The 57,671-nt window shown below is 70.2% G+C and carries 47 protein-coding genes and 1 pseudogene (2 of these 48 only partly in view); 24 read left to right on the top strand and 24 right to left on the bottom strand.

From position 1 onward, the window contains the following. A protein-coding gene (locus ACFYXF_RS17830; protein WP_389350524.1) for a hypothetical protein crosses the window boundary here: on the bottom strand, positions 1–338 show its beginning. Its footprint begins 427 nt before the window's first position; the window shows 338 of its 765 coding nt (coding positions 1–338); its start codon is at positions 336–338; its stop codon lies off the left edge, out of view. Between the two features lie 18 nt (positions 339–356). Further along, positions 357–1,112: a hypothetical protein gene (locus tag ACFYXF_RS17825; protein ID WP_389350523.1), complete on the bottom strand. Its 756-nt coding sequence runs from the start codon at positions 1,110–1,112 to the stop codon at positions 357–359. A 299-nt stretch (positions 1,113–1,411) separates the two neighbouring features. Here ACFYXF_RS17825 and ACFYXF_RS17820 point away from each other — a divergent pair, with 299 nt between their 5' ends. The 3 genes from ACFYXF_RS17820 (at position 1,412) to ACFYXF_RS17810 (ending at position 5,757) form a co-directional block, all read left to right on the top strand. Beyond that, positions 1,412–2,395, top strand: coding sequence for an SCO0930 family lipoprotein (locus ACFYXF_RS17820; protein ID WP_389350522.1), 984 nt, complete (start codon positions 1,412–1,414; stop codon positions 2,393–2,395). 408 nt (positions 2,396–2,803) lie between these two features. After that, positions 2,804–3,616, top strand: coding sequence for an SAM-dependent methyltransferase (locus tag ACFYXF_RS17815; protein ID WP_389350521.1), 813 nt, complete (start codon positions 2,804–2,806; stop codon positions 3,614–3,616). Next, positions 3,613–5,757 (top strand): putative bifunctional diguanylate cyclase/phosphodiesterase, encoded by a 2,145-nt coding sequence (locus ACFYXF_RS17810; protein WP_389350520.1) that lies wholly within the window; start codon positions 3,613–3,615, stop codon positions 5,755–5,757. The genes ACFYXF_RS17815 and ACFYXF_RS17810 overlap by 4 nt, the downstream gene beginning before the upstream one ends. A gap of 84 nt (positions 5,758–5,841) precedes the next feature. Here ACFYXF_RS17810 and ACFYXF_RS17805 read toward each other — a convergent pair whose 3' ends face one another. After that, positions 5,842–6,726 (bottom strand): LysR family transcriptional regulator, encoded by an 885-nt coding sequence (locus ACFYXF_RS17805; protein WP_389350519.1) that lies wholly within the window; start codon positions 6,724–6,726, stop codon positions 5,842–5,844. Between the two features lie 130 nt (positions 6,727–6,856). Between ACFYXF_RS17805 and ACFYXF_RS17800 the strand changes: the two genes are divergently transcribed. From ACFYXF_RS17800 to ACFYXF_RS17780, 5 genes are all read left to right on the top strand, one after another. Beyond that, positions 6,857–7,528 carry a succinate dehydrogenase gene (locus ACFYXF_RS17800; protein ID WP_389350757.1) on the top strand — a complete coding sequence of 224 codons (672 nt, stop codon included), beginning with the start codon at positions 6,857–6,859 and terminating at the stop codon, positions 7,526–7,528. Position 7,529: 1 nt separating this feature from the next. After that, positions 7,530–9,482 (top strand): fumarate reductase/succinate dehydrogenase flavoprotein subunit, encoded by a 1,953-nt coding sequence (locus ACFYXF_RS17795; RefSeq protein WP_389350518.1) that lies wholly within the window; start codon positions 7,530–7,532, stop codon positions 9,480–9,482. Continuing rightward, positions 9,479–10,228, top strand: coding sequence for a succinate dehydrogenase/fumarate reductase iron-sulfur subunit (locus ACFYXF_RS17790; RefSeq protein WP_389350517.1), 750 nt, complete (start codon positions 9,479–9,481; stop codon positions 10,226–10,228). Before ACFYXF_RS17795 ends, ACFYXF_RS17790 begins: the two co-directional genes overlap by 4 nt. A 271-nt stretch (positions 10,229–10,499) precedes the next feature. Then, positions 10,500–11,273 carry a GNAT family N-acetyltransferase gene (locus ACFYXF_RS17785; RefSeq protein WP_389350516.1) on the top strand — a complete coding sequence of 258 codons (774 nt, stop codon included), beginning with the start codon at positions 10,500–10,502 and terminating at the stop codon, positions 11,271–11,273. Next, positions 11,273–12,202 (top strand): lysophospholipid acyltransferase family protein, encoded by a 930-nt coding sequence (locus ACFYXF_RS17780; protein ID WP_389350515.1) that lies wholly within the window; start codon positions 11,273–11,275, stop codon positions 12,200–12,202. The genes ACFYXF_RS17785 and ACFYXF_RS17780 overlap by 1 nt, the downstream gene beginning before the upstream one ends. A gap of 978 nt (positions 12,203–13,180) precedes the next feature. Here the strand turns inward: ACFYXF_RS17780 and ACFYXF_RS17775 are convergent. Next, the gene (locus ACFYXF_RS17775; RefSeq protein ID WP_389350514.1) at positions 13,181–13,672 is read right to left on the bottom strand and encodes a hypothetical protein; all 492 of its coding nucleotides are present in this window, start codon (positions 13,670–13,672) and stop codon (positions 13,181–13,183) included. A 133-nt stretch (positions 13,673–13,805) separates the two neighbouring features. Next, complete coding sequence (locus ACFYXF_RS17770; RefSeq protein WP_389350513.1) at positions 13,806–14,846, bottom strand: LLM class flavin-dependent oxidoreductase; 1,041 nt, start codon at positions 14,844–14,846, stop codon at positions 13,806–13,808. A gap of 97 nt (positions 14,847–14,943) precedes the next feature. Between ACFYXF_RS17770 and ACFYXF_RS17765 the strand changes: the two genes are divergently transcribed. The 5 genes from ACFYXF_RS17765 (at position 14,944) to ACFYXF_RS17745 (ending at position 20,263) form a co-directional block, all read left to right on the top strand. Further along, the gene (locus ACFYXF_RS17765; RefSeq protein WP_389350512.1) at positions 14,944–15,474 is read left to right on the top strand and encodes a DinB family protein; all 531 of its coding nucleotides are present in this window, start codon (positions 14,944–14,946) and stop codon (positions 15,472–15,474) included. Positions 15,475–15,520: 46 nt separating this feature from the next. Next, entirely contained in the window at positions 15,521–16,006 is a 486-nt protein-coding gene (locus ACFYXF_RS17760) for a cation:proton antiporter regulatory subunit (RefSeq protein WP_389350511.1), read from the top strand. Between the two features lie 7 nt (positions 16,007–16,013). After that, entirely contained in the window at positions 16,014–17,246 is a 1,233-nt protein-coding gene (locus ACFYXF_RS17755; RefSeq protein WP_389350510.1) for a cation:proton antiporter, read from the top strand. A 203-nt stretch (positions 17,247–17,449) separates the two neighbouring features. Continuing rightward, positions 17,450–17,989, top strand: a complete 540-nt coding sequence (locus ACFYXF_RS17750; protein WP_389350509.1) for a hypothetical protein — start codon at positions 17,450–17,452, stop codon at positions 17,987–17,989. 81 nt (positions 17,990–18,070) lie between these two features. After that, positions 18,071–20,263, top strand: a complete 2,193-nt coding sequence (locus tag ACFYXF_RS17745; protein WP_389350508.1) for a hypothetical protein — start codon at positions 18,071–18,073, stop codon at positions 20,261–20,263. Between the two features lie 13 nt (positions 20,264–20,276). Here ACFYXF_RS17745 and ACFYXF_RS17740 read toward each other — a convergent pair whose 3' ends face one another. The 7 genes from ACFYXF_RS17740 to ACFYXF_RS17710 all read right to left on the bottom strand — a co-directional run bounded on the left by ACFYXF_RS17740 (position 20,277) and on the right by ACFYXF_RS17710 (position 31,054). Next, positions 20,277–20,960 carry a response regulator gene (locus tag ACFYXF_RS17740; protein WP_389350507.1) on the bottom strand — a complete coding sequence of 228 codons (684 nt, stop codon included), beginning with the start codon at positions 20,958–20,960 and terminating at the stop codon, positions 20,277–20,279. After that, positions 20,960–22,177: a sensor histidine kinase gene (locus ACFYXF_RS17735; RefSeq protein WP_389350506.1), complete on the bottom strand. Its 1,218-nt coding sequence runs from the start codon at positions 22,175–22,177 to the stop codon at positions 20,960–20,962. Before ACFYXF_RS17735 ends, ACFYXF_RS17740 begins: the two co-directional genes overlap by 1 nt. A 114-nt stretch (positions 22,178–22,291) precedes the next feature. Continuing rightward, a complete protein-coding gene (locus ACFYXF_RS17730) occupies positions 22,292–24,505 on the bottom strand; it encodes an MMPL family transporter (protein ID WP_389350505.1) in 2,214 nt (737 codons plus the stop codon). A gap of 201 nt (positions 24,506–24,706) precedes the next feature. Further along, entirely contained in the window at positions 24,707–27,511 is a 2,805-nt protein-coding gene (locus tag ACFYXF_RS17725) for a beta-L-arabinofuranosidase domain-containing protein (RefSeq protein ID WP_389350504.1), read from the bottom strand. A gap of 52 nt (positions 27,512–27,563) precedes the next feature. Further along, on the bottom strand, positions 27,564–28,976 hold the full coding sequence (locus ACFYXF_RS17720; protein WP_389350756.1) for a family 43 glycosylhydrolase: 1,413 nt from the start codon (positions 28,974–28,976) through the stop codon (positions 27,564–27,566). A gap of 240 nt (positions 28,977–29,216) precedes the next feature. Then, positions 29,217–30,437: a DUF1565 domain-containing protein gene (locus tag ACFYXF_RS17715; RefSeq protein ID WP_389350503.1), complete on the bottom strand. Its 1,221-nt coding sequence runs from the start codon at positions 30,435–30,437 to the stop codon at positions 29,217–29,219. A gap of 401 nt (positions 30,438–30,838) precedes the next feature. After that, positions 30,839–31,054: a dodecin gene (locus ACFYXF_RS17710; RefSeq protein WP_369032224.1), complete on the bottom strand. Its 216-nt coding sequence runs from the start codon at positions 31,052–31,054 to the stop codon at positions 30,839–30,841. A gap of 355 nt (positions 31,055–31,409) precedes the next feature. Between ACFYXF_RS17710 and ACFYXF_RS17705 the strand changes: the two genes are divergently transcribed. The 3 genes from ACFYXF_RS17705 to ACFYXF_RS17695 all read left to right on the top strand — a co-directional run bounded on the left by ACFYXF_RS17705 (position 31,410) and on the right by ACFYXF_RS17695 (position 34,783). Beyond that, a complete protein-coding gene (locus tag ACFYXF_RS17705) occupies positions 31,410–32,771 on the top strand; it encodes an exopolysaccharide biosynthesis polyprenyl glycosylphosphotransferase (protein WP_389350502.1) in 1,362 nt (453 codons plus the stop codon). Positions 32,772–33,098: 327 nt separating this feature from the next. Continuing rightward, on the top strand, positions 33,099–33,659 hold the full coding sequence (locus tag ACFYXF_RS17700; protein ID WP_389350755.1) for a DapH/DapD/GlmU-related protein: 561 nt from the start codon (positions 33,099–33,101) through the stop codon (positions 33,657–33,659). Beyond that, on the top strand, positions 33,656–34,783 hold the full coding sequence (locus tag ACFYXF_RS17695; RefSeq protein WP_389350501.1) for a glycosyltransferase: 1,128 nt from the start codon (positions 33,656–33,658) through the stop codon (positions 34,781–34,783). Before ACFYXF_RS17700 ends, ACFYXF_RS17695 begins: the two co-directional genes overlap by 4 nt. 146 nt (positions 34,784–34,929) lie before the next feature. Here the strand turns inward: ACFYXF_RS17695 and ACFYXF_RS17690 are convergent, their stop codons facing one another. Beyond that, complete coding sequence (locus ACFYXF_RS17690) at positions 34,930–36,129, bottom strand: glycosyltransferase family 4 protein (protein WP_389350500.1); 1,200 nt, start codon at positions 36,127–36,129, stop codon at positions 34,930–34,932. Positions 36,130–36,161: 32 nt separating this feature from the next. Continuing rightward, positions 36,162–37,142, bottom strand: coding sequence for an NAD-dependent epimerase/dehydratase family protein (locus ACFYXF_RS17685; protein ID WP_369032229.1), 981 nt, complete (start codon positions 37,140–37,142; stop codon positions 36,162–36,164). 278 nt (positions 37,143–37,420) lie between these two features. On the opposite strand from ACFYXF_RS17685, the gene ACFYXF_RS17680 reads away from it, so the two are divergent. The 5 genes and pseudogenes from ACFYXF_RS17680 to ACFYXF_RS17660 form a co-directional block, all read left to right on the top strand. Next, positions 37,421–38,881, top strand: a complete 1,461-nt coding sequence (locus tag ACFYXF_RS17680; RefSeq protein WP_389350499.1) for a hypothetical protein — start codon at positions 37,421–37,423, stop codon at positions 38,879–38,881. Further along, a complete protein-coding gene (locus ACFYXF_RS17675; RefSeq protein ID WP_389350498.1) occupies positions 38,878–40,458 on the top strand; it encodes a hypothetical protein in 1,581 nt (526 codons plus the stop codon). Before ACFYXF_RS17680 ends, ACFYXF_RS17675 begins: the two co-directional genes overlap by 4 nt. After that, positions 40,455–41,996 (top strand): lipopolysaccharide biosynthesis protein, encoded by a 1,542-nt coding sequence (locus tag ACFYXF_RS17670; RefSeq protein WP_389350497.1) that lies wholly within the window; start codon positions 40,455–40,457, stop codon positions 41,994–41,996. The genes ACFYXF_RS17675 and ACFYXF_RS17670 overlap by 4 nt, the downstream gene beginning before the upstream one ends. An 85-nt stretch (positions 41,997–42,081) precedes the next feature. Further along, positions 42,082–43,617: a fibronectin type III domain-containing protein gene (locus ACFYXF_RS17665; protein ID WP_389350496.1), complete on the top strand. Its 1,536-nt coding sequence runs from the start codon at positions 42,082–42,084 to the stop codon at positions 43,615–43,617. After that, positions 43,614–44,024: pseudogene (locus ACFYXF_RS17660) on the top strand (adenylyltransferase/cytidyltransferase family protein); the annotation flags it as partial. The gene ACFYXF_RS17665 and the pseudogene ACFYXF_RS17660, both read left to right, overlap by 4 nt. A 27-nt stretch (positions 44,025–44,051) precedes the next feature. Here ACFYXF_RS17660 and ACFYXF_RS17655 read toward each other — a convergent pair. Beyond that, positions 44,052–44,759, bottom strand: a complete 708-nt coding sequence (locus ACFYXF_RS17655; RefSeq protein WP_389350495.1) for a CDP-alcohol phosphatidyltransferase family protein — start codon at positions 44,757–44,759, stop codon at positions 44,052–44,054. 71 nt (positions 44,760–44,830) lie between these two features. Here ACFYXF_RS17655 and ACFYXF_RS17650 point away from each other — a divergent pair, with 71 nt between their 5' ends. Then, positions 44,831–46,294: a glycosyl hydrolase family 28-related protein gene (locus ACFYXF_RS17650; protein ID WP_389350494.1), complete on the top strand. Its 1,464-nt coding sequence runs from the start codon at positions 44,831–44,833 to the stop codon at positions 46,292–46,294. 36 nt (positions 46,295–46,330) lie between these two features. Here the strand turns inward: ACFYXF_RS17650 and egtD are convergent, their stop codons facing one another. The 4 genes from egtD to egtA are packed head-to-tail and all read right to left on the bottom strand — an operon-like array spanning position 46,331 to position 50,725. Further along, the gene (gene egtD, locus ACFYXF_RS17645; RefSeq protein WP_389350493.1) at positions 46,331–47,293 is read right to left on the bottom strand and encodes an L-histidine N(alpha)-methyltransferase; all 963 of its coding nucleotides are present in this window, start codon (positions 47,291–47,293) and stop codon (positions 46,331–46,333) included. Then, positions 47,290–48,090, bottom strand: a complete 801-nt coding sequence (gene egtC, locus ACFYXF_RS17640; protein WP_235472885.1) for an ergothioneine biosynthesis protein EgtC — start codon at positions 48,088–48,090, stop codon at positions 47,290–47,292. The genes egtD and egtC overlap by 4 nt, the downstream gene beginning before the upstream one ends. Continuing rightward, positions 48,090–49,412 (bottom strand): ergothioneine biosynthesis protein EgtB, encoded by a 1,323-nt coding sequence (gene egtB / locus ACFYXF_RS17635; protein WP_389350492.1) that lies wholly within the window; start codon positions 49,410–49,412, stop codon positions 48,090–48,092. Before egtB ends, egtC begins: the two co-directional genes overlap by 1 nt. Beyond that, positions 49,409–50,725: an ergothioneine biosynthesis glutamate--cysteine ligase EgtA gene (gene egtA / locus ACFYXF_RS17630; protein WP_389350491.1), complete on the bottom strand. Its 1,317-nt coding sequence runs from the start codon at positions 50,723–50,725 to the stop codon at positions 49,409–49,411. Before egtA ends, egtB begins: the two co-directional genes overlap by 4 nt. A 245-nt stretch (positions 50,726–50,970) precedes the next feature. On the opposite strand from egtA, the gene ACFYXF_RS17625 reads away from it, so the two are divergent. Beyond that, on the top strand, positions 50,971–51,792 hold the full coding sequence (locus tag ACFYXF_RS17625; protein ID WP_389350490.1) for a TIGR02452 family protein: 822 nt from the start codon (positions 50,971–50,973) through the stop codon (positions 51,790–51,792). Positions 51,793–51,864: 72 nt separating this feature from the next. Here ACFYXF_RS17625 and ACFYXF_RS17620 read toward each other — a convergent pair whose 3' ends face one another. The 4 genes from ACFYXF_RS17620 to ACFYXF_RS17605 form a co-directional block, all read right to left on the bottom strand. Then, the gene (locus ACFYXF_RS17620) at positions 51,865–52,311 is read right to left on the bottom strand and encodes a type II toxin-antitoxin system PemK/MazF family toxin (RefSeq protein WP_389350754.1); all 447 of its coding nucleotides are present in this window, start codon (positions 52,309–52,311) and stop codon (positions 51,865–51,867) included. Between the two features lie 45 nt (positions 52,312–52,356). Further along, the gene (locus ACFYXF_RS17615) at positions 52,357–53,838 is read right to left on the bottom strand and encodes an SPFH domain-containing protein (RefSeq protein ID WP_389350489.1); all 1,482 of its coding nucleotides are present in this window, start codon (positions 53,836–53,838) and stop codon (positions 52,357–52,359) included. Between the two features lie 155 nt (positions 53,839–53,993). Then, positions 53,994–54,218 (bottom strand): hypothetical protein, encoded by a 225-nt coding sequence (locus ACFYXF_RS17610; protein WP_369032243.1) that lies wholly within the window; start codon positions 54,216–54,218, stop codon positions 53,994–53,996. A gap of 21 nt (positions 54,219–54,239) precedes the next feature. Further along, complete coding sequence (locus ACFYXF_RS17605; protein WP_389350488.1) at positions 54,240–55,664, bottom strand: amidase; 1,425 nt, start codon at positions 55,662–55,664, stop codon at positions 54,240–54,242. 264 nt (positions 55,665–55,928) lie between these two features. Between ACFYXF_RS17605 and ACFYXF_RS17600 the strand changes: the two genes are divergently transcribed. Continuing rightward, complete coding sequence (locus ACFYXF_RS17600) at positions 55,929–57,317, top strand: AbfB domain-containing protein (RefSeq protein ID WP_389350487.1); 1,389 nt, start codon at positions 55,929–55,931, stop codon at positions 57,315–57,317. Between the two features lie 12 nt (positions 57,318–57,329). Here the strand turns inward: ACFYXF_RS17600 and ACFYXF_RS17595 are convergent, their stop codons facing one another. After that, on the bottom strand, positions 57,330–57,671 hold the end of the coding sequence (locus tag ACFYXF_RS17595; protein WP_389350486.1) for a helix-turn-helix domain-containing protein. 714 nt of this gene lie beyond the right edge of the window; the window shows 342 of its 1,056 coding nt (coding positions 715–1,056); its start codon lies off the right edge, out of view; it ends in the stop codon at positions 57,330–57,332.

The following is a 57,671-nucleotide window of genomic DNA, read 5'->3' as shown; positions in this document are numbered from 1 at the left end:
TTGACGACGTGTCCGACATAGACGTTGACGTCGTCCCGAATGCGGTCACGGACATCGGGCGGATAGACCCGGACCCGTTCGGAGATCTCGTGCAGCGCGTGTGCCTCGGTCGACACATCGTCCTGGGCGACGCCGCGAGCCTCCCAGACACCGGCGATGGCCAGGCCCAGGACGATGGCGTAGACCACGCCGATCCACATCGTCATGTACTCGATCACGTCCGGGGTGTCGGACGGATCCTCGTCCTCCGGGGCCCTGCGGTCCCGTACGACGGTGATGACGACGACGACCGCGCACGCGGCCGCGATCGCGACGGCGAGAACAAGCCATTCCGACAAGGGGATGCCTCCAAGAGGTCAGCGCGGACGCAGCGCGACGACGGCGATCAGGGCGGGCAGGGTGACGAGCATCGTGAACGAGACGAGCGACGGGCCGCTGCGGACGGTCCGTTTGCGGGCGGACACGTGGTACGGCGGATAACTCACCGTCGTCGGTGACGCCGTCGGAGTCGGGCTCGGGCTCGGCTTCGGGGTGCGCGTCGGTGTGTACGAGGGGCTGGGGGCCGGCGCCGGAGGCGGCGGTGGAGCCGGGGCGGGCGGAGCGGCCGGTGGCTTCGGCTCCGGTACCGGTGTCGGCTTCTGTGGGGGAGGGGGCTTCGGGGTCGGTGTCGGGGTGGGGCTCGGCTTCGGTGGTGGCGGCGGTTCCTTCGTGGGCGTGGGTGTGGGCGGGGGAGTCGGCGTGGGCGTGGGGGTCGGTGAAGGCGTGGGTGTGGGCGTCGGGGTGGGGCAGGGCGGTGGTGGTGTCGGGCACCAGGAGCCGGTGCCGACGACCACCGTCGTACCGTTTCCGGTGACCGCCGCTCCGCCGTTGCCCACGCCTACCGACCAGCCGGCTCCGTCTCCGGCGGCGGCCGGGACGCCGGTGTCGACCGTGACCGCGGCGCCGTTCCCAGTGACCGTCACCGATGTGCCGCCGCCCTGGTCGGTGGCGACGGAGACACAGGTCGTCGCGCCGGCCGTGCCGATCGGCACGCCGACGAGCAGCCAGGTCAGTGCCAGCAGCGCCAACACCCGTATGGCGAGGGCGAATCGGGTCCGTGTGGGTCCATACACGACGAAGATCATGTGTGCTGGGCGCTCCCGCGCGCGCGGGAGCGCGAGGAGATTGCCCCGAACGAGTGACATATGTCGTGCCGCGGTTTGGATCAGACGTTCTAGCTGCGGCTTGTGGTCCGTCCTCGTGTGCGAGGTGTGACGGATGACGGTGTGCGAGCGGTGACGGGTGGGGCCACAGGGATCGGAAAGAAATTTGTGCAGTGGTTGAACACAGTGACCATCCCCGCCCGTACCTAGGACCGTGCGGCGGCCCAGCAGGGCGTCGCAACACCCTAACGATTACGGGGAGTTTCATAATGAAGACCTCCTGGCGGAGCGCCTCACTCGTAGCGTCAGCTGCGGCCGTGCTGGCGCTTACGACGGCGTGCGGTCAGGACAAGGCCACCGACACGAGCAGTCAGAACGTCGGCGCGGCGGCCCCCGCCGCCGGTGGCTACGGATCCACGGCCGGTACGAGCACGGCCGGTACGGGTACCGGTACCGGCACTGGTACCGACACCGGTGCGGCGGCCGATGGAGACCAGGCCGCCGCGGGCGACAAGGCCGCTGCGGGCCAGTTGAACGTGGTCGCCAGCGCGGAGATCGGCAAGGTGCTGGCCAGCAGCTCCGGCCGTACGATCTACCGCTTCGACGCGGACACGGCCGAACCGCCGAAGTCCAACTGTGACGGCGACTGCGCCACCGCCTGGCCGCCGGTTCCGGCGGACGATGTCACGGCCGGTGCCGGTATCGATGCCGCGCTGCTCGGCGAGGTGACCCGCGCCGACGGCACCAAGCAGCTGACGGTCGGCGGCTGGCCCGCCTACTACTACGCCAAGGACACCGCGGCCGGTGACATCAAGGGCCAGGGTGTGGGCGGCAAGTGGTACGGCCTCGCTCCCGACGGCAAGAAGGCCACGCTGGCCTCGCTGCCCGGCCTGTCCACCCGCAACGACCCCAAGCTCGGTGAGATCGTCGTCGACAAGAACGGCATGACGGTCTACCGCTTCATCAAGGACGAGGCCTGGCCGAAGCCCGTCTCCGCCTGTGTCGGCGCCTGCCTCGAGAAGTGGCCGGTCGTCGCGCCGGTCGAGGTCAACGACACCAAGGGTGTCCAGAAGAAGGGCCTGATGAGCTTCACCCGGCCCGACAACGGAGCCAAGCAGATGACGGTCAACTGCTCGCCCATCTACACGTTCATCAACGACAAGGAGCCCGGCGACACCAACGGCCAGGGCGTCGGCGGCACTTGGTACGCCGTGGCACCCGACGGCAAGCTCGTCGGCGCGCCGAACGAGTAGTAACCGGCAGCAGGAGAAGCCGACTTCTCCCGGCCTGCTCCCTTCGTGTCGCACAGTCCGTGTGGCGTGAAGGGAGCAGGCCGCTTCGGCATGTCCGGGTGACTCCGTGACTCCGCAACGCGTCGACCAGCAGGGCGATTTGCCGGTGAATCGTCCCCGACTCGCCGTATTTCCACGGGAGTCGGCGGCGACTGTTCGTAACCCTTGCGAACTCTTTGGAATGCTCCGGATACATTTCGTAGAGAGTTCGGCAGCGAGTTCGCAGTACGTCAATTCGGCACGTGACGCAGGCAGTGACCGGGAACGGATGGTCAATTTCCGTTTCCGCTCGCTCCTTTGGCAGGCGATCAGTAACCTCAGCTCGAACACTGGAGCGCCAACGCCTGCCAACTCCTTGGAGAGAGATAGATGGAGCGTCCCGCCTGGGCCCCCCGGGGCATCGACATCTCGGTGCCGAGCGTCTCCCGGATCCACGACTTCTACCTGGGCGGTTCGCACAACTTCGAGGTCGACCGGGCAGCGGCCCGCCGGGCCATGGAGTTCCTGCCGGGACTTCCGAAGATCGCGCAGGCGAACCGTGCGTTCATGCGCCGGGCCGTTCGATTCGCGGCCGCCGAGGGCATCAGCCAGTTCCTCGACATCGGCTCCGGCATTCCCACCTTCGGCAGCGTCCACGAAGTGGCGCGGGAGGTCAGTCCGCAGGCCCGGGTGATGTACGTCGACCACGACCCGGTTGCCGTCGCACACAGCCAGACGGTCCTGGCCGGTGACGAGCACGCGGACGTCCTCGCGGCCGATCTGCGCAAGCCCCGGGAGATCCTGGACAGCCCGCAGGTGCGGGGACTGATCGACCAGAATCGGCCAGTGGCCCTGCTTCTCGTTGCCATACTGCACTTCGTGGAAGACATGGACGACCCGTACGCGGCGGTCGCCGAGCTGCGCGACGCGCTCGCGCCCGGCAGCCTGCTCGTCCTGTCGCATGCCTCGTACGAGGGAATCCCGTTGCCGCCGGAGCGGGCCGAGGGCGCGGTCGACGTATACAAGGACATTCGCAACCCGCTGGTCATGCGCTCGCGCGACTCGATCGCGCGGTTCTTCGAGGGGTACGACATGGTGGAACCGGGACTGGTGCCGATGCCGCGGTGGCGGCCGGAGACGGCACCGGAGGACGAGGACGCGTACGCCTTCTCCGGATTCGCCGGCGTGGGGCGTACGGCGTGACCGCGGAGCCGGACGGGCCCCAGGACAGACTGCGCCGGTTCGCGACCATCTGGAGCCGGTCGGTGTACCAGGTGACTTCCACGTCGCTCACCAGGCCGGAGTTCGAGGAGCAACTCCTGCCGCTCGCCGGGCGGTTGAGCGAGGCGCTGCGGGCCAGGACGTTCGACGCCGAGGAGGGCCGGGCGGTCGGCGCCGCGCTGGTCGCCCTGCACTGCACCGACCCCGAGGCGCTCAGCCGCTCGCTCGACTGCGTGGACGCCTATCTGGTGCTGTACTGCGGTGAGGACGGCCCGCAGGAGGATCTGCGCAACCGCTCGTCGAGGCTCCAGCACGCCATGGCCGCCGGATACGCCGGGGCGCTGCGCGAGCGGACGCTGGCCGAGCAGGAGGCGATCGCGTGGGCCGCGCAGAGCGCGCGCAGCACGGTCGCCGAGGCGCTGCACGACAGTGAGGCCCGCTTCCGCGCGGTCTTCGAGGGCGCGGCCATAGGCATCGCCATCTCCGATCTCGACGGCAACATGCTCCAGTTCAACGGCGCGCTGCAACGCATGTTCGGCGGCTCGGAGCAGACCGTACGGAGCCGCAAGGTCACGGACTGGACCCACCCGGACGACGCACCGCAGGTCTGGAAGCTCTACGAGGAGCTCGTCCGCGGCGAGCGCGAGCACTACCACGTCGAGAAGGCGTTCTACCGCCCCGACGGAACGGTCCTGTGGACCAACCTCACGGTCTCCCTCCTCCGGGACGCCGACGGCCGGCCGCAGTACCAGCTGGCCCTCATGGAGGACACCACCGAGCGCCGGCTCCTCAACCTCCGGCTGCGCTACGAGGCCACGCACGACGCGCTCACCGGGCTGCCCAACCGCACGCTGTTCTTCGAACGCCTGGAGAAGGCGGTGACGGCGGGCGAGGGCCAGCGCTTCGGGCTGTGCTATCTCGACCTCGACGGTTTCAAGACCATCAACGACAGCCTCGGCCACGCGGCCGGCGACCGGCTGCTCGTCGAGGTCGCCGACCGGCTGCAGTCCTGTGCGACCGCGCCGGGCGAGATGGTGGCCCGGCTGGGCGGTGACGAGTTCGTGGCGCTGACCACCGGCCCCGACACCGAGGCCGAGGTCGACGAACTCGCCGCCCGCATCATGCACGCGCTGGTCGCCCCGGTCAGCGTCGACGGCCGTGAGCTGACCGTGCGCGGCAGTATCGGCATCGTCGAGGGCCCGGCGGGGGAGCGCGGCCCGGCGGAGGTGCTCCGGAGCGCCGACATCACCATGTACCGGGCCAAGTCTGCGGGCGGCAACCGCTTCGAACTCGCCGACCCCGAGGCCGACTTGAAGGCGATCACCCGCCACGGCCTGACGACGGCCCTGCCGGCCGCGCTGGACCGGAGCGAGTTCTTCATCGAGTACCAGCCGCTGGTCAACCTCGGCGACGGCAGCGTCCGGGGCGCCGAGGCCCTGGTGCGCTGGCTGCATCCGCAGCACGGCGTCCTCGGCCCCGACCGCTTCATCCCGCTCGCCGAACACACCGGCCTGATCGTTCCGCTGGGCCGCTGGGTCCTGGAACAGTCGGTGCGCCAGGCCCGCGACTGGCAGGAACGGTACGGAGGCCATCCGGCAGGCGGCCCGCTCCGTATCAACGTCAACCTGTCTCCCTGCCAGCTCACCCACCCCGGCCTCGTCCAGGACACGGTGGACATCCTGGAACGCGCGGGCCTGGAGCCGGAGGTGCTGTGCCTGGAGGTGACGGAGTCGGCCCTGATCGGCGCCGACGACGACCTCCTCAAGCCCCTGCGCCGCCTCGCGGAAATGGGCGTCGACATCGCCCTGGACGACTTCGGCACCGGCTACTCGAACCTCGCCAACCTGCGCCGCCTCCCGGTGAGCATCCTCAAGCTGGACCGCTCCTTCACCCAGGGCATGCAGCAGTTCCCGGCGGACCCGGTCGACCTAAAGATCGTGGAGGGAATCGTCTCCCTGGCCCACAGCCTGAACCTCGCGGTGACGGTGGAGGGAGTGGAGACGGGCGCCCAGGCCGAACAGCTCCGCATACTCGGCTGCGACACGGCCCAGGGCTGGTACTACGCCCGCCCGGGCCCACCGGAACGACTGCACGAGCTGGCGCTGGTGGACGCCACAGGGTGACCTACCCAGGGGCGCGGGGAACTGCGCGACCGGCCACGGACGGCCTGAGCGCGCCACACAACCCCGCGCCCCCACCCCGCAGCGCTACCGCTCGAACAGCATCCGCTGCAACTCCCGAGCCGCCCGAGGCGGAGCCACATCGCTCCGATGGGCCAGGGCGATCGCCCTGAACAACCCCGGCCGGGCCAACGGAGTCACCCGGAGCCCACGCCCCGACCGACTGGCCACCATGCGGGGCACGACGGCCACACCCAGCCCCGCCCTCACAAACCCCAGGACCGCGTCCATCTCCCCGCCCTCCACCGCGAACTCCGGCTCGAACCCCGCGGAGCGACACGCGGCCACGGTCAGTTCCCGCAGGTCGTAGCCGTGCCGGAACATCACCAGGCGCTCGCCCTCCAGGTCGGCGATGCTCACGGTCCGTCGGCCCCGCCCGGGTGCGGGTGCCTCCGGGGACGACACCACCACCAGGTCCTCGCGGAGCACCTCCAGGGTCGTCAGCGCCGGGGACGGGGTCGGCAGCGGCAGGACGACCAGCGCCAGGTCCAGGGCGCCGCGAGCCAGCTGTCGTACGAGGTCGTGCGAGCCGCCCTCCTCGATCAGCAGCCGGATGCCGGGATAGCGGTCGTGGAAGGCGCGCAGCACCTCCGGCAGGAGCCCCGTGCACAGGCTCGGGGTCGCGCCGAGCCGGATCCGGCCCGCTCGGAGCTGGACCAGCTCCTGCACCTCGTGCCGGGCCGTGTCCGCGTCGGCCAGGATGCGCCGGGCCAGCGGCAGGAGCGCCTCGCCGGCGTCCGTGAGCGTGATGTTGCCACGTGCCCGCAGGAACAGTTCGGCCCCCAACTCCCGCTCCAGCGCCTTGATCTGCTGGGACAGCGAGGGCTGTGCGACATGGACGAGATCCGCGGCACGGGTGAAGTGCAGGGTCTCGGCGACCGCCACGAAGTACTGGAGCTGCTGGAACTGCATGTGGTCAGCGTACTGCCTGCATAGGCTCTGACTATCGAAACGAGCCGGTCCATGTCTTGGACCGATCGGGGTTCCGCCGCCTAGCGTCTGCCCCATGGCTCTGGCAACGCGGACGGACCGACGGCCGTCGATGGCGCGTACCGTGTGGGACTCGTCCGTCGGCAAGAAGACCGTGATGGCCGTGAGCGGCCTGATCATGCTGCTGTATCTCGTCGTCCACATGATCGGAAACCTGAAGATCTTCTTCGGGCCCGGCGAGTTCAACCACTACGCCCACTGGCTGCGCACCGTCGGCGAGCCCTTCATGCACTACGAGTGGACGCTCTGGCTCATCCGGATCGTCCTCGTGGTCGCCGTCGTCGCCCACGCCACCTCCGCGTACCAGCTCAGCCGCCGTGACATCCGGGCCCGGCCGAGCAAGTACGTGCACAAGAAGGCGCGGGCCAGCTACGCGACACGCACCATGCGCTGGGGCGGGATCATCCTCGGCCTCTTCATCGTCTGGCACATCCTCGACCTGACCACCGGCACCGTGCACTCGGGCGGCTTCCAGGAAGGTCACCCCTACCAGAACGTCGTCGACACCTTCTCCACCTGGTACGGCAACGTCATCTACATCGTCGCGATGCTCGCCCTGGGCCTGCACATCCGGCACGGCTTCTGGAGCGCCGCCCAGACCCTCGGCGTCGGCAGCCGCACCCGCGACCGCGCCCTCAAGACCGTCGCCAATGTCCTCGCGCTGCTGCTCACGGCCGGTTTCCTCGCCGTACCCGTGGGCGTCATGACCGGAGTGGTGAGCTGAAATGGCCTCTGAATACACCGAGTTCACGACCGGCGAGCCCCTCGTCGACCACAAGGCGCCCGCAGGCCCCGTCAACGAGCGCTGGGACACGCGCCGTTTCGAGGCCAAGCTGGTCAACCCCGCCAACCGGCGCAAGCACACGGTCATCGTCGTCGGCACCGGGCTGGCGGGCGGCTCCGCCGGGGCCACGCTCGCCGAACAGGGCTACCACGTCGTCCAGTTCTGCTATCAGGACTCCCCGCGCCGCGCCCACTCGATCGCCGCCCAGGGCGGGATCAACGCGGCGAAGAACTACCGCAACGACGGCGACTCCGTGCACCGGCTGTTCTACGACACGGTCAAGGGCGGCGACTTCCGCGCCCGTGAGTCCAACGTCCACCGGCTGGCGCAGATCTCCGTCGAGATCATCGACCAGTGCGTCGCCCAGGGCGTGCCCTTCGCCCGCGAGTACGGCGGACTCCTCGACACCCGCTCCTTCGGCGGCGTCCAGGTCTCGCGGACCTTCTACGCCCGCGGCCAGACCGGACAGCAACTGCTGCTCGGCGCCTACCAGGCCCTGAGCAGGCAGATCGCCGCCGGGAACATCGAGATGCACGCCCGAACCGAGATGCTCGACCTGATCGTCGTCGACGGACGGGCCCGGGGGATCGTCGCCCGTGACCTGATCACCGGGGAGATCTCCAGCCACTTCGCGGACGCCGTCGTCCTCGCCTCCGGCGGCTACGGCAACGTCTTCTACCTCTCGACGAACGCCATGAACTCCAACGCCACCGCCGTCTGGCGGGCCCACCGGCGCGGCGCCCACTTCGCCAACCCCTGCTTCACCCAGATCCATCCGACCTGCATCCCGCGCACCGGCGACCACCAGTCCAAGCTCACCCTGATGAGCGAGTCGCTGCGCAACGACGGCCGGATCTGGGTGCCGAAGGCCAAGGGTGACCGGCGGCCCGCGAACGAGATCCCCGAGGACGAGCGCGACTACTACCTGGAGCGCATCTACCCGTCCTTCGGCAACCTCGTGCCGCGCGACATCGCCTCCCGGGCCGCCAAGAACGTCTGCGACGAGGGGCGCGGCGTCGGACCCGGCGGACAGGGCGTCTACCTCGACTTCGCCGACGCCATCGCGCGGTTGGGCCGCAAGGCCGTCGAGGAGAAGTACGGCAACCTCTTCGACATGTACGCGCGGATCACCGCCGAGGACCCGTACACGGTCCCCATGCGGATCTATCCCGCCGTGCACTACACGATGGGCGGACTCTGGGTCGACTACGACCTCCAGACCACCGTCCCGGGCCTGTTCGCGATCGGCGAGGCCAACTTCTCCGACCACGGCGCCAACCGCCTCGGCGCCTCCGCGCTGATGCAGGGCCTGGCCGACGGCTACTTCGTCCTCCCGGCCACCATCAACGACTACCTGGCCCGCCACCCCGGCCAGGACCCGGTCGACGCCCAACACCCCGTCGTACAGGAGGTGTTGGCGGAGACCGAGGACCGTCTCAACCTCCTCCTCTCCGTCGACGGCGACCGCACCCCCGACTCCTTCCACCGTGAACTCGGCGAACTGATGTGGGAGTTCTGCGGAATGGCGCGGAGCGACAGCGGGCTGCGCAAGGCCCTCGAACGCATCCCGCAGATCCGCGAGGAGTTCTGGCGGCGGATCAAGGTCCCTGGCACCGGCGAGGAGTTCAACCAGTCGCTGGAGAAGGCCAATCGCATCGTCGACTACCTCGAACTGGCCGAGCTGATGTGTCTCGACGCCCTGAACCGCGCCGAGTCGTGCGGCGGCCACTTCCGCGAGGAGTCCCAGACCCCGGACGGCGAGGCGGAGCGCAGGGACGACGAGTTCTCGTACGCCGCCGCCTGGGAGTTCACGGGGACGGGCTCTGCCCCCGTCCTGCACAAGGAAGACCTCGTCTTCGAGTACGTCCACCCCACCCAGCGGAGCTACGCATGAAGCTCACCCTGCGCGTCTGGCGGCAGCGCAACGCCGACGCCGACGGCGCCATGTCCACGTACGAGGTGGACGGCATCTCGGCCGACATGTCCTTCCTGGAGATGCTCGACACCCTCAACGAGGAACTCATCCTCAAGGGCGAGGACCCCGTCGCCTTCGACCACGACTGCCGCGAGGGCATCTGCGGCGCCTGCTCGCTCGTCATCAACGGCGACGCGCACGGACCCGAACGCACCACCACCTGCCAGCTCCACATGCGGTCCTTCGAGGACGGCGACACCATCGACGTCGAGCCGTGGCGTGCCGCCGCCTTCCCGGTCGTCAAGGATCTCGTCGTGGACCGGTCCGCCTTCGACCGGATCATCCAGGCCGGTGGCTACGTCACCGCCCCGACCGGCGCCGCCCCCGAGGCCCACGCCACCCCCGTACCCAAACCGGACGCCGACTTCGCCTTCGAGCACGCCGAGTGCATCGGCTGCGGGGCCTGCGTGGCCGCCTGCCCGAACGGCGCGGCGATGCTCTTCACCTCGGCGAAGATCAACCACCTGAACGTCCTCCCGCAGGGCGCGCCCGAGCGCGAGACCCGCGTCCTCGACATGGTCGCGCAGATGGACGAGGAGGGGTTCGGCGGGTGCACGCTGGCCGGCGAGTGCGCGACCGCCTGTCCGAAGGGCATCCCGCTCGTCTCCATCACCGGGATGAACAAGGAGTGGCTGCGCGCGACCCGCAAGGCGGGCAGCAGGTAGCCGCCACCTCGGGAGATGACCGCCTCCCCACCGGGAGATGACGGCCTCCTTACCAGGAACGTTCGCCGACAAGATGCGGACGGGCGGGACCGGGAGTGGTGCTCATTGCCGGTCCCGCCAAGCACCCCTGGCATTCAACAAGCTCACACCCGCACTCTCTTCGAGGGTCACGCGCCGGACAGCCGAGGTCGGAAGAACTGATGCGGCCGGACGTAACGGGACCGGCCAGCTCGCCGCCTCGCCGTCCCCGGCCCGTGACCAGGAGAGAGCCATGACCGGCGTTTCCACCATCGAACGTCCCCCGCTCCCCGCCGCACCCACCCGCTACACCGTCACCCTCGCCCGCGACGAGGACGACGTACGCGCCGCGCAGCGGCTGCGCCACGACGTCTTCGCCGGTGAACTCGGCGCCCTGCTGTCCTCCCCGCAGCCCGGCCTCGACGTCGACCCCTTCGACGCGTACTGCGACCACCTGCTGGTCCGCGACACCGTCACCGGCCAGGTCGTCGGCACCTACCGGCTGCTGCCCCCGGAGCGGGCCGCGGTCGCCGGACGCCTGTACTCCGAGGGCGAGTTCGACATCTCCCCGCTCGACGCGATCCGCCCCGGCCTCGTCGAGGTCGGCCGCTCCTGCGTCCACCCCGACCACCGCGACGGCACCGTCATAGGCCTCATCTGGGCCGGGATCGCCCGCTACATGGTCGACCGCGGCCACGACTGGCTGGCCGGCTGCTGCTCCATCCCGCTCTCCGACGGCGGCACCCTCGCCGCCGGCACCTGGGACCGCGTCCGCGACCGGCACCTGGCCCCGGAGGAGTTCCGGGTACGTCCGCTGCTGCCCTGGTCCGCCGAGGGCGTGACCCGTCCCACCGGCCGCACCGAACTGCCCCCGCTGCTGCGCGGCTACGTCCGCCTCGGCGCCTGGGTCTGCGGGGAGCCCGCCCACGACCCGGACTTCGGGGTCGCCGACCTGTACGTGCTGCTGTCGATGCGCCGGATCAACCAGCGCTATCTGCGGCACTTCCTCTCCCTCGTCCCGGCCTGATGAGCGTCTGGCTGCCCAGCGCGCCCTGCACCCCGAGAGCGTGCGTGGAGACGAAGGGTGCCACGACGGCCCCACCCCTGGCCGTCCTGCGGCTGATGACCGTCCTGGTCGTCCTGCTCGCCGGCATCACGCTGTGCCCGCTCGGCAGGAGGATCCCTGCCGGGTGGGTACGGCTCTGGGTCCGAGTCATCGTGCGGTCGGCCGGGGTGCGGCTCAGGGTGACCGGCCCCGCCGCCCCCACCGGGGGCCTCCTGATGGTCGCCAACCACATCTCGTGGCTGGACATACCGCTGCTGGCCGCCGTACGGCCCGCCAGGATGCTGGCCAAGGCCGAGATCCGGGGGTGGCCGGTGGCGGGCGCGCTGACCGCGAGCAGTGGGGCGCTGTTCATCGAGCGGGACCGGTTGCGGGCGTTGCCGCAGACGGTCGGGAAGATCGCCGACGCGCTGCGCGAGGGTACGGCTGTTGTTGCCTTCCCCGAGGGGAGCACCTGGTGCGGCAAGGCCCAGGGGCACTTCCGCCGGGCCGTGTTCCAGGCCGCCCTGGACGCGGGGGTGCCTGTTCAGCCTGTGCACCTTCACTACCGGGTTGCCGGGGGTGCGGCCAGTACGGCGCCCGCGTTTGTCGGGGAGGACTCGTTGCTGACCTCGGTCTGGCGGGTGGTGTCGGCGCGGGGGTTGGTGGCGGAGGTGGAGGTGCGGGATGTGATTGTGCCGGGTCATTACTTGGATCGGCGTGCGCTGGCCCTTGCGGCTCAGCCGCCGGTCCTCGCACCTGGCTGCATTCATGCCCCTACACGCGAAGCAGGCGTCGGATCCGTCGGACGGACTCCAGTTCCGTATGTGGAGACTTCTCATAACTCTCCAGAACTCGCTGTCCGAATTCCTGGCGAAGTTTCCGTGAGTCTTGAGCGGCCAGCAGGTACTTGAGATCCGCGAACGTTGTCCAGGAGTAGTATTCCGCTTTTATGGATCCTGCTTGACCGGAAAAGGAGAATTCATCCGAAGGTGGCGCCCCTCTGAGATCGGCAAGGATGACATCACGTAAGGCCATCATATGTGCCGACGACGATGACGGATTGTATATCTCACTCACTTCGTCGGTGTATGCGAGCGCGGTCTTCTCTTCGCAGGCGGGGCGTGCGATGAGCCCGAGAATGATGCGGGTCCCCTGAGCCGCTGTTCCTTGCAGTTCGATGTCCCTCTTCCCGCTCTCGAACGCCTCGCGATACCTGCCCTCCTTGCTGTACAGGCGGGTCAGTACGGCGAACGGTGGGACGAGTGTCTGCGGTACCCGCCGCCCTGCCGGCGAGCTCTGTGGCGTGCGCGACCACAGTTGCAGCCAGGCTTCGGGCGGCCTCGGCGCTTGCGGTGAACCGAGATCCCGCACTGCCTGCTCGACGCAGTGCACCAGCTCGGATGTCCGCCAGCCAAGGTGGTAGCGCACGTATGCCAGATTGCTGTTGATGACCGACAGCCACCAGGTGTCAAGGTTCGGTGCTACGTTCAGCGCCTTGTTCAAGAAATCGTGAGAACGCTCGAAATGACCGTCCCATACGGCCGCACAGGCAATGTTATTCAACCATCTGGCATATTCCGACAAGTCTTGCCGTCGATCCGACTGGGCAATCCTCAGGCCCAGGTCGAAGGACTTTCCGTACTCCTCGTTGTCGAAATAGAAAAAGAATCGATGCACCATGCTTTCGAGTTCCTGGTCGGCTCGTACGGTGCCGTTTCCCGAGTCGGTCCGAGCCAGTCTTTCGATGATGGCGGTTGTCAGCGCACCTGACAGAATGAGACCGAGCGAGGCCAAGAGCTCACGCCTGGTCCAGGTCATGTGAACCGATGCGTGATCCAAAGTGCCGATCACGACGGTCGCGTGGCTGCTTCCTCCGGCGCCGGGCGCGGTCAGCGCCCGAGTTGTTCCGGGCCCGGCTGGGGAGGGAGTGTCACGTGAACGCCTCCTTGGACGACGCCTGCCGTGAACGACCCCCTTCCTTCGGAACGAACCTTGATGTCACCACTGACCGCGATGCCGGCCTCTCCGGCCGAGACTCCGCCGTCGGTCCGCGATTGGCCTGAGAGCATTTCGTGCAACAGGTCGACCACCAGTACTCGGTCCCCTTCGTCCACGGATTCCAACAGAGTCTGGAACTGGGCACACAGCGACGCGGCCAGCAGGGCGCTCGCCCGTTCGATGTCCGCAGGGTCGGTATCGCTGTTCAGCGTCAGAACCGACCGGTCCAGACGTCGCAGCGCGGCCTCGGTTCGTGTCACGTCTCCGCGCCCGAAGACCTCGGCCACCCGAACCCGCATGGCTGCCCAGGCATCGGTGCCAAACGCATGGGCTGCCGCTGCTCCGGCTGCTGACGCCAGAGCCATCAGGGTCTCCGTAACCATGCCGCCACCCTTGGCGTGGGGATGGATGAGCTGTCTCTCCTCAAGATGGGCCTGGGCGGCAAGGCGGTCAAGACGCGGGTCCGAGGCCGACAGCGCGATCGTCCTGACATGGTTCAGATCGTCTTTACATGGTTCAGAGTGCCGAACTCCGAGCGGTCGTGACGGCGGCCAGTCGGCGGTAGGAGTCCAGCAGGGCATCCCGGTCGTACGTGCTGGTCGTGACCAGGACATCCTGGGCGCCTGTTTCCTTCAGTACCGTCGTCAGTTCGTGGGCCACCTCGTCCGCCGTGCCGGCGATGTGGCCCGTGAGCCCGGACTCGTAGAAGCCGCGCTCCTTGGCCGTCATCGTGCGGGACTCGACCTGTTCGGCGGGCGGCAGGGGTGGGAAGGTGCCGTGCGTCCGGGAGTACGCCATAGACCAGGCTTCGGGGATCAGGAGCCGTCGGGCCTCCGCAGCTGTGGCGGCCACCGCTACCGTCCCCGAGATGACCACGTACGGCTCACTCGCCCAGGCCGAGGGCCGGAAAGCGGTGCGGTAGGTGTCGATTCCGCGCAGCATCCGGTCGCGACTGCGCAGGTCGCCGATCACCATCGGCAGGCCCGCTCGGGCGGCGATCGTGGCGCCCTCGCCCATCGCGAGCACGAAGGGCGGTACGGCCAAGCCCTCGGAGGGGCGGGCCCGTACCCCCGTCGCGGAGGTGCCCGTGAACCAGCCGAGCAGTTCGTCGAGCTGGGCCGCGAAGTCCTCGGCCATGTCCTTGTCGCGGCCCAGGGCCCTGCGCACGCCGTCGGTGAAGCCGACCGAGCGGCCCAGGCCCATGTCGATCCGGCCCGGGAACAGGGACTCCAGGACCCCGAACTGCTCGGCCACGACGAGGGGTTGGTGGTTGGGCAGCATCACTCCGCCCGTGCCCACCCGGATCGTGCGTGTCGCCGCCGCGACGGCTGCGGCCAGTACCGTCGGCGCGGAACCGGCTACACCGGGCACGCCGTGATGCTCCGAGACCCAGAAGCGGTGGAAGCCGAGCCGTTCCGCCTCCCGGGCCAGTGCGACCGTGTCCCGGAGGGCCTCGGCGTCCGGGTGGCCCTCCCGGGTGCGGGAGCGGTCCAGGACGGAGAAGCGGGTCGCCGACAGGATCGACCCCGCGGTGGGGCGTGGTACTGGGTTCGGCATGGCTGCTCCGGACATCCTCGGCTGTGTCCTTGTCAGCGATCTTCCGGCCGCCTCTATTCCTCGCGGCCCGCCGGGCACCTGTGCGAGGGTGCTGTACATGTCGACTACACCGGACGGACGGCCCATACCTCCCGCGCATGCCGACGAACGCGTCATGCTGAGTGCCTGGCTCGACTTCCACCGGGCCACGCTCGCCCTGAAGTGCCAGGGCCTCGACGACCGGCAGTTACGTCTGGCCTCGGCGGCGCCCTCCGAGCTGACCCTGCTCGGGCTCGTCCAGCACCTCGCCGAGGTCGAACGGAACTGGTTCCAGCGGGTGTTCGCGGGTCTGGACGTGCCTCTCGTCTACGCGGAGGGCAAAGGGGACGGGTACACCCTGGTCCCCGGGCGCGGGCTCGACGAGGCGCTGGACGTCTGGCGGGCGGAGATCGCGCGGAGTCGTCAACTGGTCGCCGACGCGGCCTCGTTGGACGAGTCCGGACGCCTCTCCGAGGCGGAGGCCGTCCACCTCGGTGGCCAGGGGATCTCGCTGCGCTGGATCATGGTCCACATGATCGAGGAGTACGCCCGGCACAACGGCCACGCCGACCTGCTGCGCGAACTCGTCGACGGGACCACGGGGGCCTGAGCCCCGACAAAAGGTTCAACATCACCAATCAGCAAGGGGATTCAACGTGTCTGCGCCACGCCTGCGGGCGACTCCGCTGCCGGGTATCGGGGTTCAGTACGACCTTGTCACGCGTGAGCAACGGCATCTGTCGGTCGTGGCCCACCGGGACGGCGGCCGTACCGTCAACCTGTACCGGGCCGACGATCCGGACTCGTGCGCCCAGTCGCTGCGGCTGACCGCGCCCGAGGCCGCCTCGCTGATCGACGCGCTGAGTCCGTCGCACCACAGCTCCAGTCTGCTGTCCACCACCCCCCTTGGCCTGGTGGCGGAGCGGATCGAGGTGGCCGGTGGCTCGCGCTGGAACGGGCGGGTGCTCGGGGAGACCCGGATGCGGACGGAGACCGGCGCGTCCGTGGTCGCCGTGCTGCGGCGGGCCGAGGCGATCCCCTCGCCGACGCCCGACTTCCGGCTGGCCGGCGGGGACGTGATCATCGTGATCGGTACCCGCGAGGGCGTCGACGCGGCCGCGTCGATACTCGGACGGGAGTGACATCGCCATGCACTCCCAGGTCCTGCTGATCGAGTTCGGCTCCATCATCCTCGCGCTCGGACTGCTCGGCCGGATGGCCGCCCGGCTGAGCTTCTCCCCGATACCCCTCTATCTGCTCGCCGGTCTGGCCTTCGGCGAAGGCGGACTGCTGCCCCTCGGCGCGAGCGAGGAGTTCATCGCCACCGGCGCCGAAATCGGCGTCATACTCCTGCTGCTGATGCTCGGTCTCGAGTACACGGCCAGCGATCTCGTCTCCAACCTCAAGTCCCATTACCCGGCAGGGCTGGTCGACTTCACCCTGAACGCGTTGCCCGGCGCCGCCGCCGCGCTGCTGCTCGGCTGGGGTCCGGTCGCCGCCGTCGTGCTCGCCGGGGTCACCTGGATCTCGTCCTCCGGAGTCATCGCGAAGGTGCTGGGCGACCTGGGCCGGGTCGGCAACCGGGAGACCCCGGTCATCCTCAGCATCCTGGTCCTGGAGGACCTGGCGATGGCGGTCTATCTGCCCATCGTCACCGCCCTGGTGGCCGGCGTCTCGCTCGCCGCAGGCAGCGTCACCCTGGCTATCGCGCTCGGCGCCGCCGGACTGGTGCTGTTCGTGGCCGTCCGCTTCGGCCGGGTCATCTCCCGCTTCGTCTCCAGCGACGACCCCGAGAAACTGCTGCTGGTCGTCCTCGGCCTGACCATCCTCGTCGCGGGTATCGCCCAGGAGCTCCAAGTCAGCGCCGCCGTAGGGGCGTTCCTCGTCGGGATCGCGCTGTCGGGGGAGGTCGCGGAGGGCGCGCACACGCTGCTCAGCCCGCTCAGGGACCTGTTCGCGGCCATCTTCTTCGTCTTCTTCGGGCTGCACACCGACCCGGCGAGCATCCCGCCCGTTCTGCTGCCCGCGCTCGGCCTGGCCGCCGTCACGGCGTTGACGAAGATCGCCACCGGCTACTGGGCGGCCCGGCGCGCCGGGATCTCGGTCAAGGGCCGCTGGCGCGCGGGCGGCGCGCTGGTCGCCCGGGGTGAGTTCTCCATCGTCATCGCGGGCCTCGCGGTCACCGCGGGCGTCGAGTCCGACCTAGGTCCGCTGGCGACGGCGTACGTCCTGATCCTGGTTGTCGCGGGCCCGCTCACCGCCCGCTGGACCGAGCCCCTGGCCGCCCGCGTCGGTGCGTGGCGGGCCCGGCGCGCTCGGCCCGAGACCCCGGCCGAGGCGCCCACGGACGAGGCGGTGCAGCCCACGACCGTCGGCGACTGAAGAGAGCCCGTACGAAGCCATCCGCCCCGGGAACGCGCCCGGCGGTGGGTGGCTTCGGCATGTCCGGCTTCGTCGCCGTTTGCCGCAACTGCCGTGTCTCCTGCGGAGATTGACGTTCCCTTTGCTTCCCGTTGACATTCCGCACGGCTTAAAGTTAGGTATGCCTTACCTAACCGCCAGTTGAGAAGGGTGTCCTTCCGATCATGAGATCTCTGCTGTCCGCACGCACCGCCGCCCGCGCCGGTCTCGCCGTCGTCGCCTCCGCCGCGCTGACCCTGGGTCTCGCCACCTCGGCCTCCGCCGCGACCTCGACCCGTACCGTCGTCGACGGCACCACCACCTACAACCTGTCGCTCACGGCGCCCGACACCGCCGCCGCGACGGGCCAGGTCATCACCGTCACGGGCAGCGGTTACAACACCGGCCAGGGCATCTACGTCGGCCTGTGCGCGGTGGACGGCGCCGCGGGCGTCAACAAGCCGACGCCCTGCCTCGGCGGCCAGGACGAGAGCGGTTCGACCGGTGCCTCGCACTGGATCAACAACACCTTCGGCGGCCTCTTCGCCAACAGCTCCACGTTCGGCACCGGCGGCACCTTCAGCGTGCAGATCTACGTCAAGGCCACCCTCGACGACGGCCAGGTCTGCGGCGAGGACGTCACCTGTGCCGTCGTCACCCGCGCCGACCACTTCGACACGAACGACCGCAAGTACGACGTCCACGTGCCGATCACCTTCCAGTAGTCGTCCCGCAGTCACAGAACGGGGCCCGGCCGGTCGATATCCGGCCGGGCCCCGCCCGCCTGGCCCATTCCCGAGGACCTCATGACTCATTCACGCCGCAGACTCTGGGCGGCGGCCTCGCTCTCCGCCGCCTCCGCCCTCTCGCTCGCCACCCTCGGCGCCGGCTCCGGTGCCCAGGCCGCCGACACGCCGAAAACCGCCCTCGGCAAAGAGGGCCAGCGGCTCACCGTCTCCGCCTCCGCCGGTCTCGCCCCCGACGGCGAGACCCTCCAGGTCACCGGCGCGGGATACGACCAGACCAAGGGCATCTACGTCGCCCTCTGCAAGGACAACGGCGACAACCGCGTCCCCAGCCCCTGCCTGGGCGGCTCCGACACATCCGGCGACGGCGCGGCCTCCCGCTGGATCGTGCCCAAGGGCGACACCTACGAGGGTGACCTCGCCGTGGCGTACGGCGACGGCGGCACCTTCGACGTGACGCTCGACATCAAGTCCGCGGGCGACGGCCTCGACTGCGCCACCGTGTCCTGCGCGATCGTCACCCGCGTCGACCACCGGGGCAGCGGCGACCGCTCCCAGGACGTACGCGTCCCCGTCACCTTCACCGGCCAGGAGCCCGGAGGCGGCGGCGAGGGCGTCGACGTACCCGCCGGGACCGTCAGCTACCGGCAGGCGGCCGAGTTCACCACCACCGGCAAACCGCTCGACGTCCTCCTGCACCCCGACTCCGGGAAGCTGTACGTCGGTTCGGACAACCTCGCCGACACGGCCGACGTCGACGAGCGTGGCCTGTACGTCCTCGACCCCGCCGACGGCACCGTCCGCAGCCACATCAGCCAGGCCCCAGGAACCAACGGCGTCCTGCGCACAGCCGCCGCCGCGCAGATCGCCGCCGCACTCCCCGGGGACGGCGTCCTCTACCGCTATCCCCTGCGCGGCATCGGCACCGCGAAGGACGGCGACGCGAGCGCGAGGGGCATCTGGCTGACCGGCGCGACCATCACCGACCTCGCCCCCGGCACCGCCGCCGACAGCGTCCTGGTCGCCCAGGGCGCCACCCTCTCCGAGCTGGAGACGGCCACCGGCGCCGTCCGGCGCACCCTCACCCTGGACGGCGGACGCCGGCTCGCCCTCGACTCCGCCCGGTCGGTCGTCTGGTCGGCGGGGGCCTCCGGCGGACTGCTGCGGCGCGTCGACACCGGCACCTTCACCGTCACGGCGACCGCCGAACTCCCGGACGCGGCCATCGGGTTCGTCGAGACCGACTCCGCCACCGGCAACGTCTGGGTGGGCGCGGGCAGTTCGGTGCTCGTCTTCGACCAGGACGCGAAACTCCTCGCCACGATCGAGGGCACCGACGAGGCCGCCGCAGCCGCGTTCGACCCGTCGACGGGCCGTGTGTTCGTCGTCCGGCAGGACAACGGCGACACCGGCAGCGGTGGCGACAACAACGGTTCGCTCGCCGTGTACGACACGACGACGTACAAGGTCGCCGTCGAGGCCGTCCCGCTGCCGGGCAACCAATCCCAGCTCGGCTCGGCCGCGATCACCGTCGCCGCCGACGGCAGGACGGTCTACGTGACCAGCCCCGCCGAGGGCAAGGTCGTCAAACTGGACCGGTTCGTGTCACCCAAGGTCGTCCAGACACCGACCGACCAGACGGTCACGGTCGGCGACACGGTCACCCTCATCGCCCAGGCGGAGGGCGCCCCGGAACCGACCGTGCGCTGGCAGGTCAGCACGGACGGGGCCCAGACCTGGCAGGACCTGCCGGACGCGACGGCGAACACGTACGCCTTCACCGCCGAGACCGGCCACGACGGCCACCGCTACCGCGCCGAGTTCACCAACACGGCCGGCACCACCCGCACCACGCCCGTCACCCTCACCGTGACCGCCGAGTCGACCACCGGGGGAGACACGGGCGGGGACACCGGTGGTGATACGGGCGGCGACGGCGGCACGACCGGCGGAACCGACGGAGGCACCACCGGCGACAGCACCAACGGCGGTACGACTGGCGGCAGTTCGACTGGAGGGGGCACGACCGGGGGCTCCACCACGGGCGGCACCGACACCACCGGTGGCTTGGGCTCCACCGCTGGCGGTACCACGGCCACCGGGTCCACCGGCGGCAGCCTCGCCTCCACCGGCGTCGGCGTCATCGGGATGGCAGGGGCCGCCGCGGCGCTCACCGCGGCCGGCTGGTTCGCGTACCGCCGTGGTCGGGCGAAGGGAACCGACGGGCTTGGCCCCCACACCGGAACGGACTGAACCGGAACGACTCTCACGACTCCTGCGGCGGGACCGCCCGCACCAGCCCCGACTGGTAGGCGATGACGACCAGTTGGGCCCGGTCGCGGGCGCCCAGCTTCGTCATCGCGCGGTGCACATGGGTGCGGACGGTCAGCGGACTGACGTACAGCTTCTCCGCGATCTCGTCGTTCGAACCGCCCTCGGCCGCCAGGCACATCACCTCCCGTTCGCGGGTGGTGAGCGCCGCGAGCCCCTCTGGGGTCGCCAACTGGGTGCCTGGAGCGGGGGAGTTGAGGAAGCGCGTGATGAGTGTGCGGGTCGCGTTGGGGGAGAGGAGGGAGTCACCGGCGGCCACCGTGCGGATGCCCGCGAGCAGCGCCTCGGCGGTGACGTCCTTGCCGAGGAAGCCGCTCGCGCCGGACCGCAGCGCCTGGGCCACGTACTCGTCCGTCTCGAACGTCGTCAGGATCAGTACGCGTGTCGCGGACAGCTCCGGGTCGGCGCAGATCGCGGCGGTGGCGGCCAGACCGTCCGTCCCCGGCATCCGGATGTCCATCAGGACGAGGTCGGGGAGGTGGGTACGGGTCAGCTCGACCGCCTCGCGGCCGTCGGTGGCCTCGCCGACCACCGTCATGTCGGTCTCGGAGTCGATCAGGATCCGGAACGTCGCCCGCAGCAGGGCCTGGTCGTCGGCGAGCAGGACACGAATCGTCATCAGGTGCGCTCTTCTTCTTCGGAGGGCCGGGGGTAGAGGGGCAGCGCGGTGGAGACCTCGTAACCGCCCTCGGGGCGGTGTCCTGCCTCCAGGTTGCCGCCGACGGACTGGGCGCGCTCCCGCATCCCGATGAGACCGAAACCGCGCGCGGGCGTGGCCGCGGCGGGACCCGCCGGGACCGTGACGGCGGTGGCGTTGTTGGTGACCGTGATGGTCAGCCGGTCCGCCGAGTACGCGAGCCGCACACACGCCGTGGCGCCGACGGCGTGCTTGGTGATGTTGGTGAGCGCCTCCTGCACGATCCGGTACGCCGTCAGGTCCACCCCCGGGGACAGCGGCCGCTCCTTGCCCACGGTGGTGAGGGTGACGGTGAGCCCGGCCGACTGGACCGTGTCGATCAGCTCGGGCAGCCGGGAGAGCCCGGGGGCGGGTTCCAGCGGCGTGTCGTTGTCGTCGGCGTGGCGCAGCAGACCGACTGTGGCCTTGAGTTCGCGCAGCGCCGACGAGGTCGTGCCGGTGAGGTCGTTCAGCATCCGGCGGGTCTGCTCCGGGTTGCTGCGCGCGAGGTGTGCGGCCGTGGTCGCCTGTGCGTTGGCCAGGGCCAGATGGTGGGCGACGACGTCGTGCAGCTCCCGTGCGATGCGCATCCGCTCCTCGGTCACCCGGTGGCGGGCCTCCTCGTCGCGGTTCCGCTCGGCGTGCTCGGCACGGGCGTGCACGGCCTCCAGATAGGCGTGGCGCATACGCCGGGAGCTGCCGGTGGCGACCGGGACCAGCACATAGGCGATGGGGGCGACCGTCTTGAGGACGAGGGGATGGTCGACCGGGTCGAGGATCGTGGCCGTGGCCACCAGCAGGACGATCATGCCGATGGTGTAGATCCGGGTCGTCCGCCGGTCGGTGAGGATGGCCAGCCAGTAGATCGCGACCATGGCGGGCGCCAGCATCAGCACGGTGAGCAGATAGCCCAGCGCGCTCGCGGTCATGGCGCAGACCGTGGTCACCATGACGGCCGTACGGGGATGGCTGCGGCTCAGCAGCACGCCGGCGCACGCGTTGACGGCGATGATCGCGGCGGGCCACAGCTCCTCGCGCTGGGTGCTGCCGGCCAGGGTGATCCGGGCGCCGACCAGGAAGAGGACGAACAGCGCCACGACGATCACCGTGTCGACGACACGGGGATGACGTGCCATGGCGCGCTCCACATCGATGCTCATCGTTTCTCCGGTCAGGTGGCGTGGATCCATGGTCCACGACAGTGCGTCATGACGTCCGGCGAGGGCCGCCCGTGTGTCCAGCACGGGCGGCCCCCAGGGCGTACGGTCGATGTGTCAGACCCGGACCGCCTCCCGGTCTGCCGGACCGTCCGCCCCGTTCTCGGGTGTGGCCGCCCTGTGCGCGAGTGCCTCGCCCTCCACGTCGACCCGGGGCAGCACCTTGTCCAGCCAGCCCGGCATCCACCAGGCTGCCTTGCCGAGCAGCGCCAGTACGGCGGGCACGAGCGCCATCCGGACGACGAAGGCGTCGAACAGGACGGCCACCGCCAGTCCGAAGCCGATCATCTTGATGATGGACTCGCCGGCTCCGATGAACCCGGAGAAGACGGCCATCATGATCAGCGCGGCGGCGACCACGACACGTGCGCTGTAGCGGAACCCGGTGACGACCGCCTGCGCGGGCCCGTCCCCGTGGACGTACGCCTCCCGCATCCGGGCGACCAGGAACACCTCGTAGTCCATCGCGAGGCCGAAGACGATGCCCACCAGGAAGATCGGCATCATGCTCATGATCGGACCGGTGGTCTCCACACCGAGCAGGTCCGCGCCCCAGCCCCACTGGAAGACCGCGATCACGGAACCGAGCGCCGCCAGGACGGAGAGGAGAAAGCCCAGGGCCGCCTTGATCGGTACGAGGATCGACCGGAAGACCAGCAGGAGCAGCACGATGGCCAGACCCACGACCACGATCAGGTACGGGATCAGCGCGTCCTGCATCTTCTGGGCGACGTCGATGTTGGCCGCCGTGGTGCCGGTGACGCTGAACTCCGCGTCCGTGCCGGCCACTACCGCCGGCCGCTCGGACCGGATCTTCTTCACGAGGTCCTGCGTCTTCTTGTCGGTCGGCGCGTCGGCCGGGACCGCCGAGAAGATCGCCGTGTCACCGGCCGTGTTGAAGCGGGCCTGAGAGACGGACACGACCCCCTTCGTGGCGGCGATCTTCTCGGAGATCGTCGCCACCGCCCCCTTGGCGTCGGCGGCCCCCTTGGCGTCCACGACGATCGTCAGGGGGCCGTTGAAGCCGGGGCCGAAGGCCGTCGCGAGGTCGTCGTAGGCGCGGCGCTCGGTGGTGGAGGTCGGCTTGGCCTCGTCGCCGGACGTGCCCAGCTGGAGGTCCATGACCGGTATCGCGAGGGCGCCGAGACCGGCCACCGAGGCGATCAGCACCGGGATCGGACGGCGCAGCACGAACCGGGCCCAGCGCGTGCCGCCGTTCTGCTCGGCGGCCGGCTTGATCCGTCCGGCCTTGCGGGCGGAGCGCGAGAGGAGCGCGTTCGGCCAGAAGCCGACGAGGGCCGGGACCAGCGTCAGCGCGACGAGCACACCGACACCGACCGCGCCCGCCGCCGCGAGCCCCATCTTCGTCAGCATCGGTACGCCGACCACCATGAGCCCGGCCAGCGCGATGACGACGGTGAGACCGGCGAAGACGACCGCCGACCCGGCCGTGCCGGTCGCGAGCGCCGCCGCTTCCTGCGGGCTGTGCCCCTTGCCGCGTTCCTCCCGGTACCGGGACACGATGAACACCGCGTAGTCGATACCGCAGGCCAGGCCCAGCATGCTGGCGAGCGTCCCGGTCGTCGACGACAGCCCGAGCGCGCTGCTCAGCGCCAGGATCGAGGCCATGCTGACGCCGACCCCGATGACCGCGGTCAGCAGCGGCAGCCCGGCCGCGGCCATCGAGCCGAAGGTGATGAGGAGGACGAGGGCCGCGATGGCGATACCGATCGCCTCCGCCGTACCGCCCGCCGCGGGCGTCGTCGCCAGCGCCGTACCGCCGACCTCGACGGTCAGCCCCGAGCCCTGCGCCTCCTTGATGGCGGCCCTGAGGTGGTTCTTGGTGGCGTCGCTGAGATCGTCGGGCTTCGCGTTGTAGCTGACGGTGGAGTACGCGGTCGAGGCGTCCTCGCTGACCGCCTTGGCCTGGAAGGGATCGGCGGCGGACGAGACCTGTGAACCGTCGGCCACCTCGCCCACGAACTTCTCGATCGCCGCCCGGTTCTCGGTGGCGGTGACCTTCTCGCCGCCCGGGGCGACGAAGACCACCCGGGCACTGGCGCCATGTGCGTTGGAGCCGGGGAACCGCTGGTCCATCAGGTCGAATGCCTTCTGGGACTCGATCCCCGGCATCGTGTTGTCCGCGTCGGGAGCGGCGGGCGCCGTGGCCGCACCGGCACCGACGGCGGCGAGCACCGCCACCCACATCAGGGCGACGTACCAGCGCCGCCGGAAGGCCAGTCGGCCCAGCTTGTACAGGAAGGTAGCCACGAGGGGGAGGTCTCCACATCATCGGAACTCGGGTACCTGCCAAGGCTCCCGGTACCGACCCCCTCCCGTCGTCGTGCGCCTGTCGACATTCGCGACTACTGAGAACGCAGTACACACGCCCTCACCGGTCGTTCCTGCGGCCGACGGGCGGTACCCCTCGGGTAGGGGTACCGCCCGCGACGATCAGCAGACCTATGACGGTCAGGACACGTACGACGCGCCCTGCGCCGTACTCACCACCGTGTTCGCGTTCGCCTGCGTGAGCAGCCCCGCCGTCACCCAGGCGGCCGTCGTCGACTGCACCCGGGAGACCAGCGCCGCCTTGTTCGCGAAGGGCGCCCCCGCCCAGATCTCGTCGAGCAGCGTCGTGCCGTCGGCCTTCGCCGGATTGGCGACCCCGGAGGAGACGGTCCCGAACACGACCGTCGGCTCGGCGCGCCGGACGTAGGCGTGTGTCGCGTCCTCGGTCCCTTCGCTGAACGGCGCGAACTCGGTGCCGTTCAGCGTGTAGTGCAGCGGCTTGCCGCTCACCGGGGTGAGGGAGGGCAGCAGATCGCCGGAGAGCGCCGCGTTGCGGTACAGCCCGAAGGAGAGGTAGCTGGTGCTCGAACTCCGCGCGACCAGGTTCACCGGGCCGTAGAACAGGGTCTGGAGCGACGGGTCGTCGAGCGCCTTCTCGACCCGCAGCCGGAACGGCACACTGATCCGTACGACATCCCCGGCACGCCAGGTCCGCGACACCGCGAAGTAGCTCCCGGCGACCGGAGTCCCGCTCACCGCCTGCCCGTTGACCGTCACCTGGAACCCGGCCGTCGCCCAGACCGGCACCCGCAGCCGCAGCGCGAAGGCCGCGCTGCCGCCCCCGAAGGTGAGCGTGGTGCCCTGCTCCTGCGGATACGCGGTGGTCTGGGTGACCGTGACGCCCTTCTCGGCCCAGGTCAGCGTTGAGGGGCTGTACAGGTTGACGTACAGGGAGGCGCCGTCGGCCGACTTGAAGTACACCGAGTCCTGGTACTTGGTGGCGCTCTCCATGCCGGTGCCCTCGCAGCAGGTCGTCCCCTGCTTGGGCGTGTAGTCGCGCACGTGCCCGGGCGTGAGCCCGATGAAGTACGTGACCAGCGGCTTCTCGGCGTCGGCCTTGTCCTGCTTGGAGCCGAGCACCTGGTTGTACAGCGCCCGCTCGTAGTAGTCCATGTACTTCGGGTCCTGCTCGTGGAAGAACAGCATCCGGCTCAGCTTGAGCAGGTTGTAGGCGCAGCAGGTCTCGGCGTTGGTGTCGCTGATCGTGCCCGCGATCACCCCGCGCGCCCTCCAGAACTCGCCCGTGCTGGTGCCGCCGATCCCGTACATGCGCTGCGGGATCACCATGCCCCAGAAGTTCTTCGCGGCGGTCAGATAGCGGGTCTCGGCCGTCGCGTCGTACAGCCGTACGTATCCGGTGAAGATCGGGATGTGCTGGTTGGCGTGCAGGCCGTTGAGGATGTCGTTGTTCGCCGCGCAGGCGTCGATGAGCGTGTCGAGGTCGAACAGCTTGGCCAGGGCGAGGTGTTCGGCCTTTCCGGTGATCGTGTACAGGTCGACGATCGTCTCGACGATCCCGCCGAACTCACCGCTGGAGAAGATCCCCCACATCCGCTGGAGGGTGGCGTCGGGGAGCTTGGACAGCCGGGAGTACATCCAGTCGCACATGCCCGACGCGAGGTCCAGCGCCCGGGCGTCGTCCGTCGCGAGATAGGCGTCCAGCAGCCCCTTCAGGATCTTGTGCGCCGTGTAGTAGGGCGCCCACACCTTCGTGTAGTCGCCGCTCGTCATCGACTCCAGCGCGATGAACTGCGTCTCCGGGTAGGCGGCGAGGAAGCCCTGGTGGCTCGGGCCGCCCCAGGTACGGCGCAGGGTGGCGGTCAGCCCGCGCCCGGAGGCGTCGCCGAAGGTCCCGCCGGTGGTGGCGGAGAAGTAGTACGAGGCGAGATTGCCGAGCCCGGCCGAGGAGTTCTTGGCCTCGTTGGTCTGGAGAGAGGTGATGTCGGCGGCGGTCAGGGCGCGCGAGTAGACGTTGAACTCGTCGAAGGCGCCCGCGTAGACCGGGTCGCCGGAGTAGTTCGAGCGGCCCAGCCAGTTGTTCGTCAGGGTGCCCAGGACGGACGGGTTGAGGGTCATCGCGGTGTTCGTGGCGACGGCGGTGCCGTTGACGTAGAGGGTGCCCGTGGTGCCGGAGATGGTCACCGCGAGGTGGCTCCACTGGTTCAGCGGCAGCGCGGCGCTGCCGTTGAGGCCCTGTTCGCCGCCGGGACCGCTGGTGGTGATGGCGAACCGCGGCACCCCGCCGGCGTTGCGGGAGGCCAGGTACATGTACCGGGTGGTGTCGTTGCCGAAGTCGAAGACGCGCTGCCAGTTGGCGTCGTGCGTGGGCCTGACCCAGATCGACAGGGTGATCGCCGCGGCACCGCCCAGGACGGCCGCCGGAAGGTCGACGTACTGGTAGGAGCCCCGGACGTTCTCGTGCGCGCCGCCCCACTTGCCGGTGACGGTGAGCATGCGCGGGTCGGTGCGCAGCGCGGCGCGTACGTCGGTCAGCGCGCCGACCATCGTCCCGATCTTGGTGGCGTAGGCCTGGTCGCCGGTGCTCGCGTAGGCCTGCGACAGCATGCTGAGGAAATGACCGGTGTAGTGGCCGCGCAGATTGCCGTTGGCCTCGCCGTCCAGGCCCTCCCAGCCGCCGGGCGCGACCGCGCCACCCGTGGAGAGTCCGGCGTTCGCCCGGAAGACCTGGAGCAGCCGGTTCACGTCGTACCCGCGCCCGTGGTCCAGCATCAGCTGGCGCTTGCTCGCGAAGACGCCCGAGCCGAGCGAGACCTCCTTCAGCTCGAAGGGGCGGAGTGTCCAGGCGGTGGGCGCGGGCAGGACAGCGGCGGCGGCCCGGCCGGAAGCGGCGTAGGCGAACGCGGGCGTGGCGGCGGCGAGTATCGCGCTCTGGAGAAGGAACCGTCTGGAGAGGTGGGGGGTCACATGTGCCTCGTCTCTGAGGGGATGCGGAGGTGCGGTGCCGGGGAAGGGCCGCCTACTCGGCGTAATAGGTCGCGTCCTGCTGGTCGAGGGAGGTGCTCAGCGTCTGGAGCTGGAGCAGGCTGTTGTAGTGCCGGATGTAGCGGCCCGGGAAGTTGTACGACTCGAAGGACACCCCGGCCGAGTCGGCGAGGCCCGCCCGCCGGGTGAAGGAGGCGTCGGCCAGGAAGGTGGCCGTGCCGTCGTTCTTCTCCACCCACAGCTCGTAGTTCTTGTGCCGGAGGTAGTAGCCGGGGAAGTTCGCCGACTCCAGCGAGACCGTGCCGGAGCCGGTCAGCCCGGTGACGATCCGGAACTGCGAGTCGGCGAGGTTGGTGACGTTCGCCTCGATCCTGGCCCGGAACTCCCAGTGCCGGATGTACCGGTCGGGGTAGTTGAACGAGGAGAGGCGGACCGGGGTGAGCCCGTCGGAGACCGGGATGCCGAAGTTCGGGGTGCCGTCGGCGTTCCAGTACAGCTTCTGGTAACGGGTGCGCCGGTTGGGGTCGTTGAGCGGATCGCCGCTGATGTCCTTGTAGTTGCGGTCGTGGTAGACGAGGACGTCGGACTTGCCGTCCTCGGAGACCGTGAACGTGTTGTGGCCCGGCCCGTACTGCCCGGTCGAGGCGTTGCTCGTGAACACCGGCTGCGAACTCTTGGTCCAGGAGGCCGGGTTGAGCAGATCGGCGGAGGCGGACGCGGTGAGCAGGCCCAGGCAGTAGTTGGCGTCGGTGGCGCTGGCCGAGAACGCCATGAAGACCTTGCCGCCCCGCTGGATGACCGACGGCCCCTCGTTCACCGTGTGCCCGATGATCTCCCAGGACAGCGTGGGCCGGGAGATCATCGCCGGAGTCCCGCTGATCGTCCAGGGGTTGGACATCTTCGCGAGGTAGAGGTTGGTGCCGTCGCCGACGGCCGGGTCGTTCTGCGCCCAGCTCAGATACCGCGTCCCGTTGACCACGAACGTCGTCGCGTCGAGCGAGAAGGTGTCCAACGGCAGGGCGATGCGGCCCTTCTCGGTCCAGGTCCCGGTGATCGGGTTGGCGGCCGAGGTCTCCAGGACGTAAGGCCGGATCTTCCAGATGTCGTTGGAGGCGCCGGCCGCGAAGTAGATGTACCACTTGCCGTCGATGTAGTGGATCTCCGGAGCCCAGATGTGGGCGCCCATCTCACCGCTGGCGTGCTTGGTCCAGATCGTCGTCTCGGCGGCGGACGCCAGGCCCTGGAGCGTGGTGGCCCGGCGCAGCACGATCTTGTCGTACGCGGGGACCGTGGCGGTGAAGTAGTAGTAGCCGTCGGTGTGCTTGTAGATGTGCGGGTCGGCGCGCTGCGCGGCGATCGGGTTGGTGAAGGTGACGGCCGGGGAGGCAGGGACGGCGGCGAACACCGGGGTGCCGACGGCGACGGGCACGGTCACGGCGACGACCAGGGCCGTGCAGGCCTTGAGGAGCGTGCGTCTGCTGGTCGAGCTGCTGCGGGTGCGGTCCACGGCGAGTCTCCTTCAGCGGCCTGTTCCCTGGCCGACATTGTTCGATATATGGAACGGTGTACGGAGGTTCGACCGAAAGATAGGTATGGGGCGTGAGCGAGTCAATGTTTCCGACAGGTTGAATGCCGGCTGATCGCTCACGCCACCGATACGCACCCCGATACGCCCGCCGAAGATCGCCTAGAAACGGGCCCCGATGTTCGTACCGGCGCGCGGCACAAGGAAGTTGGGAGCGGCGGGCAGCGAACCGTCCGCCCGACGCGAGCCGGTGACGGCCGCCGGGTCGGTGCTCAGCACTGACGCGGCGTTCCAAGTGCCGCCCAGATCCCAGGAGTTGCCGGTGGAGACGGTGACGGAGCCGAGGGCGACGGCCCGTCCGTCGGCGACCGACAGGTTGGCGTTGAGGGTGGCGCGTCCCCCGGAGGTGTCCACGTCGAAGCCGGTGCCCGCGTTCCCGTACGCGGTACTGCGGTTGACGCTGAGGGCACCCGGATTGCCGTTGTCCGTGATGCCGTGCGCCGCGTTCCTGAACGCGGCCGTGTTGCGCAGGACGTGCGCCGTGGCGGGCGCCGGTGTGCCGCCGCCGAGCTTGAAGCCGTTGCCGTCGCCCGCGAAGTCGGGGAAGTTCCAGCGGTTGACGCCGTTGCCGTACGCGATGGTGTTCTCGATCGTGATCGGCGAGGTGAACTTCCAGGCGTCGAAGCCGTCGTCGACGTTGTTCCACAGCCGCGCGCCCCGCACGACGTTGCCGGTCCCGCTGCCCTCCTTGACGGCCAGCCCGTCCGCGCTCTCGCCGTTCTTGCGCGGGTCGCGGTTGCCGTAACTGTCCAGGTCCAGGTCCAGGATCTGGTTGTGGGCGGAGGCGCCCTGGAGCTGGAAACCGGATTCGTAGTTGTCGTGGGTGATCAGGCGGGCGAAGACGTTGTTGTCGCAGCCGTCGCAGTACACGCCGTACGGCCCGTTCACGATCTCCAGCCCCGAGATCCGCCAGTAGGAGGCCTCCTGGTGGATCGCGCCGCGCTCGGCACGCGGGATGCTGCCGCCGACCGGCGTGTGGCTCGCCGGCAGTCGCTCCCCGTCGATCACGACCCGTTCGCCCGGGTAGCCGCCCAGGGTGATGGGCTGGGACGCGGTGCCGGAGGTGGCGATGGTGATGTTGTCGGTGAGCGCGTAGGTGCCCCCGCGTACGGTGATCGTGTCGCCCGGCTTCGCCAGGTCGACGGCCTTCTGAATGGTCCTCAGGGGGTGCGAGGGCGTGCCCGGCGCCGAGTCGTCGCCACCTGTCGCCACGACGAGGGTCGTCGCGGCACTCGCCCCCTCGGCGGCGCCCACGAGCATCCCCGCTGTCATTAACGCGGTGCCCAGGACCGCCGTTCCCGTCCGGATCGCTGCGTTGCGCATGTACGGCTCCCGCCTCTGCCTCGGCTCTGTCGCCAAGGAGTGGCCGCCGGCGCCGTGGAGGTTGCCGGGTCGGCCGACCGGACCGGGTGATGTGTCGTGAGCCTGGGACGGCGAGCGATCAGATACGCGAACGCTGCGGTTCTCGTCTCCACCGGTTCCTGGGCACCTCGCCCCGCCCCTGAACCGGCAGGCGCGGGCCACCTCGGAGCCGTGGGCCGGAGATCCGGATCCGACTGGACCGGGGCCGCGCGCTCCGCGTCCTGGTGGACGACGAACTCGTCTGCCAGGACGCGGAACTGGCCGACTTCAGCGTCGTACGGGCCCGCTGCACGGCCGAGTCCGGCGCGCCGAAGGATGCGCGGGAGGGTGAGGGCCGGACCCGCGGAGGTCGCCCACTACGGTTACTCGCCGTCCTCCAACCGGAAACCGACCTTCAGCCCGACCTGGTAGTGCTCGACCTGCCCGTCCACGATCTGGCCCCTGACCTGCGTGATCTCGAACCAGTCGAGGTTGCGGAGGGTCTGCGAGGCGCGGGTGATGCCGTTGCGGACGGCCTGGTCGACCCCCTCGTGCGAGGTGCCGACGATCTCCGTGACCCGATAGGTGTGGTTCGACATGCGGGGCTCCTCTCCGCGGTGACGGCGGCGTGGCGTCACCTGTGTCCGGTGTGTGGGGCGCGTCACTCCACCGTGCCCCAAGCGGCGGCGGAGCGCGAGGCGTCCCGGACACACAGGAGGGGATAAAAGTACGATATTCCAACCCGTCTGATGATATAAGAATCACGTCAGGAGATGGGACCGCACGCGTGGTGGTTCACGCGGCTGTGCCCGAGATCTGCCGATCAGGGGTTGAGAGGAGACCATGCGGCGGTTCAGAATCGCGATGTCCCGACAGGCGCCGACTACCGTGGCGCGCCGCCCCGTCCACCGTGAGGAAACGTGGGCGCAGTGGTATCGCCCCTTCTCTGTCTGTGTGGACCTTCTTGCCGCGGCCCTGCCGGTCGCTGCGACGTTCGTGGAGGTCGAAGAACCGCACCCGCTGCGCCTGGCGGCCACCGCAGCCCTGCTGTGGCCGCTGATCGGGCTGGTGAGTAAGCGCAACACGCCCTCGGCCTGGGGCGACGGAGGCGGCCTCCGGGCCGTCATACGGGACTGGCTGGTCCTGGTCGGCGCCCTGGCGACGCTTCGTGTGGTCTGCGGACTGGACAGCGTGCCCGCCGAGGCGTTCACGGCACTGATCCCCGCGCTGGTCGTCACGGGGGTCTGTCAGAAGATGATTCACCGTCACCTGCTGGCCGCCCGCCGGGAGGCCCGCGCCCTGCGTCACGTGGTGATCGTCGGCGAACCACCGACGGTCGACGCGGTGGTGGAGCAGCTCTCCCAGCGCACGGACCACGAGTACGTGATCGTCGGCTCCTGCCCGGTGGGAGAGGGCGACGTGCGCTCCGGGGTGCAGGTGTGCGTGCGGCTGCCCTGCGAGGAGCCCGAGACGCCCGAGGAGGACGCCGCGGCCGTGCTCGGGGCGGCCGACAAACTCGCGGCCGACCTGATCTTCGTGGCGCCGGGCCGGCACATGTCGGGCGACCGGGTGCGCCGGCTGTCCTGGATGCTGCACGACAGGGGCCGCTCCCTCATGGTGCTGCCCGGCGTCGTGGACGTGGCACGTCGGCGGATGCGGCTGACCTCGGCGGCCGGACTCACCCTGCTGCACATCGCACCACCGCTGCAGCGCGGCGCGCACACCGTGGCGAAGGCCGCGCTGGACCGGGTGAGCGCCCTGGTGCTGCTCCTTCTGCTCTCACCGCTGCTGCTCGTGCTGGCGCTGGCCGTCCGGCTCGGCTCGCCGGGTCCGGTCGTCTACCGCCAGACCCGGGTCGGCTGGAACATGCGGCAGTTCGCCATGTGGAAGTTCCGCACCATGGTGGTCGGCGCGGACCGGCTCAAGAGCGGTCTGGAGGCGGAGAACGAGAACGACGGGCACATGTTCAAGATGCGGCGGGACCCCCGGGTCACCCCGGTCGGCCGGATCCTGCGGCGTTACTCGCTGGACGAACTGCCCCAGTTGTTCAACATCCTCTTCGGCCACATGTCCCTGGTCGGTCCACGTCCCCCGTTGCCCGAGGAGGTCGTCAAGTACAACGGGATCGAGATGCGCCGGCTCAGTGTCAAACCGGGCCTGACCGGGCTGTGGCAGGTGAGCGGCCGGTCCGACCTGTCCTGGCGTGAAACGGTCGCACTCGACCTGCGTTACGTCGACAACTGGTCGCTGACCGGGGACATGAACGTCATGGCCCGTACCGTGCGCGCGGTGCTGGACGGCCAAGGCGCCTACTGAACAGGAGTGTGGTCCCGTGGGGCGTGCCGTCGGCCGGACCGGCACGCCCCACGGGCGGTCCTCCATCCAGGCAGGTCTGCCGCCAACACGCGGTGATCGAAGGCGCTCCGTCCCCGGGGCCGTGAAGGATCGCGGACGTGGACGTCTTGGGCCCCCGGAAGGGACACCGTCATGGCAAAGACCACAGCCGCACAGCCCGAAGCAGCACAGCCCGAAGCAGCACAGCCCGTAGTCGCACAGCCTGTAGTCGCACAGCCCGTAGTCGCACCGCCCGGAGCCGCCCCGCACGCGGGTGACGCGGCAGGGGAGACGGCGTACCGGGCGGTCGTGGCGCGATCCCTGCGCGGCTTCACCGGTGCCGGCTACGAGAAAGGCCGCCCCCCGCTGGTCCAGGCGGCCTGGTTCGCGGCTCTCCATCTGCTCTTCGTCAAATGGTGGTTCCCGGCCCGATGGCGGCCGGTACTGCTGCGTGCCTTCGGCGCCCGTGTCGGAGAGCGGGTGCTGATCCGGCGCGGGGTGCGCGTGCACTGGCCGTGGAAGCTGGACATCGGCGACGACGTGTGGATCGGCGAGGACGCCTGGATCCTCAACCTGGAACCGGTGACGATCGGCCAGGACTGCTGCGTCTCCCAGAGTGCGCTGCTGTGCACGGGCAGCCATCTCCGTCGTTCCGCCACCTTCGAGTTCGACAACGGCCCCATCCGGCTGGAGCCGGGCTGCTGGGTTGCGGCCCGCGCCGTCGTGCTGCGCGGCGTCACCGTCGGCCGGGACGCGGTGGTGGGGGCCGGTGCCGTCGCGCACCGGGACCTGGCGCCCGGCTCGGTCCTGACGGCGAGCGGTACGCCGGGAGCGGCCCCGGCCGTATCAGCGAAGGGAGTCACGGCATGAGACTGGTCCATGTGGTCACGCTCGTCAGCGACGACGGGGCCTTCGGCGGTCCGACGAGCGTGGCCGTCGCCCAGCTCGAGGAATGCGCCGCCCGCGGTCACGACGTCACGCTGGTGTCGCTGTGGCGGGGCAGGGCCCGCGCTTCGGAGCGCGTCGGAACCGTCCGTTTCGTCTCCCGCCCGGCACGCCGCCTCGTCCCGGGCCGAGGGTGCCTCGGACTCGCGCATCCCCTGCTGCTGTGGGACCTGTGGCGGACCATGGGGCGCGCCGACACCGTTCACCTTCATGCGGGACGGGACCTCGTTTCCCTCGCCGGGCTCGCCGTCGCCCGGCTCCGGCGCAAGGACTTCGTCACCCAGACGCACGGCATGGTCGAGCCCCGCACAGGTCTCGTCGCGCGGGTGTTCGACAGTCTGTACGTGCCCCTGCTGCGCCGGGCACGCTGCTGCCTGGTGCTCACCGAGCGGGAGCGACGGGCACTGACCGAGGTGCTGGGCCCGGACGGGCCACCGCTGGTGTCACTGCCCAACGGCCTGCGCACGTCCGGCGAGCGGCCTGGCACTCGGCCGAGGGACGACAACCAGGTGATCTTCCTCGCCCGGCTGCACCCGCGCAAGCGCCCCGAGGCGTTCGTCGAGATGGCCGCCCTGGTCCACAAGGAGATCCCCGAGGCACGCTTCACGCTGTACGGAGCGGACGAGGGATCCCTCGCGGCGGTGAACGGGCTCGTCATGGACCGCGGGCTGACGGATGTGGTCTCCTACGGCGGCGCGCTGGAGCACTCCGCGGCGCTCGAGGCCTACCGGAGAGCCGCCGTGTACGTCCTGCCGAGCGTGCACGAGCCGTTCCCGATGACGGTCCTGGAGGCACTGGCCGAGGGAACACCGGTCGTGTGCACGGACAGCAGCGGCATCGCGGCCGAACTGGAGCGCCGACAGGCGGCGCTGGTGACCGACGGCAGCCCGGAGGCCCTGGCCGATGCGGTGGCCGCGCTCCTCGTCGACGAACAGCTGCGCAGCCGACTGGCCGAGGCGGGTCGTCGCGCGATCGACGAGGTGTTCTCCATCCGGGCCGTCGTGGACCAGCTCGAGGGCATCTACCAGGACCGGCCGGGCGCGGGGTGACACAGGTGCGACGGCTGCCGGCCACCTCGGACCCGCCGGATCGACGGCGAGCCCTGGGTGGCCGGCGGCTTCGACCGACCAGGGGAGGCGGCCCGCCGGTGAGCCGCCGTCCGTGAGGAGAACGGCGGACTCCGGCGGCGGACCGGTCAGCGTGCGGCGCGGCCCTTCGCCGTCCGGAGGATGTCCTCGAAGCGCGAGGCGCAGTCCTCCAATGCGAACTCCCGTTCGGCCAGCGCGCGGCTCTCCTTGCCGAGCGCTTCGGAACGCGCCGGGTCGGACAGGACCTCCTGGACCCAGGCGAAGGCGTCGTCGAGTGAGGACTCCTCCGGCGGGAAGACAGCCGACCCCGCCTCGCGCAGCAGCTGCGCGGCCAGGTTGTCGGCGGGCATCAGGCCGAGCACGGGACGCCCGGCGCACAGATAGGACAGTGTCTTGGACGGGACGGAGAACTCCCCCGCGTCCGCCGCCAGGAGAACAACGAGGAGGTCGCCGGTGCCCAGGACCTCGGGCAGCCGCTCGTAGGGTTGGAAGGGCAGCAACGTCAGCTCGACGCCGCGGGCGGCCGCGGCCTCCCGGAGGACGGGCACGGCCGGACCGTCGTTGACGACGACGAGACGCACCGGAGCGCCGCGGTCCCGCAACCGTTCGGCCAGCTGCACGAGCAGGACCGGATTGTGTTTCAGCCCCAGGGTGCCGGAATACAGCATGGTCCGCACTCCGCTCAGACCCTGCTCGGCCGACCAGGCGTTGGCTCGGGCCACCGGCACGATCTCGTCCAGCGGTGCCCAGTTGGGAATGACGGTGACCTTGCCGGCCGTGCCCCACTGCTCGTGGATCCGCACGAATGACTCGGCGATCACCACGATGGCCGAGGCCCGGCGCGCCGACCACTTCTCGCCCGCCCCGAAGACGGTGGCGGCGACGCCCATCGACTTCGCGACGTCGGCGGCGGCGAAGCGCTTGAGTGCGACGGCGGTCACGTCCTGGTGCCACAGCACCCAGGGGATGCGCAGCCGCCTCAGCACGGCCGCCGCCACGACCAGCACCGGAATGGGCAGATTGGACAGCATCACCACATCGGGCTTCTCGCGCCGTACCTGCCGGGCCAGTTCGAGGCCCAGCAGGGTCTCCTGGTGGAGCCGGCGGAAGTACGCCTCCTTCCTGAGCGCGGTGCTGTCCCCGATGGTGACGAAGCGGAGGCCGGGGGTGTCTTCGGCGAGGTTGCCCTTGCCGGAGACGTAGGCCGTACACGTGGAGTGGACGACATCGTGACCGCGGCGTGCCAGCTCCCGGCTGAGCTGGGCCTGGAACGGGTGGCCGCTGTAGTCGTGGACGAGGATCCTCATCGGCTCGTGGTGTCCTGGTGCTCGGTCGGGTGTCACTGGTGGGAGCGCTTGACCTGGTCGTAGACCCACGCGTAGGTCTTCTCCAGACCGTCGACGAGGGAGACCGACGGCTCCCATCCGTAGATCTCGCGGATCAGGGTGTTGTCGGAGTTGCGCCCGCGCACGCCCTGCGGGGCGTCGAGCCGGTGGGCGCGCTCGCAGCGGACGCCGGCGATCCGCTCGACGATGTCGACGAGCTGGTTGATGGTCACCAGTTCCGACGATCCGAGGTTGACCGGTACACCGCTGTCCCCGTGCATGATCATCTGGCTGCCGTGGAGGCAGTCGTCGATGTACATGAAGGAGCGGCTCTGCTGTCCGTCGCCCCAGATCTGCAGCCGGTGGTCACCGGAGAGGACCGCCTCGGCCACCTTCCGGCACACCGCGGCCGGAGCCTTCTCCCGTCCGCCGGTCCAGGTGCCGTGCGGGCCGTACACGTTGTGGTAGCGGGCGACGCGGGTGACGAACCCGTGGTCCTCGGTGTAGTGACGGCACATCCGCTCGGAGAAGAGCTTCTCCCAGCCGTAGCCGTCCTCCGGCAGCGCCGGATAGGCGTCCTCCTCCTTCAAGGCGGTGACGTTCGGGTCGGTCTGCTTGTCGGCGGCGTAGACGCAGGCGGACGAGGAGTAGAAGTAGCGCTCCACGCCGGCCTCGTGCGCCGCCTGGAGCATGTGGGTGCTGGTCAGCACCGACATCATGCAGGCGGCCTTGTTGTTCTCGATGAAGCCCATGCCGCCCATGTCGGCGGCGAGCATGTACACCTGCCGGGCGTCCCGGACGCCCGCGCGAGCACTGTCCAGGAGCGACAGGTCGGCGATCACGTTCTCGGCGTCCTCGTGGACCTGGTACCACTCGTGCCGGGGCTTGATGTCGATGGAGCGGACGGTCAGCCCTTGGGCGAGCAGGTCGCCCACGAGATGGCCACCGATGAATCCGCCGCCTCCAGCGACGACGACGTCGACCCGCTTGCTCATGCGCAACTCCTCTGGGAATCCGGAGATCTGATCTGAGGTCAGCCGAGACCTGCGCGATAAGCTATGCAGACTTGTCATGATTTGGGGTAAATGGCACGCCGCCCGATGAACAAGATCACCCGATGACTCTCTCGCCGAGGTGGCGGCACCGAAGTCAAGGATTCGTGCGCGCCTGGGGCGATTTAATAATTAAGCACGCTATATATCGTTCAGTGATGTTTCGTCCAGAATGCTCACTCGGCAGAGAGGTCGGGATGCAGGACGCTCGCGTCCGCAGTGTGGCTGCGGTTTCCCTCTGGGCCGTGGTGCTGACCGTCCTGCTGCCGGGGCTGATCCTCCAGTCGGACGGCGTGCACCTGTCGGCCGCACTGGCCCTTCAAGGTGTCGTCGTGGCGCACACCGGCGGTGCGCTCGCCCGCGTGCTCACCGCGGGCACCGTGCGGTTCATCGCCTTCGGCTTCTGGGTCTTCGTCTACATCTGGCTCGGTCTGGCCCCTTTGGCGATGCTCGCCGTCGACACCTACCCGTGGCCCAACCGGACCAGCGAGGTGACCGCCTTCCAGGCGGTGGCCGTCGTCGAACTGGGTCTCGTCGCCTACAGCGCCGGAACGGTCCTCGCCGCCCGCCGTGGCCACGCCCGCGCGGCCTGTGCTCCACCGGGATTCCTGGAACGACTTCTCTCCCGGCGTCTTTCTCCCTGGCGACTGCTGGCACTGTGCGGGCTCGCCCTCGCCCTGGCGGTGCTGCTGATCTCGGGCCAACCCGGCCGTCTCGGCGCGTACTTCACAAGTCGTCAGGCCATCACGGAGGTCGGCGCCCCCGACAACGGGCAGGGCGGCTTCATGCAGGTGCTGCTCAGCTGGTCGCTGTCCGTGCCCGCCTTCTGGGCGCTGCTGGGCCTGCTGCGCGTACCCCGCCTGCCCGGCGGCGACCGATGGCTGCGCGGCGTCCGCTGGCTGCTGCTGCCTGTGCTCCTCGCGCTGAACGCCGTCGTCAACAACCCCATCAGCAAGCCGCGGTTCTGGGTCGGCACGGTCCTGCTGACCCTGCTGTTCACCGCGCCCCGGCTGTGCCGGCCCCGTGCCTTCCGCATCGCGGCGGCCGCTCTCATCGCGGCGCTCCTGCTCGTCTTCCCGTACAGCGACTACTTCCGCTACAGCGAGCGGGAGGACGTCGCCGTCGTCTCCCTCGCCGACCAGTTCACCACCAACGGCGACTACGACGCCTTCCAGCAGGTGCAGACCGGACTCGACTACGCCCGGGAGAACGGGTTCTCCCCGCAGGACGCGCTCGGCCCCCCGCTGTTCGCGGTGCCGCGCTCGATGTGGCCCGGGAAACCCGAAGACACCGGCATCACCCTGGCCAGGTACGCGGGGTACGACTTCCTCAACCTCTCCGCGCCCCTGTGGATCGAGAGCTACCTGTGGGCCGGCCCCTACGCGGTGGTCATCGTGTTCCTCCTGCTCGGCGCGGCCGGACGGCGTGCGGACGACGTACGCCACCGGCTGCGCGACCGGCCGGACACCGTCGCCGCCCTCATGGTCCCCGCCTTCGCCTTCTACCAGATGGTCCTCCTGCGCGGCAGCCTGCTCGGCATCGCGGGCCCACTGACCCTGCTGCTGGCCATCCCGCTGCTCATCAGCATCCCGACCGTCAGGACATCCCGGTTCCCCTCATCGGCGGCGCCGACCGCACCCACCCGTCATGCATCGATCCCCGGAACAGGAGGGCACCCGTGACCGGCCCCACCCCCATCGACGACCGGTACGACGAGCCGGACCAGCTACGCGACCAACTGCGCCGACTCCTGCGCCACCGCGTCCTGATCACGCTGGGAATCCTCCTGGGACTCCTCGGCGGGCTGGCGCTGTCGCTGCAGCGAGCTCACACCTACACCGCCACCAGCGAAGTCCTCGTGCGCTCCACCACCGACCCCTTCGGCGCGGTCGGCGTCTCCGCCGACAACCAGGTCAGTATGAGCACCGAGCAGCGGATCGCCGCAAGCGCGGCCGTCTCCCACCGCGTGCCACGGCTCCTGGGTCGCCCCGACAACCAGGCCGGCACGCTCGGCGCCCGGGTGCGGGTCACCAATCCGCTGAAGTCCCAGGTACTCCGTTTCGAGTTCACCGCCCGCGGGCCCCAGCGCGCGGCGCGCGGCGCCAACGCCTTCGCCGAGGCCTACCTCGCCGACCGCAAGAGCCGCAACGACGCCACGGTGCTGCGGGCCACCCGCGCCCTGGAGCAGCAGATCACCGTGCTGAACCAGCGGCTGGCCCAGAACCAGCTGGAGCGGGCGACCGCGACGCCCGCCGCGCAGAACCAGCTCTACAACCTGCAGAAGAAGGTCCTCGACATCAGGTCCCGCGACACCGACGGCGGTGACATCGTGCGCAGGGCCGTGGCCCCGACCCTGCCCGTGGGCCCCGGTCGGAAGACCCTGCTCGCCGTCGGACTGGCCTGCGGTCTCCTCCTCGGCATCGTGCTGGCCTGGATGCGCTCCGCCCTGGACACCCGGGTCCGGTCGGTGGGTGAGGTACGGGCCGCCCTGGGCGCCCCGGTGCTCGGCCTCCTGCCCTCGGACGACGGGGGCGACGACGCGCTGCTGACGGTCGGCCACACGGACAGTCCTCGCACGGAGGCGTACCGGGCCCTGGCCTTCCGTCTGCGGCAGCTCGGCAGCCCGGCCGGCCCCGGCAGCGTCCTGGTCGTGGCCCCCCGGCGTGCCGACGCCGCCGAGGAGGTCGGCGCCAACCTGGCCGCGGCCCTCGCCGAGGAAGGTGGCGACGTGCTGCTGGTGGACGCCGCCCCCGACACCTCCGGACTGGCCGGACGACTGCCGCTGCTGTCGTACGAAGCCCCCGCCCTGAAGGAGGGGTTCCGCTCCGAGAGCGGCGTCCTCGTCGACGCCGGCGTGACCGGACGCCTCACCTTCTCCTCGGGCGGCCACACCGGCCCGTACACCCGGGCCGCCCTCTCCGGGACCGACCGGACGGGGTCCGAGGCCGACACCTCCACCGTCGTCGTCACGGGGCCCTTCCTCGAGCACGCCGACGTGCTGGCGGTCGCTCAGCGCGTCGACGGCATCCTCGTGGTCACCGGCCTCGACGGCACCCGGCGCGACGACCTCCGGCAGGTGCAGGAGCTGATCGGCTGCTCCGGCGGACGCCTCCTGGGGGCGGTCCTCGATGCCGGGCGCCCACGCCGACGCCTGCGCGCGCTGTTCCGCCGCCGGAAGAACGGTCGCGTGTCGCCCGTCGACACCTCGACCATGGACCTTCCCCTGTACGACGGCACGCTCACCGTCACCCGCCGATGACCGCACCCGAAGCGACCGCTCGCCGCCGCGCCGGGGCCACCGCCCCGAGCGGGGTGGCCGCGGCCGCACGGGGCGGCTGGTGGGGGATGGCGGGGTCTCTCGCGAACGCCGTCTTCTCCTTCGTCTTCGTCGGCCTGATCACCCGGGCCGTCGGAGCGAACGGAGCGGGAGCGATCTTCACGGGCGTCGCCCTGTTCACCATTCTCAGCAACGCCTGCAAGCTCGGTGCCGACACCGGGCTTGTCCGCTTCGTCCCGCGCGACCTCGCCGTCGACGACGGCCGCTCGGTGGGGGCGCTGCTGCGCACGGCCGCCCTGCCGGCGGCCCTGGCCGGCACCACGGCCGCCGTGCCCCTGCTGCTGTTCCCGTCGGTGGCCACCACGCTCCTGCCCCACCTGCCCCCCGCGGACGCCGTCGCCCTGGTCCGGCTCTTCGGACTCTTCCTGCCCGCCGCCACCGTGGGCACGATCCTGCTCGCCGCCACCCGGGGCTACGGCACGGTGGTGCCGTTCGTCGGCGTGGAGCAGATCGGCAAACCGGTGCTGCGTGTGCTGATCGCCGTCCCTGTGGCCTGCTACGCGCCCGGACTGCTGGCCCTGGCCTCGGCCTGGCTGCTGCCCGCGCTGGCCGGCTCCGTGGCCGCCTGGTTCGCCCTGCGCCGCTGCCGCGCCGGCCACGGTACGCCGTACACCACGGGACCCGGGTCCGTGCCCTGGCGGACCTTCTGGGGTTTCGCCGCACCCCGCGCGGTCTCCTCCGTCTTCGACATCAGCGCCGTATGGGTCGGCGTCATCCTGCTGTCGGTCATGGCCACGGCCGACGACGCGGGGGTCTACACGGCGATCGGCCGCGTCGTCACCGCGGGCGCCCTCATCCAGCTGGCCGTCCGGCTCGCCTCCGCACCGGAGATCAGCCGCCTGCTCGCCGTCGACAAGGCCGCCGAGGCGCACGATCTGCACCGCGTCTCGACCTGCTGGATCGTGCTCTTCTCCTGGCCCCTGTTCCTCCTCGTCGCCGGCTTTCCGCGGACCGTTCTGTCCGTCTTCGGGCCGGAGTTCGTCGACGGTGCGCCCGCCCTGGTGCTGCTGTGCGCCGCCTCGATGGTCAATGTCGCGGTCGGCAACGCCCAGACCGTGCTCCTCATGGCCGGCCGCAGCTCCTGGCACCTGGCCGTCACCGCCGCGGCGTTCGCGGTGCAGCTGGCCGTCGGCGTGATCGCCGTGCCGGCCTGGGGTGTGCTCGGCGCCGCCGCGTCCTGGGGTGCGGCCATCGTCGTGGAGAACCTCGCGGCGGCCGTACTCATCCGGCTGGGCCTCGGCTTCACCTCCGTGAGCCGCGGCTACGTGAACGCCCTGGCCGCCGGTCTGTTCGTCGCGGTCGCCCTGGCGGCCTCCCGCGTGCTGGCAGGTGACACACCGACAGGACTCGCCGTGGGAATGGTCTTGGGAATATGTGTATTTGCTACTAGTTTGTGGCGATATAGGACGCCGCTGAGAGTGAGCGAGCTGGTCGGAGTGCTGCGCCGACGCGCTGCATGAGCCCAGACCCGGTCGTACCGTCCGGGCTCACCCTGTCGGCGTCACCTCCTCCGTACCACTTCCACAACTGCCACCGGGGTGTCCCTTGCGCCTGAGAAAGCTCCGCACGAAATCGGTCACGACGGCGGCTGTCACCGCCCTCGTCTGCACCACGGCCCTGCTCGAAGCCTTCCCCGTCGCTGCCGCCGACGGGACGTTCACCGCCGATCCGCTGGCCACCTGGCAGACGAACGGCATCGTCTGGTCGCTGGCCTCCGCGAACGGCGTCGTCTACGTCGGAGGCACCTTCGACTCGGTCCGCCCGCCCGGTGCCGAGCCCGGCCAGGGCGAGGTGGAACGCCACAACTTCGCCGCCTTCGACGCGGTGACGGGCAAGCTGCTGCCCTGTGCCCCGTCCTTCACCGGCCTGGGTCGCACCGTGCGGGCCATGAAGGCCTCGGCGGACGGCCGCGTGCTGTACGTGGGCGGTTCCTTCAACCGCGTCAGATCCACCAGCGTGGCCAGCGCGGTCGCCCTCAACACCGCAGGCTGCTCGCTGCGCGAGAGCTTCCGCCCGGCGGTGTCCGCCACCGTGCGGGCCATCGACGTGACGGACAGCGCGGTGTACCTGGGCGGTGACTTCGGCCGCGTCGACGGCAAGGTGAGGCAGCGTGTCGCCGCCATCTCCCCCAAGGGCTCCCTGCTGCCCTTCTCGGCGAACCTCGACCACCCGGTGCGCGCCCTGTCGGCCGCGACCTCGCACGGGCGCGTCTTCGTCGGAGGCGACTTCGAGACGGCCAACGGACGCCAGGACCGTTCGCTGGTCGCCCTGAACCCCACCACCGGCGGGACGGTGCTCTCCTATCCTGGATGGTTCCCGTCCCAGTCGTCGGTGAAGGCCATCGCGCGCGACAGCACCCGCTTCTACGTGGGCGCCGAGGGCCACGGCCGGGGCATCTTCGACGGCCGCATCGCCGGCCGGCTGACGAACAACACCCTTCTGTGGAGGGACACCTGCCGCGGCGCCACCCAGGACCTGCTGCCCTACAAGGGCGTCCTGTACAGCGCCTCACACGCGCACGACTGCGCCGAGACGCCCGGAGGGTTCCCCGAAAGGGGAGACCGGCAGCACCTGCTGGCCCAGCAGCTCAACGACCGCAGGATCCTGCACTGGTTCCCCGACACCAACGACGGACTGGGCGAACACGTGGGTCCCCGCACCCTGGAGGTGGGACGCGGCATCCTGTGGGCGGGCGGCGAGTTCACCACGGTCAACAACAAACCGCAGCAGGGCCTCACCCGCTTCGGGAGCCGCGACACCGGAGCGCCGATGGTTCCCGCCCTCTCGGTGGCCGACACCGACCCCGGCAGGGTCACCCTCGCCTGGCGCACCTCATGGGACCGGGACGACGCCGAGCTGACGTACAAGATCTACCGGGACGGGAAGCTCGTGGCACGGCGGACCAAGTCGTCCGCCTACTGGGACCGTCCGCGGATGAGCTACACCGACTCCGTGGCCGCGGGCACGAGCCACCGGTACGCGATCGAGGTGACGGACGGGACGAACACCTCGCCCAAGTCCGCCGCCCTGAGCGTGACCGTGCCGAAGGCGGAGGAGCGGGCCGCGGGTGAGACGCGGTGACCCGCATCGGATTCGCCCCCGGCGTCTACGACCTGTTCCACGTCGGGCACCTCAACATCCTGCGTGAGGCACGCCGGCACTGCGACCGTCTCGTCGCGGGGGTGACCTCCGACGACCTTGCCGCACGCCTGAAGGGCAGGCTGCCCGTCGTTCCGCTCGCCGAGCGCCTGGACATCGTCCGTAGCGTGCGTTACGTGGACGAGGCCGTCGTGGAGGCGGACGTCGACAAGCTGAAGACATGGAAGCGGGTCGGTTTCCACGTCATCTTCAAGGGTGACGACTGGCGGGGAACCCCCAAGTGGGAAGAGCTCGAGCGCCGCTTCGCCCCGGTCGGTGTCGAAGTCGTCTACTTCCCGTACACCGTGCACACCTCCAGCACCCTGCTGCGCGGCGCCCTGCAGCTGCTCTCGGCGCACGAGCCGACGGAGATGCCCTCAGCGCAGCTCGCGGAACCACTTCACCAGGAAGGCGGCCATGAACAGGACATGGGCGAGCAGCAGCGCGCAGTACACCGAAAGGAAGACCTCCTGACTCCCCAGGAATAGGAAGCTGACGCAGGTCAGGCCGTAGTCGACCGGGAGGAGCAGCACGGATCTCAGTGCTGGGACCGGCCCAGTCGGCGCCGGGACATCACCCGGTGTCCGCCGCTTGAGCTTGTCCGTCAGAATCCCGGCGAAGAAGATCACCACGGCCGCGAGCTGGAACAGCATCGGTGCCAGGAGAAACTCCGGGCCGGGCAGGGAGAAGAACCGGTAGAACGACACCAGCACCACCAGGTGGAGGGCGACGATCTTGACGCAGTCCAGGACATGGTCGAGCCACTCGCCCGACGGGCTCCCCGAGCGCTGACCCCGCGCCAGCTGACCGTCGGCCGCGTCCAGGGCGAACCCCACGGCCAGGGCCGCGCCGACGCAGGCCGCCATCGTCGGCCCGGGTGGCAGCAGAGCCACCGCGGCCAGGGCCGGGAAGGTGAACAGGGCGCCGAGCACGGTCAGCTGATTCGGCGTCGCCCCCACCCGGTAGGCCAGCGCGGCCAGTACACGACCGGCCGGACGGTTGATGAACAGGGTGTAGAGCGACACCCCCTTCGCGGGCTTCTGTGCCGCCGACAGCTGTCTGAGTACCGCAGTAAATTCTGACATTATCCTCCTTTATGGGGCAAAACGTTAGAGGGAAGGCAATCATGACAGAAAGGGGAGGTTCCGTGTCTCGTGTGAGCCGTCGTCAACTTCTGCGTGGCGGAGCGACGGTGCTGGCCGCGACGGCCCTGACAGCCCACAGCGCATCCGCCGCCGTGGGGCCGGAGGGCACTCCCGGCCCACCGGCCGGCCCCTTTGAACCCTGGCGAGGGCGTCCCTCCGGCGACCCGCTGCTCCGAGTGATCGATGTGACCCAGCTCGGCGCGGTGGGCGACGGACGGACCGACGACAGCGCGGCGTTCGAGCGTGCCTACCGTCTCGCCGCCACCCAGGTCTCCGGCGGCGTCGGACGCACGGTGATCTGGATTCCCGCCGGCGAGTTCCTCATCACGCGTCCGAACGCGCTGATGAACGGAGTCGCTCCGCTGCGGCCGGCCAACGGTCTGCGCTTCGTCGGGGCGGGCAAGCGCATGACCACCCTCGTCTTCCGCCCGAATGCCGGCCCGGGCTCCTATCTGTGCCGCAACGAGGACATCTGGTCGAACGTCTCCTTCGAGCGCATGCAGTTCCGCTCGGCCACACCGGGTGCCTCCTTCTTCAGCTCGTACTCCACCGGGCAGGCGCAGGACTACCGGTTCTCCGAGTGCGAGTGGATGGGGGAGTGGGAGTTCGGGCTCGCCCTGGAGGGTACGGACACCAACTCGGAGATGCGGTGGGAGGCGTGCCGGGTCGGCGGCAGCTACCGCCGGGCCTTCCTGTACTCGGGTCTGACCCGGCGCGGGCAGGCGGACGCCAACGACCAGGACCAGTTCCTCAACTACTGGTTCACCGACATGAAGGTCGAGTACGAGTGGGGCAACTTCCTCGAGTTCCCCTACGGCGGATCGATCACCTGCCGGGGCGGCTCGTACATCATCACCGGCACCCGCCCGGTGAGCACCGAGGAGTACGGCGTCAGCAGCACGTTCTTCCGCTTCCCCGTCGCCCAGCACCATGACTCGGTGCAGCGGTTCCACGCTCAGGACATCCGGTTCGAGGTGCGCAACCCGAACGTGCGGATCATCGACAGCGAATGGAGGAGCGGAACGATCCACTTCAGCGACTGCGACGACACCGGGCTCGCCTTCCGGGACTTCTCCGCCGACGTGCGCCCGCACCGCTACTCGGTGGGGCCGCGAGGGCCGTTGATCCGCTACGACTCCTGCCAGTTGGTGGGCCGCCACGAATACCGGACCGACGGCCGGCAGCATCCCCTGTCGACCGTCGCCCGCTACGACATGTGCCTGCTGCGCAGCCAAGCGGTGAGCGCGTTCCTGGTCGCCGACAGCACCGACAGCACCGACGGACCCGACTTCGTCAGCTTCGTCGACTGCCTGGACGTCCCCCGCACCGACGACACGCCCACGCAGGCCGACCCCGGCGGCCCGGTCTCCACGACCAGCCCGGTGGCACCCGGGAGCCCGCCGCCCGCCGGTGATGCCGCCGCCCCGCCCACCCCGAGCCCGCCGCCCTCCGCGGCGCCGGCGGCCGGCGGGTGATGCGTTCCGGACGCCGGCCCGCGGTGAGCCGCGCCGTCAGCGCACCACGCTCAGCGACAGCGCGAAGCGGTCCGCGCTGTCCGTCCACCAGTGCCGCAACTCCAGCCCGGCAGCGGCCAGTTCGGCGCCCACACCCTCGTTCCGGAACTTCGCCGACACCTCCGTACGCATCTCCTCGCCCGCAGTGAAGTCCACGGCGAGGTCGAGCGCGGGGACCTTCACGGTCTGCTCGGCGAGCGAGCGCAGCCGCATCTCGATCCACTCGTTCTCCGAGTCCCACAGCGCCACATGCTCGAAGGCGTCCGGGTCGAAGTCGGCGCCCAACTCGCGGTTGACGACGGTCAGTACGTTCTTGTTGAACGCGGCCGTCACCCCCGCCGCGTCGTCGTACGCCGGGACCAGCACCGACTCGTCCTTGACCAGGTCCGTGCCGAGCAGCAGCGCGTCGCCCGGTGACAGCAGGGCGCGGACCGAGGACAGGAAGCCGGCCCGCTCGGCGGGCAGCAGATTGCCGATCGTGCCGCCGAGGAACGCCACCAGCCGGGGCCCGGGCGTCCCCGGCAGCGCCAGACCGCCGGTGAAGTCGGCGATCAGGGCGTGCACGCCGAGCCCCGGCCGCTCGGCGATCAGCGCCTCGCCGGCCTGCCGCAGCGCGCTCTCACTGACGTCGACCGGAACATACGTCTCCAGCTCCGTCAGCGCGTCCAGCAGGTACCGCGTCTTCTCCGACGAGCCGGAACCCAGCTCGACCAGCGTGCGCGCACCGGTCACGGCGGCGATCTCCCCGGCCCGGGCGACGAGGATCTCGCGCTCGGCGCGGGTCGGATAGTACTCGTCCAACTCGGTGATCTGATCGAAGAGTTCGCTGCCGTGGGCGTCGTAGAACCACTTCGGCGGGAAGGTCTTGGGTGTGCGGGTGAGCCCGTGGAGAACGTCGGCGCGCAGGGCGGCCTCCGTGGCGTCCTCGGGCAGGGTGCGGGTGACCAGGAACGGACTCACGTACGAAGCTCCTCGGGTGGTACGGATGCCATGTCGCCGCTCGTGTCGCTCAAGTCCTGGAGCGGGGTGAGCCGTACCTCGGTGCGGCTCGCGATGACGAGGGTGCGGTCGGGTACCTCCTGCCAGCGGGGATCGTCGTCGTACGGTTCGGAGGCCACGACCGTGCGCGGGCCGGGCCCGGTGAGGTGGAAGAGGGTGTCGCCCCAGGTGGTCGCGGCGATCGTGGTGCCGTCGGTGAGCAGCAGGTTGAGCCGGGACCCGGGGGCCGCCTCGGCGACCTCCAGGACCGTCCGGGCCAGCGCCCGCCCGACGTCGTCACCGGCGCGCAGCCGGTGCAGCACCAGCGCCCACACGAACGCCGAGTCGCAGCGCGCCTCCATCGACAGCAACTCCTCGGCGGGCAGGGCCTGTACGAGCGGCGCGAGGGACCCCGGCCAGCCCTTCACCGCCCCGTTGTGCCCGAACAGCCAGGCACCTGCGGCGAACGGCGCCGCCGCGGCCTCCCCGTCGGCGCCCGCCACCGTCGCGTCCCGTACGGCGGCGAGCAGCGCGCCGGTCCGTACGACCCGGGCGAGGTCGGCGAAGGACGGGTCCGCCCAGACGGGCCCGGTACGGCGGTAGCGGGCCGGCACCGGATCGCCCTCCGCGTACCAACCCACCCCGAAACCATCGGCGTTGACGGTGCCGTACCGCTGGTGCCGGGGCGCCCACGACTGCCGGTACACCCCGTGCGGCGGCTCCACCACGAGACTGCCGATCGCCTCCGGGGGCCCCAGGTAGGCGAGTTGACGGCACATCAGACGGCCTCCGGGGTACGGGCTGTGCGGAACCCGGAGAAGATCTGCCGCCGGATCGGATAGTCCCAGTTGCGGAACGTCCCCCGGCAGGCCACCGCGTCCACGGCGAACGAACCACCGCGCAGCACCTTGTACTCGGGCCCGAAGAACACCTCCGAGTACTCCTTGTACGGGAACATGCTGAACCCCGGGTACGGCGCGAAGTCGCTCGCCGTCCACTCCCACACGTCACCGATCAACTGCCGTACCCCGAGCGGCGATTCACCGGCCGGATACGAACCGGCGGGCGCCGGACGCAGATGCCGCTGACCGAGGTTGGCGTGCTCGGGGCCCGGATCGGCGTCACCCCACGGGTAACGCGTCGAGCGGCCGGTCGCCGGGTCGTGCCGGGCGGCCTTCTCCCACTCCTCCTCGGTGGGCAGCCGGCGCCCGGCCCAGCGGGCGTACGCGTCCGCTTCGTACCAGCAGACGTGCACCACGGGCTCGTCGGGTGGTACCACCTCGGTGACCCCGAACCGCCGCCGCAGCCACTGCCCGCCGTCCCGGAACCAGAACTGCGGTGCGTACAGCGAGTGTTGGCGGACATGGGCCCAGCCGTCCGGTGTCCACCAGCGCTGGTCGTCGTAGCTGCCGTCATCGATGAACCGCTGATAGGCGGCGTTCGTCACCGGGACGGTGTCGATGAAGAAGGACGCCACCTCCCTCCGGTGCGCGGGCCGTTCGTTGTCCAGGGCCCACGGCTCGGCGGAGGTGCCCATCGTGAACGGGCCACCGGGGACCAGGACTTCGGCGGGACCGGTGAAGAGGGGAGCGGGCTCGGGATCGGGAGCGCCGAGAACCGCGGCCCCCTTCCTCAGCTGATGGGTGATCAGCATCGTCTCGTCGTGCTGCTGTTCGTGCTGGGCGATCATCCCGAAGGCGAACCCGGCCTCGGTCAGCCGTGCGCCCGTCCCCTCGAACGCGGCGCTCTCCAGCACGTCCAGGGCCCGGCCGCGTACCTCTGCCGCGTACTTACGGGCTTCGTCGGGCGGCAGCAGCGGCAGCGAGGGGCGTTCGGCGCGCGAGTGCTCGAAGGCGTCGTACAGGCCGTCGATCTCGGGCCGCATCGGCTCCCGCCCGGCGACCGCCCGCAGCAGCCACATCTCCTCCTGGTTGCCGATGTGCGCGAGGTCCCACACCAACGGGGACATCAACGGCGAGTGCTGGGCGGTGAGTTCGGGATCGTCCACGGTGGTGAGGAGCGCGGTTCGCGCCCGCGCGGTGGTGAGCGCCGCCAGGGCACGCTCCCGGAGTGTCTCCGGATCCAGGGCGGGGTCGGTCATGTGCGGAGATCCTTCCCGTACGAGTTCCCGTGCGCACGCCGGTCCGTGCCGCGTACGCGGTCGAGCAGGTCGTCGGCGGGGCAACGGCCCGGTATGACATAGCGGTCGAGATACGCGGCGACGGCGCCGACGACCTCCCGGCTCGCGCCGAGCCGGGGCAGTGCCTCCAGGGCGGCCGAGAAACAGACGACGGCCACCTCGTGCAGCTCCGGGTCGGTCAGTCCGTAGCGGGCCGCGTCGGCCCACAGCGGATTGTGCGGGGCGGGCAGCGACTGGGTGCGCTCGGCGAGCGGCTTGACCGCCCGGTAGGCCCGCTCGGCGGCCTCGGGGTCGTCGAAGAGCGCCGCCGTGACGGCGAGCGGGACGATCCAGCCGTCGTCGCCCGGCTGTGCGTCGATCATGCGCAGTTCGAGATGGCCACGCGGTCTGACCGGCGGGAACAGGGTCGTCAGGTGGTAGTCGAGGTCTTCCTGCGTCGGCGGCCGGGGCACCCCGGACCGGACCCACTCCCGGAACGTCAGCCCGTCCTCCGGCACGTCCCAGGGCCCGCTGTCCCGTCGTATACACATCACCGGGGCGTCGAGCACATGCTCTGCCCACGCGTGCCGCGGTTCGGCGTCCAGCGCGGGCGCCCCCGCCCGTCCGGCGCCGATCTCCATCCACAGCACCTGCCGGGTGGAACGCCAGCCGGTGGGGTCGCGCACGGCGAGCGGGGAGTTGGCGAAGGCGGCCACGAGGACCGCGCCGAGCTGGTGCGCGAGCCACCAGCGCCGTCCGTGCCCCAGGGGGCCGGGCTCCTCGTGACCGGCGTCGAGACACACCTGCACGGAGGCCGAGGTGCACATCATGGCGCGGCCGGCCGGGCCGGTGAGGTCGAGGGAGCGCTCCAGGGCGTCGTAACGCGGCTCGTGCAGGAAACGACGGGGCGGATGCCAGGGATCCTGGCCGATACCGACGAGACCGAGCCCGTCCTCGCGCAGAACAGCGCGGACGGCGTCCAGATCGGCGGAGACGGATCCGATGCACTCCATCAGGGTGTCGGCGGGAGCGGAACTGAGTTCCAGCTGACCGCCCGGTTCGACGGTGAGCGCCGACCTGAGAGGCAGGGTCCGCAGGGAAGCGTAGGCCGCTTCGAGCCGTGCGGGTGACACGGGGAGCTGCGGCTGACGCAGCTCATGGACGAGCCATTCCACCTCGACGCCGAGGGTACGGGGCGGTCCGGTCTTGAAACAGATTCCCCGGACGAGGGCTTCGACCTCGGCCTCGGAGAGGGCGGTGCGGCGTTTGGTACAGCCGCTCACCGAATCGGACATGTCGGAATCCTCCTGAGAGTCCACAGGCAGCGCTCGTCCCACCCAAACCCCTCACGCGAAATCGCACAAGGGTGCACATGGGCGCTTTCAGGACGGTGGATCTCCGTTTCCATGATGTTTCCAGGCCGTTCGCCGACCCGGGAAACTCTGTTGCACCGCATGTCCAGCATCACCCACGATGCCTGCATGAGCACGGCGGGGGAGCGAGTACCAGGCACGGTCATGGCGCACACGGGGGTGGCGCCATGAGCGCCCGCCTGCGCGACCTCGCGCGTGGTACGGAGGAGATCGTCGCGGCCGGTTCCTATCGAGCGTCCGACGGGCGTGAGGTACAACTCGCCGCGGCGATCAAGGCCGCCCGTACAGGCACCCGCCTGTACGGCCCGGCCCCACTGGACGTACCCCCGCCGGCCTCACTGTCCGCCACCTCCTTCGAGGTGACGGGCGAGAGCAGCCTGGAGGCCGCCCGCCGCCTCCCCGGCCCGGTGGCGGTCCTGAACTTCTCCTCGGCCCGCAACCCGGGCGGCGGCTACCTGAACGGCGCCCAGGCCCAGGAAGAGGCCCTGTGTCGAGCCTCGGCGCTGTACACGTGTCTGACGGCGGTGCGCGAGTTCTACGACCACCACCGCACCCACCGCGACCCGTTCTACACGGACCGCGTCATCCACTCACCCGGGGTCCCGGTCTTCCGTGACGACCGTGGCCACCTCCTGGACACCCCGTACACGGCGGGCTTCCTGACCTCGGCGGCCCCGAACGCGGGGGTGATCCGACGAACGTCCCCGGAGCGCGAGGCGGCCGTCCCACAGGCCCTTGCATCACGTGCGGAACGGGTCCTGGAAGTGGCCGCGAGGGAGGGCTACCGCCGCCTGGTCCTGGGCGCATGGGGCTGCGGAGTCTTCCAGAACGACCCGCGCATTGTGGCGGAAACGTTCAGAGACCTGCTGGTGGGCGGCCGTTTCGAGGGCAGATTCGAGAGGGTGGCGTTCGCAATCCTGGACCGCACGAGGGCCGCGACAACAAGGGCCGCATTTGAACATACGTTCGCTGGAGTGAGCGCCCCCTAGGGCGCGGCGGGCTTTTAGGGGCGCGGGGAACTGCGCGACCAGCCCCCACCGACCCGCGCTACGAGAACAACCTCACCGCCACCCGTACCGCTCCTGCAACCGCCGGACAACAGAGTTGAACCGCATACGATCCAACGCACAGGCCTCCCGCCGCATCCCGTCCTCGAACAGCCGCAGCACCCGATCCACGTCAACCCACGAATCGCGCCCGGTCCGGTCCCAGGGCCCGCTGCCGATCGGAACCCACTCCCGATCCCCGTCATGCCGCTTACTGGACAACTGCACGGCAAGAAACGTCCCGGCGGCCTCCCGAGCGACGACAAGGACGGGCCGGTCCTTCCCCCTCCCGTCGTTCTCCTCAAAAGGCACCCAGGTCCACACGATCTCCCCGGGATCGGGATCCCCGTCGTGGGCGGGCGAGTACTCCGTACGCACCCGCCCCACATCGCGAGGATCGGCCTCGGTGGTGGCGGAGGGGCCAAAACGCCCCGGAACATCGGCATCGGGAAAGGCAGTCACGAGGCTCACGTTAGAGCCTGCGGACTGCCCTTCCACGCATCACCCCTAGTCCTTCTCCACCGCCACCTTCTGTACTTCAGGACCCGCCAGCCCGTTCAGCGCCGAAGTCCCGTTCGCCGCCTGCCCGTTCTGGTTCATGGACGCGAGCAGCTGCCGTGCGAGGCCCAGCCCCGTACCGCCCATCGTGAGCGCCTTGGCGAGCATCTCCGCCATACCGTCGGCCCCGTTGAGCACCACCATGTTGTCCACGCTGCCGAACGCGGACGCACCGGCCTTCACGATCTCCGGCCAGTTCTCGGCGAGTTGCTGCGCGACCACGGCCTCCTGGTTCTCCGCGAGCGCGGCGGCCCGCGCCTTGATGGCCTCCGCCTCCGCGAGGCCCTGCGCACGGGTGGCCTCGGCGGCGGCGAGGCCCTTGGCCTGAGATGCGGCGGCCTCCGCCTCACCGGTGGCCTTGGTCGCCATCGCGGCGGCCGCACCCCGTGCCTTGGTCGCCTCGGCCTCGGCGGTCGCGGCCGTCGTGACCCGGTTCGCCTCGGCCAGGGCCGCCAGCTCGGTCTCCTTGGCCTTGGCCTGCGCCGCCGAGATACGCGCGTCGCGCTCGGCCTCGGCCCGCGCCCGGGTCTCGTAGGCCTGCGCGTCGGCCGGCTTGCGGACGTCCGCCTGGAGCTGCTGTTCCCGGCGCAGGGCGTCGAGCTCGGCGATACGGGTCTCCTGGATGACGACGTCCTGCCGGGCGGCGGCATCGGCGAGCGGTCCGGCCTGGCGGGCCTTCGCCGCCGCCTTGTCGCGCTCGGCCTGGTACCCGGCCTGGAGGATCTCGCTGTCCCGCGTCGCCTCCGACATCCGCGCCGCGGCCTTCTGCTCGGCCTCGGTGGCGAGCCGGTTCGCCTCGGCCTGCGCGATCCGCGCGTCCCGCTGGACGGCGGCGGCGTGCGGCATGGCGAGGTTCTTGATGTACCCGGTCGGGTCCTCGATCTCGTGGATCTGGAGGGAGTCGACGATCAGCCCGAGCTTCTCCATTTCGGTGCCGCACGCGGCCCGGGTCTGCCCGGTGAGCTTCTCCCGGTCGCGGATCATGTCCTCGACGGTCAACCCGCCGACGATGGACCGCAGATGACCCGCGAACACGTTGTGCACGCGCTCCGACATCATCTTCTGCTGGTCGAGGAACCGGCGGCCCGCGTTGGCGATCGACACGAAGTCGTCGCCCACCTTGAAGATGACCACGCCCCGCACCTTGAGCGGAATGCCCTGGGTGGTCACACAGTCCACGTGCAGCTCGGTCTCGTTGAGGTCGAGCGAGATCTTCCGCACCGCCTGCACCCCGGGCAGTACGAGGGTGCCGCGCCCCGTGACGATCCGGAACCCCATGCCTTCCTCAAGGCCTTCGGTCCTGTGCTTGGAACCGGAGATGATGAGTGCCTCGTTGGGTTCAGCGACCCGCCACATCATCTTGAACACACCGATGAGTGCGAGGACGGCAACTACCGCGACCCCCGCAACGACGCCGATGAACATCGGCATTCGCCCCCTTTGCATGGTGCCCTTTCGGCACCGAACGAAGGCAAGGGTGCTCCTGTGCGAGTCAGGGGTACAGAAGCAGACGAATCCTTGTTGCAAGCTTGACGCACACGTGATCATCCGCAGACGAATCGGTCACCCGGTGTGCCCGGCCGGACTCAACTGTCGTACGCGGCGGTGACGTAGACCGTCCGGGGCGGCAGGTACTCCACGACCATCACCACAGTCCCCCGCTCGATACGGTCCTGCGCGGCGGCGGGATACGCCAGGAAGTGCTCGGCCCCGCCGCGCACCCGGACGATCACCTCGCCGACCAGCCCCGGTCCGATCGTGCCGGTCACCCGCCCCATCAAGCCGACCATCGGCGCGTCGTCCATGGTCACAGCGTACGGGCCGAAGCCCCCTTATGCCGCTGCCGAGTCGGCGACGGGTTCGAACGGCGGCCACCGTTCGTGCCAGCGCAGGTCGGCCTCCAACTGCGCGGCCAGCGAGACGAGCAACGGCTCACTGTTCGCCGGCCCGAGCAACTGGGCGCCCACCGGAAGCCCCTCACCCACGAACCCCGCCGGGACGTTCACCCCGGGCCAGCCCAGCACGTTCCACGGCCAGGCGTACGGACAGGCGGCGATCATCGCGCGGTCGGTCGCCAGGCCGTTCAGCGGCAGCATCTCCCCGATGCGCGGCGGGGGAGCGGCCGTGGTGGGCGCGAGGATCACGTCGTACGAGGAGAAGAGGGCGCCGATCCGCCGCTGCAGGGCGGACTCCGCCCGTCGGGCCAGCCGCAGCGGAGGCCCGCCGAGCAGCCGGCCCAGCCGGGCGGCGTCCCGGGTGCGCCGGTCGAGCAGCGCGGGGAACGGAGCCTCGCGGACCCGCTCGGCGAGACCGGCGGTGGCGCGGGGGATGAAAGTGAGCCCGATCTGCCCGTACGCCGGGTCGGCCTCCTCGACCGTGTGGCCCAACGAGGCCAGTTTCTCGGCGAGTTGGACGATCCTGGTCCGTACGTCGGGCTGGAGCCGGGCGGGCAGCGCGGTGAACGGCGGTTTGAGGGAGAGCGCGATGCGCAGCCGCCCGGGGTCGCGGCCGGCCGCCTCCGATGCACTGATCGTCGGCGGCTGGTGCAGGTCCCGTACGTGGTTGCCGCTCGCCGCGTCCAGCAGGAGGGCCGCGTCCGCGACCGTACGGGCCAGGGTGCCGTTGACCGTGATGCCCTGGAAGGACTCGGGGCGCGGCCAGGTCGAGACGCGTCCGCGCTGCGGCTTGATGCCGATCAGATGGGTCCAGGACGCGGGAATGCGCACCGAACCGGCGCCGTCCGAGCCGAGGGCGGCGGGGACCAGGCCCGCGGCGACGGCAGCGGCCGAACCGCCGGACGAGCCGCCCGGGGTGTGGCCCTGGTGCCAGGGGTTGCGGGTGGCGCCGAAGGCGGGGCCCTCGGTGAACGGCCACTGGCCCAGCTCGCAGGTGTTGGTCTTGCCGATGACGATCGCGCCGGCCGCGCGCAGCCGCCGTACCGCCTCGCCGTCCTCGGCCACCGGCGGGAACTCGCCCGGGCAGCCGAACGCGGTCGGCTCGCCCGCCACATCCGTGTCGTCCTTCACGGCCACCGGTACGCCGAGCAGTCTCCGGCGCCCGCCCGCCGCCAACTCCCGGTCGGCCGCGTCGGCTTCGGCGAGCGCGGCCTCGGCCCGTACGAGCCGAAAGGCGTTGAGGGTGCCCTGTGTCGCCCCGATCCGGGCGAGGGTCTGCTCGACGAGCGCCCGGGAGGTCACCTCGCCGGCGGCCAGCGCACGGGCGCACTCCGCGAGTCCGGCGGCACGCTCGGCAGTCATACGGACACCTCCGTCGCACACCGTCGCGCCGCGGCGGCGTGTTCCCCATAGCTATTTCACAGCTTCCTACCGAACGGTAACGGCTGGCGGGGCGGCGTGGTGCGGTATGTCGAATGTGGCGTGGCCGGGCGGAAGTTCACAGGTCCGGAGCGTGTCGGAAGTATTGACGTGCGCACGACTCGGACCTACGGTCTGACCGATTTACCGAACCGCGTTCGCAATCTCGAACGTGGAGCCGTCGGTTGGATCACCAAGGAGCCGCACGTGACCAGACCCACCCCCAGCCCCTCCCGCCGCAGCCTCCTGCGCGCGCTGGCCGCTCTGCCCGCCTCGGCGCTCGTCCTGGGCGAGTTCCCCGGACTGCTCGGCACCGCCGCCGCGGCGGCCCCGCCCAGCGGCTCCGCCACGCGCTACACCATCGTGCCGTTCCTCAACAGCAACGACGGCACGGTGAACGTCTACCAGTCCGACGACGCCACCGACTTCCGGCTCGTGCAGTCCTCGGCCTACACCCCGCCGAGCAACCGCATCCGCGACGCGAGCGTGTTCAAGCACACCAACGGCTACTACTACGTCACCTACACCACGCACACCTGGCAGGACACCAGCACCACCATCGGCTTCGCCCGCAGCTCGGACCGCGTCAACTGGACCTTCCTGTACGACTACACGGTCCCGATCACCAGTCTGTCCCGCGCGTGGGCGCCCGAGTGGTTCGTCGACAGCGACGGCAGCGTCAACATCATCGTGTCCTGCTCGGTGACCAGCGACGAGTGGATCTTCACCCCGTATCTGCTCAAGGCGACCAACTCCGCGCTCACCGCGTGGAGTTCACCGGTGGCCCTGTCCGGCATCGGCTCGAACCACATCGACACGTACATCGTGAAGAGCGGCTCGACCTACCATGCCTTCACGAAGAACGAGACGACGAAGTACATCGAGTACGCCACCGCGACCAGTCTCGCCGGCCCCTACACGATCTCGAAGACCGGCAACTGGGCCGGCTGGGGCAGCTACCGCGAGGGTCCCTCCGTGATCCAGCTCGACAACGGCGGCTGGCGGATCTTCTTCGACGGCTACGGCGACGGGTACTACTACTACAGCGACAGCTACGACACGTTCGCCACCTGGACCGCTCCCAAGGCACTGCCCGTGGTGTCCGGCACGGCACGCCACTTCACCGTCATCAAGGAGACGGTCAGCGGCGGCCCGACCCTGTCGAAGGGTGTCACACGGTCCTTCCAGTCGGTCAACTACTCGACGCGGTACTGGACAGTGGAGTCCTCCCTGCTCAACCTCCCCGTGGTGAGCAGCTCCAGCACCACCGCGGTCAAGACGGCGGCCACCTTCACGGTGGTGGCGGGCCTGGCGGACGCCAACGGCTACTCCTTCAGGGACAGTTCGGGCAACTACCTCCGCCACTACAACTACCGTGCCCGCTTCGACGCCAACGACGGCACGACGACCTTCGCGAAGGACGCCACGTTCATCGCCCGGACGGGCACGGCGTCGGGCTCGATCCGCTTCGAGTCGTACAACTACCCCGGCTACTTCCTGCGCCACTACAACTACCAGCTGCGCGTGGACGTGACGGACGGCACGGACACCTTCCGCCAGGACAGTTCGTTCGTGCCGGTGACGGCCTGGGCGTAACCGCTGTCGGGCCTATGCGCGCCCCAAATGCCGCATGGTCAGGGCCAGTTGCAGTCTGAGCCGGCCCTGCGGGGTACGGACGGGCCACCCGAGCAGTGCCTCGGCGTGGCCCAACCGGTCCTGGAGCGTGGAGTGGTGGACGTTGACCTCGACGGCGGCTCCCCGCAGGCTCGCCGTCGAGGCGACGGCGTGCAACGTCGCCAGCATCCAGGGGGCGTCCGCGACCGCCGCCTCCAGCGCCTGTACGTCGGGCGGCGGATCGGCCCCCGGCACGACCAGCTCGGCGAGCAGCCCGATGCCGCCGAGCTCGTCGGCGTACACGACCCGGGGTCCGGGGGAGTGCGGGGTGCCGTC

It is taken from the genome of Streptomyces sp. NPDC002680 (assembly GCF_042889145.1).
Classification (GTDB): domain Bacteria; phylum Actinomycetota; class Actinomycetes; order Streptomycetales; family Streptomycetaceae; genus Streptomyces; species Streptomyces adonidis.
This window is presented reverse-complemented; position numbering and strand designations above follow the sequence as displayed.

Excerpts from the sequence above, each read along its gene's own strand:
- ACFYXF_RS17820 (WP_389350522.1), top strand. The coding sequence starts at position 1,412 with ATGAAGACCTCCTGGCGGAGCGCCTCACTCGTAGCGTCAGCTGCGGCC.
- ACFYXF_RS17815 (WP_389350521.1), top strand. The coding sequence starts at position 2,804 with ATGGAGCGTCCCGCCTGGGCCCCCCGGGGCATCGACATCTCGGTGCCG.
- ACFYXF_RS17805 (WP_389350519.1), bottom strand. The coding sequence starts at position 6,726 with ATGCAGTTCCAGCAGCTCCAGTACTTCGTGGCGGTCGCCGAGACCCTG.
- ACFYXF_RS17800 (WP_389350757.1), top strand. The coding sequence starts at position 6,857 with ATGGCGCGTACCGTGTGGGACTCGTCCGTCGGCAAGAAGACCGTGATG.
- ACFYXF_RS17795 (WP_389350518.1), top strand. The coding sequence starts at position 7,530 with ATGGCCTCTGAATACACCGAGTTCACGACCGGCGAGCCCCTCGTCGAC.
- ACFYXF_RS17790 (WP_389350517.1), top strand. The coding sequence starts at position 9,479 with ATGAAGCTCACCCTGCGCGTCTGGCGGCAGCGCAACGCCGACGCCGAC.
- ACFYXF_RS17785 (WP_389350516.1), top strand. The coding sequence starts at position 10,500 with ATGACCGGCGTTTCCACCATCGAACGTCCCCCGCTCCCCGCCGCACCC.
- ACFYXF_RS17780 (WP_389350515.1), top strand. The coding sequence starts at position 11,273 with ATGAGCGTCTGGCTGCCCAGCGCGCCCTGCACCCCGAGAGCGTGCGTG.
- ACFYXF_RS17775 (WP_389350514.1), bottom strand. The coding sequence starts at position 13,672 with ATGGTTACGGAGACCCTGATGGCTCTGGCGTCAGCAGCCGGAGCAGCG.
- ACFYXF_RS17770 (WP_389350513.1), bottom strand. The coding sequence starts at position 14,846 with ATGCCGAACCCAGTACCACGCCCCACCGCGGGGTCGATCCTGTCGGCG.
- ACFYXF_RS17765 (WP_389350512.1), top strand. The coding sequence starts at position 14,944 with ATGTCGACTACACCGGACGGACGGCCCATACCTCCCGCGCATGCCGAC.
- ACFYXF_RS17755 (WP_389350510.1), top strand. The coding sequence starts at position 16,014 with ATGCACTCCCAGGTCCTGCTGATCGAGTTCGGCTCCATCATCCTCGCG.
- ACFYXF_RS17750 (WP_389350509.1), top strand. The coding sequence starts at position 17,450 with ATGAGATCTCTGCTGTCCGCACGCACCGCCGCCCGCGCCGGTCTCGCC.
- ACFYXF_RS17745 (WP_389350508.1), top strand. The coding sequence starts at position 18,071 with ATGACTCATTCACGCCGCAGACTCTGGGCGGCGGCCTCGCTCTCCGCC.
- ACFYXF_RS17740 (WP_389350507.1), bottom strand. The coding sequence starts at position 20,960 with ATGACGATTCGTGTCCTGCTCGCCGACGACCAGGCCCTGCTGCGGGCG.
- ACFYXF_RS17735 (WP_389350506.1), bottom strand. The coding sequence starts at position 22,177 with ATGAGCATCGATGTGGAGCGCGCCATGGCACGTCATCCCCGTGTCGTC.
- ACFYXF_RS17715 (WP_389350503.1), bottom strand. The coding sequence starts at position 30,437 with ATGCGCAACGCAGCGATCCGGACGGGAACGGCGGTCCTGGGCACCGCG.
- ACFYXF_RS17710 (WP_369032224.1), bottom strand. The coding sequence starts at position 31,054 with ATGTCGAACCACACCTATCGGGTCACGGAGATCGTCGGCACCTCGCAC.
- ACFYXF_RS17695 (WP_389350501.1), top strand. The coding sequence starts at position 33,656 with ATGAGACTGGTCCATGTGGTCACGCTCGTCAGCGACGACGGGGCCTTC.
- ACFYXF_RS17690 (WP_389350500.1), bottom strand. The coding sequence starts at position 36,129 with ATGAGGATCCTCGTCCACGACTACAGCGGCCACCCGTTCCAGGCCCAG.
- ACFYXF_RS17685 (WP_369032229.1), bottom strand. The coding sequence starts at position 37,142 with ATGAGCAAGCGGGTCGACGTCGTCGTCGCTGGAGGCGGCGGATTCATC.
- ACFYXF_RS17670 (WP_389350497.1), top strand. The coding sequence starts at position 40,455 with ATGACCGCACCCGAAGCGACCGCTCGCCGCCGCGCCGGGGCCACCGCC.
- ACFYXF_RS17655 (WP_389350495.1), bottom strand. The coding sequence starts at position 44,759 with ATGTCAGAATTTACTGCGGTACTCAGACAGCTGTCGGCGGCACAGAAG.
- egtC (WP_235472885.1), bottom strand. The coding sequence starts at position 48,090 with ATGTGCCGTCAACTCGCCTACCTGGGGCCCCCGGAGGCGATCGGCAGT.
- egtB (WP_389350492.1), bottom strand. The coding sequence starts at position 49,412 with ATGACCGACCCCGCCCTGGATCCGGAGACACTCCGGGAGCGTGCCCTG.
- egtA (WP_389350491.1), bottom strand. The coding sequence starts at position 50,725 with ATGTCCGATTCGGTGAGCGGCTGTACCAAACGCCGCACCGCCCTCTCC.
- ACFYXF_RS17625 (WP_389350490.1), top strand. The coding sequence starts at position 50,971 with ATGAGCGCCCGCCTGCGCGACCTCGCGCGTGGTACGGAGGAGATCGTC.
- ACFYXF_RS17615 (WP_389350489.1), bottom strand. The coding sequence starts at position 53,838 with ATGCCGATGTTCATCGGCGTCGTTGCGGGGGTCGCGGTAGTTGCCGTC.
- ACFYXF_RS17605 (WP_389350488.1), bottom strand. The coding sequence starts at position 55,664 with ATGACTGCCGAGCGTGCCGCCGGACTCGCGGAGTGCGCCCGTGCGCTG.